Below are 57,671 nucleotides of genomic sequence, written 5' to 3'. Positions count from 1 at the left end.
CCGGCTGCGCCAGGACGTCGAGGCCAAACTCGCCCGGCTGCCGCTCAGTTACTTCGACAAGCAGCCGCGCGGCGAGGTGCTCAGCCGGGTCACCAACGACATCGACAACATCAGCCAGTCCATGCAGCAGACCATGGGACAGGTCGTCAACTCGCTGCTCACCGTGATCGGCGTGCTGGCGATGATGTTCTGGATCTCCCCGCTGCTGGCGACGATCGCCCTGATCTCGGTGCCGCTGTCGGTGGCCGTCGCCGCCAAGGTCGGCAAGCGGGCGCAGCCCCAGTTCGTCCAGCAGTGGAAGTCCACCGGCCAACTCAACGCGCACATCGAGGAGATGTACACCGGCCACACCCTGGTCAAGGTGTTCGGCCGCCAGCGCGAGTCCGCCGAGACCTTCCGCGAGCACAACGAGGCGCTGTACACCTCCAGCTTCCGGGCGCAGTTCATCTCCGGGATCATCCAGCCCGCGATGATGCTGATCGGCAACCTGCAGTACGTGCTGGTCGCGGTCGTCGGCGGCCTGCGGGTGGCCAGCGGCGCGCTGTCCATCGGCGACGTGCAGGCGTTCATCCAGTACTCGCGGCAGTTCAGCCAGCCGCTCACCCAGGTCGCCAGCATGGCCAACCTGGTGCAGTCCGGGGTCGCCTCCGCCGAGCGCGTCTTCGAGCTGCTGGACGCCCCCGAGCAGACCCCCGAACCGGCCGTGTCCGAGCGGCCCGACACCATCCACGGCCGGGTCGCCTTCCAGGACGTGTCCTTCCGCTACGACCCCGAGAAGCCGCTCATCGAGGACCTCTCGCTCAAGGTCGAACCCGGCCAGACCGTCGCCATCGTCGGCCCCACCGGCGCCGGCAAGACCACCCTGGTCAACCTCCTGATGCGGTTCTACGAGGTCAGCTCCGGGCGGATCACCCTCGACGGGGTCGACGTCTCCGCGATGTCCCGCGAGGAACTGCGCTCCGGCATCGGCATGGTGCTCCAGGACACCTGGCTGTTCGGCGGCACCATCGCCGACAACATCGCCTACGGCGCCCAGGGAGCCACCCGCGAGCAGGTCGTCGAGGCCGCCAAGGCCGCCCACGTCGACCGCTTCGTGCGCACCCTGCCGGACGGCTACGACACCGTCATCGACGACGACGGCGCCGGGGTCAGCGCGGGCGAGAAGCAGCTGATCACCATCGCCCGGGCGTTCCTCGCCCAGCCGTCGATCCTCGTCCTGGACGAGGCGACCAGCTCCGTCGACACCCGCACCGAGGTGCTGATCCAGCGGGCCATGGCCCGGCTGCGCACCGGCCGCACCAGCTTCGTGATCGCGCACCGGCTCTCCACCATCCGGGACGCCGACGTGATCCTGGTGATGGAGAACGGCTCGATCGTCGAACAGGGCTCGCACGACGAGCTGATCGCCGCGCACGGCGCCTACGCGCGGCTGTACCAGGCGCAGTTCGCGGAGGCCGTGGCCGAGATGGACTGACCGTCGCACACCGCCGGTGCCGAGCCGGGGCGGGCCCGAACCGCCCCGGCTCCTCGTCCGTGGTGCGCTGCGGTGGCCGCTCCGGCGGAGAGAACGAGGGGTGGGGAGAACGAGGAGGGGCCCGGGCGGTTGTCCGCCCGGGCCCCTCTCACGCGCCTGTGGTTACTTCTTTTCCTTCGGCGCCTCGGCGTCGGTGGACAGCGCGGCGATGAAGGCCTCCTGCGGGACCTCCACGCGGCCGACCATCTTCATCCGCTTCTTGCCTTCCTTCTGCTTCTCCAGCAGCTTGCGCTTGCGCGAGATGTCACCGCCGTAGCACTTGGCGAGGACGTCCTTGCGGATCGCGCGGACCGTCTCACGGGCGATCACCCGGGAGCCGATGGCCGCCTGGATCGGCACCTCGAACTGCTGGCGCGGGATCAGCTTCTGCAGCTTGCCCGCCATCATCACGCCGTAGCCGTAGGCCTTGTCCTTGTGCACGATCGCGGAGAAAGCGTCCACCGCGTCGCCGTGCAGCAGGATGTCGACCTTCACCAGCTGGGCGGACTGCTCGCCGATGGGCTCGTAGTCGAGCGAGGCGTAGCCGCGGGTCTTGGACTTCAGCTGGTCGAAGAAGTCGAAGACGATCTCGGCGAGCGGCAGGGTGTAGCGCAGCTCGACCCGGTCCTCGGACAGGTAGTCCATGCCCTGGAGGTTGCCGCGGCGGGACTGGCAGAGCTCCATGATCGCGCCGACGAACTCGTTGGGCGCCAGGATGGTGCCGCGCACGACCGGCTCGTACACCTCGGCGATCTTGCCGGTCGGGAACTCGCTCGGGTTGGTGACGATGTGCTCGGTACCGTCCTCCATGATCACCCGGTAGACCACGTTCGGGGCGGTGGAGATCAGGTCGAGGTTGAACTCGCGCTCCAGGCGCTCCCGGATGATCTCCAGGTGCAGCAGGCCGAGGAAGCCGCAGCGGTAGCCGAAGCCGAGCGCGACCGAGGTCTCCGGCTCGTACACCAGCGCGGCGTCGTTCAGCCGCAGCTTGTCCAGGGCGTCGCGCAGCAGCGGGTAGTCCGAGCCGTCCAGCGGGTACAGGCCGGAGAACACCATCGGGCGCGGGTCCTTGTAGCCGCCCAGCGCCTCGGTCGCACCCTTGTGCATCGAGGTGATGGTGTCACCGACCTTGGACTGCCGGACGTCCTTCACGCCGGTGATGATGTAACCCACCTCGCCGACGCCCAGGCCGTCGGCGACCTTCGGCTCGGGCGAGATGACGCCGATCTCCAGCAGCTCGTGGGTGGCGCCGGTGGACATCATCGCGATCCGCTCGCGCTTGGTGAGCTGTCCGTCCACGACACGCACGTAGGTGACCACGCCGCGGTAGGAGTCGTACACCGAGTCGAAGATCATCGCGCGGGCCGGGGCGTCCTTGACGCCGACCGGGGCCGGGACGGTGTTGACGATGTGGTCCAGCAGGTCCTCGACGCCGAGGCCGGTCTTGGCGCTGACCTGCAGCACGTCCGAGGGGTCGCAGCCGATGATGTGCGCGATCTCCGCCGCGTACTTCTCCGGCTGGGCGGCCGGCAGGTCGATCTTGTTCAGCACCGGGACGATCGTGAGGTCGTTCTCCAGCGCCAGGTACAGGTTGGCGAGGGTCTGCGCCTCGATGCCCTGGGCCGCGTCGACCACCAGGATGGTGCCCTCGCAGGCCGCGAGGGAGCGGGACACCTCGTACGTGAAGTCCACGTGGCCGGGGGTGTCGATCATGTTGAGGATGTGCGTCGTCCCGGCATTCGGACCGGTCCTCGGCGCCCACGGGAGGCGGACCGCCTGCGACTTGATGGTGATGCCGCGCTCGCGCTCGATGTCCATGCGGTCGAGGTACTGGGCGCGCATCTGCCGCGGGTCGACGACGCCCGTGATCTGCAGCATCCGGTCTGCGAGCGTCGACTTGCCGTGGTCGATGTGGGCGATGATGCAGAAGTTGCGGATCAGCGCCGGGTCGGTACGGCTGGGCTCTGGCACATTGCTGGGGGTCGCGGGCACCTTGGTCCGATTCTCCGTTGGTCCGGGGCCGGGGGTGTCCTGGTCATCGCTGACCGGTTTTCCCGGGGACCGGACAGTCTCGTCCGATCGAAATAGTTCCTCCCATCTTCCCACGACCACGGCGCGGGCCGCCGTTCGGTCCGCCCGGACCTTCTCCGGGCCCGTGCCAGACGGCAGGATGGCACCCCGTGATCCTCGAAAGCGCCCTGCTCGACGTCCTGCCCGGCCAGGAGGACGAGTTCCTCGCCGCCTTCGCCGAGGCCCGGCCCCTGATCGCCGTCCAGCAGGGCTTCCGCTCCCTGCAACTGCGCCGCTGCCTCGACGAAGGACGCGGCTCGCGATTCCTCCTCCAGGTGGAATGGGAGACGCTCGCGGACCACACCGAGGGCTTCCGCGGCTCAGCCGAGTACCGGCGGTGGCGGGAGCTCCTGCACCGCTTCTACCGGCCGTTCCCGGAGGTCGAGCACTACGGGGAGCCGGTGCTCAGCGCGTAGACGGCCCACTACCGCGCAGGCGACCCGGCTACGGGGCCGGGAGCCCGGTTTGGGGCGGGTGGCGGGCCCCTGGTAGCGTTGGCTGCTGCACCTGGCCCCGGCATGCCCTCTCAGCTGCCCGGCGGCCGCGCGGTGCAGCCCGTTCAATCCTTTTAGACAAGACTGAGGCTCCTTCGTGGCGAACATCAAGTCCCAGATCAAGCGCAACAAGACCAACGAGAAGGCGCGCCTGCGCAACAAGGCCGTCAAGTCCTCGCTGAAGACCGCCCTGCGCAAGGCCCGCGAGGCCGCTGCCGCCGGCGAGACCGAGAAGGCCACCGTGCTGGCCCGCGCCGCCTCCAAGGCGCTGGACAAGGCCGTGAGCAAGGGCGTCATCCACGCCAACCAGGCCGCCAACAAGAAGTCGGCCATCACCAAGCGCGTCAACGCGGCCGCCCAGGCCTGACGCCCCGGGGGCCTCGGCCCCCACCGCCTCGGGACGGACCCGGCCCTCTACCCGGACCCCTGAGGCGCGAGAGACTCGCACCGCACGCGGCCTGCGTTCGCCACGCGGGTGCGGTGTACGAAGCAGTACGACAGGCGCCGTAGTCGGCCTCTCCCCAGAGGCCCGCTACGGCGCCTGTCGCGTTCCGTGGCCCCGGTCGCTGTCGTCTGGCCGGTCACGCGCGTCCGGGGCTCCGGACGGCGCTGCGGGCCGACGCCTGGGAAACCGTCCGCTCGATGGGCGCGTAGGCGGGTCGGCGGGTGAGCAGGTGGTGGCAGGCGGGTCGGCGGGTGGCCGGGCAGGCGGGGGCCGGGTCCGATCCGGTGGCCGCGCCGTCAGTACGCCGGGCGGGACCCGGCCCGGGCCGCCCGGGCGACGGCCACCACCGCGCGCTCCAGCGCGAAGGCCGGATCGTCCGAGCCGCCCTTGACGGCGGCGTCGGCCTGGGCGATCGCGGTCAGCGCGGTGGCCACCCCGTCGCCCGTCCAGCCGCGCATCTGCTGGCGCACCCGATCGACCTTCCACGGCGGCATGCCCAACTCGCGGGCCAGGTCCGCCGGACGCATGTTCCGCCCGGTGGTCGCCAACCGCCCGATGCTGCGCACGCCGGAGGCCAGCGCGTAGGTGATGCCGGTCGGCGGCTGGCCCACCGCCAGGGCCCAGCGCAGCCGCTCCAGCGCCTCCGCGGCCCGGCCGGTGACCGCCAGATCGGCCACCTCGAAGCCCGTCGCCTCGGCCCGGCCGCTGTAGTAGCGGGCCACCACCGTCTCGTCGATCGCGCCCTCGACGTCCGAGGTCAACTGGCTGCACGCGGCCGCCAGCTCGCGCAGGTCGCTGCCGAGCGAGTCCAGCAGGGCCTGGCAGGCCTCCGGCGTCGCCGAGCGGCCCAGCGTACGGAACTCACCCCGGACGAAGGCCAGCCGCTCGCTCGCCTTGGTCAGCTTCGCGCACGCCACCTCGCGACCGCCCGCCTTGCGCCCGGCGTCCAGCAGGCCCTTGCCCTTGGCCCCGCCCGCGTGCGCCAACACCATGATCACTTCTTCGGCCGGCGCCTCGATGTACGCCTTGACCTCCTTCACCGAGTCGGCGGAGAGGTCCTGCGCGGCCCGCACCACGATCACCTTGCGCTCGGCGAACAGCGACGGCGTGGTCAGCTCGGCCAGGCTGCCCGGCTGCAGGCCGCCGGGCGGCAGATCCCGCACGTCGGTGTCCGGGTCCGCCGCCTTCGCCGCCGCCACCACCTGGGCGACCGCGCGGTCCAGCAGCAGCTCCTCCTGGCCGACCGCGAGGGTCAGCGGGGCGAGCAGGTCGTCGGGTGCACTCTTCCTGGCCATCGCCTACCAGCATCCCACGGGGCGCGGACACTCCCGCCCGGGGCGACCCCGGCCCCTGGCCCCACCCGGTCCCGCCCCTCCGGCCCGACCTACCCGACCCGGCCCGCCTGACCCGACCTGCCCGACCGTGCCGATCACCCGACCTGGAGAATGGTCCGGTGACCGAGAACCACACCACCGACCTGCCGGACGTCAACGACCCGCACGCCCGGCAACTGCTCGTCCTGCCCGACCGCGACGCCGCCGAGGACGCCTCCGAGGAGCTCAGCGCCGCCCACCCCGACCTCGGCGAGCTCGACCTCGTCCGGGACGCCCTGGCCGGCGAGGACGACGCCGAGGACGCCCAGTGGCTGGTCGTCGTCGAGCCCCCGGAGGACGGCTGGACCCCGGCCCTGCTGCACGCCCTGGACGCCATCGCCGTCGAGCACGAGGGCTGGCGCGAGGAAGGCTGACACCGACGGCCGGACCCCGGCCCGGCCCGGAACCTTCGAGGGGAACGGGCCCGGGCGCGGCGCTGCGCCCGTTCCGGGCCGAGGAACGCGAGGCCACCTCCACCCCGCGCCGCCGGGTCCGACCACCTCGGCGTCAACCCTCGACGAGCCACACCCCCGTCGAGTGATTCACCGTCAATTCCGTGCCCTCCTCACACCAAGTGCGTGTCATTCTGCGAACGTTGCTTCGGCCACGAATCCTTGAGCGCCCGAGCCGGCTGCCCGCAGGGGCTCAGCGGCTCGGTCCACGCCACCGAAGGAGTGCAGATGTCCGTATCCCGTGCCCTGTCCCGGACCCGGTCGCGCGTTCTGGCCGTGCTGAGCGCCGCCGCAGTCGCGAGCGGGCTGGCGGTCGCCGTTCCGGCGACGCCCGCCTCCGCCGACGGGTTCGTGGTCAGCGAGGCCCAGTTCAACCAGATGTTCCCGAACCGGAACTCCTTCTACACGTACGACGGCCTGGTCAATGCGCTGAGCGCCTACCCCGGGTTCGCCACCACCGGGGACGACGCGACGCGCAGGCGGGAGGCGGCCGCCTTCCTCGCCAACGTCAGCCACGAGACCGGCGGCCTGCGGTACGTCGTCGAGCAGAACACCGCCAACTACAGCCACTACTGCGACGCCTCGCAGCCCTACGGCTGTCCGGCCGGCCAGAGCGCCTACTACGGGCGCGGCCCGCTCCAGATCAGCTGGAACTTCAACTACAAGGCGGCGGGCGACGCCCTGAACATCGACCTGCTGGACAACCCCTACCAGGTGGAGCAGGACCCCGCCGTCTCCTGGAAGACCGGCCTCTGGTTCTGGGACACCCAGAACGGCGCCGGGACGATGACCCCGCACGACGCCATCGTCAACGGCAGGGGCTTCGGCGAGACCATCCGCAGCATCAACGGCGCCCTGGAATGCAACGGCCAGAACCCGGACGAGCGCAACGACCGCATCAACCTCTTCCAGAACTTCGTCGACATCCTCGGCATCGACGTCGGCGGCGGCAACATCTCCTGCTGACCCGGCCTGCCCTGCCAACAGCTCGCGCTCGACGGTCGAGCGCGACGCACCACCGTAGGTGCCCGTACTTCGGCGCGCTCCGGGCAGGGCCCGGAGCGCGCCGCAATCGTTCTCCGGGCCCCGCCCCGCCCCCCTCCCTCCTCCCCACCCCCACCCCTTTCCCTTCCCCCACCTGATGGCTGGGAGGAGAGGAGGGCGGGGTCAGCCGGGCGGGGCTCGCGGGGTGTGCGGGCCCTGCCCGGTACGGGAGTCGGGCGCTCCGTCCGCAGCGTGCGAGCGGGGCTTGCGCGCCTCGTGCGCCGTCTGCGGGTGCACGGACACCCCGAGGACGGCCGGCGAGCCGCCCGTCACCGCGATGTCGCCCACCCGATCGGTGCGCAGCACGCTCGCGCCCAGCGCGCGCAGCCGGTCCACCGTCCGCACGGACGGATGCCCGTACGCGTTTCCCTCGCCGCACGAGATCAACGCCAGCCGGGGACGCAACGCACCGGTCAAGGCCCAGTCCTGATGCGCGGATCCGTGGTGCGCCACCTTCAGGACGTCCACCCGCCCCAACCGGCCCAGCAGCGCCGACTGGGCAGGCGGTTCGAGGTCCCCTAGCAACGCCATCCGCAGTCCGCCCGCCACCGACACCACCAGCGCGACGCTCGCATTGTTCGCCCCCGGTGCCTCGGCAGCCGCCCCGGCGTCGGGCCAGACCACCTCCCAGGACAGCCCCGGCCCCACCGAGCGCCGTTCACCGCGCCCCGCGCGCAGCAGCGGGACTCCGGCACCAGCCGCCCAGCCCGCCACCCGGGCCGCCTCACCCGGCGGATCGTCCAGGGTCGTGCCCTCGATCGCTCCGACCCGGCGGCCCCGGAACACCCCCGGCACACCCTCGACGTGATCGGCGTGGAAGTGCGTCACCACCAACAACGGCACTTCCGTGACACCCAGATCCCGCAGGCACCTGTCGGCGGCGTTCGGATCCGGCCCCGCATCGACCACCACCGCACTGTCCTGTGCACCGGCCGCGAGCACCAGCATGTCCCCTTGGCCCACGTCGCACATCACCATCCGCCACCCCGGTGGCGGCCAGCCGGTCGCGATCCGGGTGAGCTGCGGTGGCCGCAGCAGCACGGCCAGCAGGACCACGAGCAGGACCCCCGTCACCAGCGCCCGCACCCACCGCCGCCGGGCGCGGACGGGCTTGCCGGACGGCGCCCGCCGTGGCAGCAGGAGCGGCATCACCCAGCAGACCGCCAGGGTGGCCAGCGCGACCGTCGCCGTCCCGAACCACCCGCCCGGCCAGGAAAGTTGGCTGCCCGGAAGTTCGGCACCGCGCCGCGCCACCAGGGCGAGCCAGCCGACCGGCACGCCGGCCGGCTCCGCGAGCAGCCGGGCCAGGTCCGGGAGGAGCGGCTGTAGCACGAGCACCCCGAAGCCGAGCAGGGTCGCCGGGGCCACCGCCAGTTCGGCCAGCAGGTTGCACGGGATCGCGACCAGGCTGACGTGCCCGGACAGCACCACCGTCACCGGCGCGCACAGGGCCTGGGCGGCGGCCGTCGCCGCCAGGGCACCCGCCAGGTGGTGCGGCCAGCGCCGGGACCGCAGCGCCTCGGCCCAGTGCGGCCCGAGGACGAGCAGCCCGGCCGTGGCGAGCACCGAGAGCAGGAATCCGAAGGAACGCGCCAGGAACGGGTCGAGCAGGACGAGCACCAGGACCGCCCCGGCGAGCGCGGGCACCGCCTGCCGGGGCCGGCCGGTGGCCAGCGCGAGCATGCCGATCAGCCCCGTCCCGGCCGCGCGCAGCACGCTGGGCTCCGGCCGGCAGACGGCGACGAAGGCCAGCGTCAGCGCCGTCCCGAGCAGCGCGCTGGCGCGCAGCGAGAGCCCCAGCAGCGCGGCCAGCCCGCGCCGTTCCGGGGTGCCGGCCTGCCCCGGGGCGCCCAGCAGCGCGCCGAGGACGATCGCCAGGTTGGCCCCGCTCACCGCCACCAGGTGCACCAGGTCGGTGGCCCGGAAGGCGTCCTCAAGGTCGTCGGGCAGTCGCGAGGTGTCCCCCACGACCAGGCCCGGGAGCAGTCCGCGCGCGTCCGGCGGGAGCCCGTCGCTGGCCGTGCGCAGACCGGCACGCAGCCGCCCTGCGATCCGCTGCGGCAGGCTCGGCGGCGCGAGGTGCCGGGGCGGGCCGTGGACGACCAGCAGCGCCGCGCACGAGGTGTCGTAGCCGTCTCCCGCGGGCCGCACCTCGGCCTCCACCGCCAGCCGCTCCGACGGGAGCAGCCCCTGCCAGGGCCCGGATTCCGCGCCCCGGACCATGACGGTCACCGGGGTCCGCGTCCGGGTGCTCCGCCCGTCCGGCAGGAGCGTGACCCGGTCGGCCACCGCGTCGACGGTGAGGAGGGTCTGCCCGCCGGTGGTCCCGCCCCGGGCCGTGTGGGCCTTCGGGTCCCCGGCGACGGTCAGCTCCGCCTCCACCACCCGAGCGGGCTCGCCCGGGGACCGCGGCGGGGCGTGCTCGGCCGCTCGGACGAGCTCCGGCAGCGGCCCCCGGTGCAGATCGGCCGTGTGCAGCGGGGTGGCCACCGCCGCGGCGGCTCCGGTGAGCAGGACGGCGGCCAAGGTCACCGCCGCTGCGCGTCGGCGCAGGAGCGCGGGCCTGACGAGCAGCAGGACGGCCGCCGGCACGGCGGCACCCGCCAGGCCGAAGGCGAGGACGTCGTACCCCGGCTCCAGGCCGAGGAGCGCGGCCGTCACCACCCAGGCCGAGACGGCGGGAAGCAGCAGCCGGAAGTCGGCACCGGTGGAGCGGTTCGGCAGGTTCGGTCCGGTGGTGGCGGGCACGGCGGTACCTCCCTTCGGCGGGTGGCGGCGACGGACGAAGGACGACGGACGACTACGGACGACGACGGACGGACGACGACGGACGGACGGGAGAACAGGCGGGCAAGGGGACGGACGGGGAGGTCAGAGGGTCAGCAGCGGACGGAGTTCCGCGAACGTGCGCGCCCCGATGCCGCTGACCTGCCGGAGCTGGTCGAGCGTGCGGAACGAGCCATGCGATGTGCGGTAGGCGAGGATGCGCTGGGCGAGGGTCGGGCCGACGCCGGGGAGGGCGTCGAGCTGTTCGAGGCCGGCGCGGTTGAGGCTGACGGGCGGTCTGGGCGTGCCGGCCGCCGGCGGTCCGTTGCCGGCTCCGGCGCCCGGGGCGGAGGCCTGAGCCGGCTCGCCGACCAGGATCTGTTCACCGTCCGTCAGTACCCGGGCCAGGTTGAGGCTCCGGGTGTCCGTCTCCGGCAGCGGACCGCCCGCCGCCCGCAGGGCGTCGGCCACCCGCGAGCCGCCGGGCAGGGTGTGCAGGCCTGCGAGGTGCACCCGCCCGCCGATGTCGACCACGACGACCGCCCCGCCCCCGGCGCCGACGGGATCGGCCGCCGGGCCCGGGCCCGAGGCCGAGGCCGTAGCCGGCACGGACGCGGATGTCGCCCCCGGTGAATCCGGTGAGACCGGTGAGACCGGGGCGGAGGCCAACGTCGGCACGGCCACCGCCTGCGGTCTGGCCAGCCAGAAGTGCTGCACGGCGTAGCCGACCGCGAACAGCAGCAGGACGGCCAACCCGGCCACCGCCCGCCGGTCGAGTGCCATCGCCGAGCCGAATCGAAGACCCGACCCGGCCCCCGGCTCCGGCGGATCCACGTCACCGCCCGCCCTGACCGGATCCAACGGCACAGGTGGCACGGGCGGCGCAGGCCCCGCCGGCGGAGGCCGTTCCCCCGCCCCGGACGGAACCGCGACCGAAGGCGGCCCGGTCGACGCGAGCGCGCCCACCGCGGCACCGAAGCCCACCGGCCCGCCAGCCCCGACCCCGCCCCCTGCCCCTGCCCCTGCCCCTGCCCCTGCCCCATCGCCCACGGCGCTGCTGCCGCCGGTCGGCAGCAGCGCTGCCATCCGCAGCCGGACGGTCTCGTTGATCTCGTGGCGCTTCGCCGCGCCCAGGCCCATGGTCGTCATGCCGAGGACGGTAGGAGTCCTCGGCAGAGTGCGCAGAAATTACCGAACCCCTGTGGATAACTCGGGGGTTGTGGACAAAACAGATCACTCACACGAGTGGTCGGTGCCGCGAAAAGTTGACCAGAGCCCGCGACGCGGCGCGACCGGCCCGCTCAGCGCGGCGCGACGACCACCGCGAGCAGCCCCGGCCCGACGTGCGCGCCGATCACCGCCCCCACCTCGCCCACGTACAGCTCCCGCAGCCCCGGCACCCGGGCCCGCAGCCGCTCCGCGAGCGGCTCCGCCCGTTCCTCGGCCGCCAGGTGGTGCACGGTGATGTCGACCTCCCCGCCCCCCGACCGCTCGACCGCGATCTCCTCCAAGCGCGCGATCGCCCGCGACGCGGTGCGCACCTTCTCCAGCGGTTCGATCCGCCCCCCGTCCAGGTGCAGCAGCGGCTTGACCGCCAGCGCCGACCCGAGCAGCGCCCGCGCCGCGCCGATCCGGCCGCCCCTGCGCAGGTGCTCCAGGGTGTCGACGTAGAAGAACCCGCTGGTCACGGCCGCCCGCCGGGTGGCGGCCTCGGCCGCCGCCGCCAGGTCCCGCCCGTCCGCGATCGCCTCGGCCGCCGCCAGCACCGCGTATCCGAGGGCCATGCCGACCAGTCGGCTGTCCACCACCCGCACGGGTACCGGAGCCTCGGCGGCCGCCAGCCGGGCGGCCTCCACCGTGCCGGACAGCTCGCCGGAGATGTGCACCGAGACGATGCCCTTCGCCCCGGCCTCGGCGGCGGCCCGATAGGCGGCGGCGAAGGCCTCGGGGTTCGGTCGGGAGGTCGTCACCCGCTGCTTGTCGCGCAGCGCCTCGGCGACGTCCTTGGGGGAGATCTCAACGCCTTCGCACAGGACCGCGTCACCGACCGCGACGCTCAGCGGGACCACCGTGATCCCGTACCGGTCGAGGGTCTCCTGCGGCAGGTAGGCCGTGGAGTCGGTGACAAGTGCGAGGTCAGAGGGCATGAGGCGGAGATTACTCCCCGTTCGTCCGGGAGGACAGCGCCCGGGTGCGAACCCCGAAGGGCCCCGAGGGCGCCGCCGGGACAAGCACGCGGCACCCGCCGAAACACGGCCGCAGCACCCGACGCGGGGTGCTCAGCCCGCCGTGGGCCCCGCCGACGGCTTCCGCAGCCGCTGGGCCAGTTTGGCCAGCGGGTCGGCGAGCCCGAGCAGTTCCTCCGCGCTCGGGCGCCCCTTCCCGTCCGTCAGCCCGGCCCGCGCAGCACCGCCGGAGGCCGCCCCTGAACGCGTACCCGCAGACGCGGACACGGAGCCAGCGGAGCCAGCGGAGGCAGCGGAACCAGTGGCAGCAGCGGAACCAGCGCCAGCAGCAGAGCCTGCGGAACCGGCGCCGGCAGCGGAGCCACCGGAGGAGGACGCGGACGACGACTCCCCCGAGGTGTCCCAGTGCCGCAGCGCCCCCGCCTCGCTCTCGCACTCCTGGCTGAGCCGGCTCAGCTCGTCGTCCGCGAACCGGTGCATCCGGTCCTGCGCGGCCCAGCGCATGGTCTCCGCAGAGTGGGTGATCCGTTCGGCGCGCTCGCGCAGCTCCGGCAGCTTGGCCGCGATCCGCGCGGTGTCCGGCTCCCGCTCCAGCATCCGCAGTTCGCCGTCGAGTTCGGCGGCGTGCGTGTCGAGCCTGCCGAGCAGGGCGAGGGACTCGCCGAGCTGGCCGTCCTGGGGGAGGCCGCTCTCCAGCACCTGCCGGGTGCCGTCGAGCGAGGTGCGCAGGCCGAGCCGGACGGCGGCGATCTGGCCGGGCGGTCCGACCTTGGTGAAGGTCTTCGCCTTGAGGGTCGCGTTCTCCACGGCACGCCGGGCGTTGGCCTCGTGCCGCCCGATCTTCGTGGCTACGGCCTTCGCCGCCTTGACCGTGCCGACCACGGCCAGGACGAACGCCGCGATCCCGAAGAGCAGGACCAGGCCGATCATCACGCCGAACGCGTCCATCGCGAGCCACCTTCCGCCACCGTTTCGGCCCCCACCGGACCCAACGCGGGCCGTACTGCCGAGGGTTCCACGGTAGCCGCCGGATCGGGCCCGGAGCGGACGGAACGGGCCCGGGCGGCGGAGATCAGGGACAGATCGGGGATCTCCCCGAGGGTTCGCGGGTCCTCCCGGGGCTCCTGGCACGAGCAAGGGCGGGCGTCCCGAAGGACACCCGCCCCAGCAGCCTCAGCCGACCGACTACCAGCCGACCGACCTGAGCCTCGGCCTCTCAGCCTCAGCCTCAGCCTCAGCCGGTAACGATGTTCACCAGCTTCGGCGCCCGCGCGATCACCTTGCGCACCGGTGCCTCGCCGATCGCCGCGACGACGGCCGGGTCGGCCAGCGCCAGCGCCTCCAGCTCGGCGTCCGAGATCGTCGGCGCGACCTCCAGCCGGGCCTTCACCTTGCCCTTGAGCTGCACCACGCAGGTCACCGTCTCGTCCACCACGTACGCCGGGTCGGCGACCGGGTAGTCGGCGTGCGCCAGCGACTCGCCGTGGCCCAGCCGGCGCCACAGCTCCTCGGCGATGTGCGGGGCCAGCGGTGCGACGATCAGGACCAGTTGCTCGGCCACGGCGCGCGGCGTGGAACCGCGCTTGACCAGGTAGTTGTTCAGCTCGATCGCCTTGGCGACGGCCGTGTTGAACCGCAGCCCGGCCATGTCGCCGCGGATGCCGTCGATCGCCTTGTGCAGGGCACGCAGCGTCGCCTCGTCCGGCTCCTCCTCGGTGACGACCAGGTCGCCGGTGGCCTCCGAGACGACGTTGCGCCACAGCCGCTGCAGGAAGCGGTACGAGCCGACGACGGCGCGGGTGTCCCAGGGGCGGGAGACGTCCAGCGGGCCCATGGACATCTCGTACAGGCGCAGCGTGTCGGCGCCGTACTCGTCGGCGATCTCGTCGGGCGCGACGGCGTTCTTCAGGGACTTGCCCATCTTGCCGGCCTCGCGCTTGACGGCCTCGCCCTGCCAGAAGTACTGGCCGTCGCGCTCCTCGACCTCGGCGGCGGGCACCGGGAAGCCTCGCTCGTCGCGGTAGACGTCGGCGGTGATCATGCCCTGGTTGAACAGCTTGTGGAACGGCTCGACGGACGAGACGTGGCCCAGGTCGTGCAGCACCTTGTGCCAGAAGCGCGCGTACAGCAGGTGCAGCACGGCGTGCTCGGCACCGCCGACGTACAGGTCGGCGCCGCCGGCCGGCTTGGTGGCCGTGGGGCCCAGCCAGTACTTCTCGCTGGCCGGGTCGACGACCGCCGAGGAGTTCGACGGGTCGACGTAGCGCAGCTCGTACCAGCACGAACCCGCCCAGTTGGGCATGGTGTTGGTCTCGCGCCGGTACGTGCGGACGCCGTCGCCCAGGTCCAGTTCGACGTTGACCCAGGCCTCGTTGCGCGACAGCGGGGTCTTCGGCGAGGAGGTGGCGTCGTACGGGTCGTAGGTGTGCGGCGAGTAGTCCTCGACCTCGGGGACCTCGACCGGCAGCATCGACTCGGGCAGGGCGTGCATGACGCCGTCCTCGTCGTAGACGATCGGGAAGGGCTCGCCCCAGTACCGCTGGCGGCTGAACAGCCAGTCCCGCAGGCGGTAGTTGACGGTGCCCTCGCCGATGCCGCGCTCGGCCAGCCAGGCGGTGACGGCGGCCTTGGCGTCGACGACGCTCAGCCCGTCCAGCGTCAGCCCGTCCCGGGAGGAGTTGACGATGACGGAGTCGTAGGTGTCGAAGGCGTCGTCCCAGGCGGCCGGGTCCTCGCCGCGCCCGTCGGTGGGCTGGACGACGCAGCGCATCGGCAGCGCGAAGGCGCGGGCGAAGGCGAAGTCGCGGTGGTCGTGGGCGGGGACGGCCATGATGGCGCCGGTGCCGTAGCCCATCAGCACGTAGTCGGCGATGAACACCGGGACGGACGCGCCGCTGACCGGGTTCACGGCGTAGGCGCCGGTGAAGACGCCGGTCTTGACCTTGGCCTCGACCTGCCGCTCGACGTCCGACTTGGCGGCGGCGGTGGCCCGGTAGGCGGCGACGGCCTCGGCGGGGGTGGCGGCGGCGCCGGTCCACTCGGCGGGCACGTCCGCGGGCCAGGCGGCCGGGACGATCGAGTCGACCAGGCCGTGCTCGGGGGCCAGCACCATGTAGGTGGCGCCGAACAGGGTGTCGGGCCGGGTGGTGAAGACGGTGATCTTCTCATCGGAGCCGACGGCGAAGTCGACCCGGGCGCCCTCGGAGCGACCGATCCAGTTGCGCTGCTGCAGCTTGATGGCCTCGGGCCAGTCCAGCAGGTCCAGGTCGGAGATCAGGCGGTCGGAGTACGCGGTGATGCGCATCATCCACTGGCGCAGGTTGGACTTGAACACCGGGAAGTTGCCGCGCTCGGAGCGGCCGTCCGCGGTGACCTCCTCGTTGGCCAGGACGGTGCCCAGGCCGGGGCACCAGTTGACCGGCACCTCCTTGGAGTACGCCAGCCGGTACTCGCCCAGCAGTTCGTCGCGCTCGGCGGCGGACAGGTCGGCCCACGGGCGCCCGTCCGGGGTCGGCTTCGCGCCGGACTCGAACCGGGCGATCAGCTCGGCGATCGGCCGGGCCCCGCCGGCCTGCTCGTCGTACCAGGAGTTGAAGATCTGCAGGAAGATCCACTGGGTCCAGCGGTAGTACTCCGGGTCGATCGTGGAGATCGAGCGACGCGGGTCGTGGCCCAGGCCCAGCCGGCGCAGCTGCTGGCGCATGTTGGCGATGTTGGCCTCGGTGGAGACCCGCGGGTGGGTGCCGGTCTGCACCGCGTACTGCTCGGCGGGCAGGCCGAACGCGTCGTAGCCCAGCGTGTGCAGCACGTTGTGGCCGGTCATCCGCTGGTAGCGGGCGTAGACGTCGGTGGCGATGTAGCCCAGCGGGTGGCCGACGTGCAGGCCCGCGCCCGAGGGGTACGGGAACATGTCCATGATGAAGCTGTGCGGCTTCGCGGCGACGTCACCGGCCTCCGGGTCGGCCAGCGCACCGGCGGGGTTGGGGGCGTTGAAGGTGCCCTCCTTCTCCCAGAGGTCCTGCCAGCGGGACTCGATCTCCGCCGCCAGCGCGGCGCTGTACCGGAACGGCTCGGTCGCGGTCCCGGCCGTGCCGGACGCAGGGGTCGTCTCGCTCATGGTCCTTCAAGCTCCATCGATGTCAGTTGGCGAACCGCGCACACGGCCGGCCCGTGAACGGGGGCGGAAAACAAAAAATCCCCTCGCAGGAGGGGACGCCACGCCGACTCCGGCACCGCCCGAGGGCGTAACCGGTCCTGGTCAGCGCGGCCGGCTAAGGAGCAGGCGCACGGTTCGCATGGGCTCAGGGTACCGCAAGCAGATCAGCGCGCTCCCGGGTATCCACCGGGGCCCGACGGCCCCGGGCCCGCCCCCGCACGGGCCTCACCGCCCCGCCGACGCCGCCGCCCGCGTCGCCGCGTCGAAGTCGCGCAGCGCCCGTGCCAGCCGCTCGGACTGCATGCCCGCCGCGAGCGCCCGGGCGAGCGACGCGGTGCGGGCGGCCTCCCGCTGGTCGCCGAGGCGCCGGTGGGTCTCGGCGAGGCGGACCATCAGCAGCGCCTTGGACCGCCCGCGGCCGGCCCCCAGCCCGGCGACGGCCTCGGCGAGCAGCGCCTTGGCCATCCGGTGCTGGCCGAGTGCCAGCCGCCCCTCCCCCACCATCCCGGCGAGTTCGGCGCGGGCCGCCTCCGTGCCGGGCACGCCGTCGAGTTCGGCGAAGGCCCGGGCGGCGGCGGCCTCGGCCTGCTCGGCCTCGCCCCGGCGGCCGTGCGCGCGGGCGATCCGGCCGAGTTGCCGGGCCCGGCCGGCGGGGCTCAGTACGGAGCCGTGCCGGGCCAGGGCCGTGTTGAGCGCGGCGACGGCGTCCAGGCCGCGCCCGCCGGCGCCCTGGGTGGCGAGCACCACCAGGCCGCCGAGCACGGCGACGCCGAGCCGGGCGTCGCCGCTGACGTGGGCGGCCCGCAGGGCGGCGACGAAGGCGCGCTGGGCGGCCGCGTCGTGGCCGAGGTCGTACGCGGCCCAGCCGGCCAGCCGGGCGAGCCGGCTGGCCGTGCCGTACAGCTCGCGGCCGACCCGTTCGTCGTAGGCGCCGAGTTCCAACAGCTTGGCCAGCATGGCGAGTTCGGCCCGGGTGGGGCCGAGGACGAGTCCGCCGCCGCAGGAGCGTTCGAGCCGCTGCTTGCTGCGGTAGGACAGGCCGAGGTCGCCGACGAGGCCGGGGTCGATGCGCAGCGCCCCTTCGCCGCCCCCGACGGGCGGGGGCGGGGAGGCGAGCCGTTCGGCGGCCTGGTCGAGGTCGGCGCCGCGGAAGAGGTCGGTGAGGCGGACGGGCCCGGCGTCGGTGGCGGCCTCGCGCAGCGCGGTCTGGGCGGTGTCGGCGGTCCACGGGTCGGTGAGCAGCCGGGGCGAGAGGATCTTGGCGCCGCGGTGGCCGCCCATCCGGCCCCAGAGCTGTTCGTAGGTGACGGCGATGCCGAGGGTGCGGCTGAGCACTTCGCAGACGGTCTGGTCGTGCGGGCTGCGCGGCACCATGCCGCGGTCGCGCCACTTGTAGGGGGCGGTGGAGCTGATGGCCAGGCCTGGAGGCAGGGCGAGGCTCACCTCGCGGGCGAGCCGTTCCGGACTCCAGCCGAGTTGGTGCAGTATCCGGGCCAGTTCCTCGTTCCGCCTTCTCTCCAGATCGGCCATGGAACGACGGTAGCGGTCTTTCCCGCCGTTCCGCCGGTGGCATGCGCAGAACGCCGAAGGGCCGCCTCCCATTTCGGGAGGCGGCCCTCGACTGCTGTGGAGCTACGGGGAATTGAACCCCGGACCTCTTGCATGCCATGCAAGCGCTCTACCAACTGAGCTACAGCCCCTTGACCTGCGATGTCACCGGGGGCTTTCGACCGTTTCCGTCCGGTTTCCCTCGGCGACATCGCCTACTTTACACGGTCCCGGGGGTGCTCCACGAATCCGTTCCCGGGGGCCCGCGTTCCCACTCCCCCAGGCCCGCGCTCGCCCTCCCCGGAGCCCGTGCTGCCGCCCCCGGGGCCCGCGCCCCACCCCGGAGGCGGCCCGGCAACGCGAGAGGCCGCCACCCGGTGGGTGACGGCCTCTCAACTGCTGTGGAGCTACGGGGAATTGAACCCCGGACCTCTTGCATGCCATGCAAGCGCTCTACCAACTGAGCTACAGCCCCGCGACACGGGCGCTCCTGATCGAACAGGAGCGCTGGTGCGGAGTGGAGCTATGGGGAATTGAACCCCAGACCTCTTGCATGCCATGCAAGCGCTCTACCAACTGAGCTATAGCCCCGCAGTCGTCGGATCTCCCGCTTCCCTTCCGGGCCGCGTTCCTTCCCTGCGAACGAGGAAAACTCTAGCTGGTCAGGCCCGGAACTGCGAAATCCGCCCCCCGCGGAGCCCCTGCAAGCCCCCTGCGAAGCCCCTGCACGCCCCTGGCGAGCCCCTGCGTGCCCGCAACCCAGCCCAGCCAGCCCAGCCCCACCCCGCGACGCGCCCGTCGCTCAGGTGTCGTCGCCGATGACCGGCTGCGGGAGCGTGCCCGCGTTGTGCTCCAGCAGGCGCCAGCCGCGCGCGCCCTGCCCGAGCACCGACCAGCAGCAGTTGGACAGGCCGCCGAAGCACTCCCACTGGACCGGGTCCAGGTCCAGCAGCCGCCCGAGCATGGTGCGGATGGTGCCGCCGTGGCTGACCACCACCAGCGTCCCGTCCTCCGGCAGCTTGTCGACGGCCTCCAGCACGACCGGCACCGAGCGGTCGGCGACCTCGGTGGCCAGTTCGCCGCCGCCGCGCCGCACCGGCTCGCCGGCCGCCCAGGCCGCGTACTCCTCCGGGAAGCGGTCGCGGATCTCGGCGTTGGTCAGGCCCTGCCAGGAGCCCGCGTAGGTCTCCCGCAGGCCCTCGTGGTGCTGCACGTCGAGGCCGGTGACCTTGGCCAGTTCCTCGGCCGTGCGCTTGGCCCGGGTGAGGTCGGAGGAGATCAGCAGGTCGGGGCGCAGGCCGGAGAGCAGCCGGGCCGCCCGCTGGGCCTGGAGGACGCCCTGACCGGTCAGTTCGATGTCCGTGGTGCCCTGGAAGCGGGACTCCAGGTTCCACGAGGTCTGGCCGTGGCGCCAGAAGACGACGCGCGGCCCCCGCCCGTCCCGGCTCAGTGCAGGTCCTCGGGCTTGCCGAAGTCGTCGGCCGGGGCGACGACGTTGCCGGCCTCGTCGGTGTGGGCGTCGGGCCGGTTGCGCGTGGCCAGGGCGTCCTCGGGCAGCGGCAGCTCGGGGCAGTCCTTCCAGAGGCGGTCCAGCGAGTAGAAGGAGCGCTCCTCGGAGTGCTGGACGTGCACGACGATGTCCAGGTAGTCGAGCAGGATCCAGCGGCCGTCGCGCTCGCCCTCGCGGCGCACCGGCTTGATGTCCAGCTGCTCGCGCAGCTGGTCCTCGATCTCCTCGGCGATCGACCGGACCTGGCGGTCGTTGTTGGCGGAGGCGATCAGGAAGGCGTCGGTGATCGACAGCACCTCGCTGACGTCGAAGGCGATGATGTTGTGCGCGAGCTTGTCGGCCGCCGCCTGCGCGGCGACGGTGATGAGCTGCTGGCTGTGGTCGGTGACGGTCACGGTGTTCTTCCGGCTCGGCGGCTTGGGGGCGACCCCCGGCTCCTGGCCGGGGGTCGCCTTCCAGGATCTCACGCCGCCCGGGCGGCCCCGGAACGCTTTTCCGGGGCCGCCCGGGCCGGAGGCCGCGGCCTACTGGCTCTTCGGCGGCTGGTAGTCCTTGCCGAGCACGACCACCAGGTCCGCGTTCTGGGCGTCGCCGACCTTCTTCACCGCCGTGTCCGGCAGTCCGAGGCTGATCGCCAGCGACTTCGCCGCGGCCTGCCGGGCGTCGTCGGTGTAGCGGATCTCACTGGCGGCCTGCGCGGCGGCCTTGGAGCCGCCGGGCAGGAAGGTCAGGCCGGAGTTCACGATCTGGACCTGTGCGGCGGCCGCCGCCTGGTCGTTGCCGGTGGCGTCCTGGAGCGAGACCCGGGCGGGGGCGTCGGCGGAGGCCGCGGACTTCACGGTGCCGCCGAGCACGTCCTTGACCTGCTTGCCGGCGGTGGCGTCGTCCAGGCCGCCGTCCGGTTTGACGGTCAGCGCGGTGGTGCCGAGGTGGCCGTCCTTCGCCTGCTGGGCGAGCTGGGCGAGCACCCCGGCGAGGGCGTCCTCGGGCAGCGAGGGGTCGAGCACCGCGTTCATCCGGTGCACGTCGTCCTTGGCGTCCTTGAACTCGGTGGGCATGGTGCGCACCACGGCGTCCATCACCTGTCCGAACCGGGCCAGTTGGGCGTCCCGGTTCTCGCCGGACGCCTGGAGGGTGGCGTAGGCGACCGCGGCCTTCCCGTTCAGCAGGGTGTTCTTGCCGGCCGCGGACAGCAGCTTGCCGTCCGGCTTTCCGCCCTCGTGGGTCTCCGCGTTGGTGTCCACCCGGACGCCGCCGAGCTGGGAGACCAGCATCTCCAGGTAGGGGGTGTCCAGCCGCCAGGTGCCCGCGACCGGGGCGCCGAGCACGGTGGACAGGCCGTCGCGGGTCGCGGAGGCGCCGATGCTGTCCATGGCCTGGCCGACGGTGGTGACCGGCGGGTCGCCGGGGCCGGGCAGCCGCAGGGTGTCGGGCAGCAGGAGCACGGTGCCCTTCTTCCCGGTGGAGTCGTTGACGAGCAGCGCGCTGGAGACCTTGCCCTGGAGGTCGCGCAGGTGGACCACGTTGACCTGGCGCGGACCGGCCGCGCTCGCCGCGGTCTGCTTGTCGCCGGTGAACCAGAGGTAGCCGCCGGTGCCGGCCGCCGCGAGCGCCACCACCACGCCGAGGCCGATCAGCCGGTTGCGCAGCCGGCGGCGGCGCTCGGCGCGCACCTCGCTGCGGGACTCGGCGAACTTCAGCCAGTCGATGACGTCCTCGGACTCCTCCTCCTCGTCGACGAAGGTGAACTCGTCCGTGGGGTAGTCGTCCTTGGCGGCCTTGCCGCCGGACTTGCCGCCGGACTTCCCGGCCCGGGCCCCGCCGACCAGTTCGGACGGCGGCTCGGGCTTGGCGCCCGCCGCCTCGGCGGCGGGCCGGGGCACGCGCGGGCGCGGCGGCGCGGGAGCGACGGGCGCGGGCGCGACGACGGCCTCGGGCTCGACCGCCGCCTGTGCACCCGCCGCCGGCGCGGCCGGGTAGGCCTGCTGCTGGTAGCCGCCCCCGGCCTCCGGCCCGGGCGACCCCCATCCGCCGTACGCCGGGTCCTGGTAGCCGTAGCCCCCCTGCTGCTGGTACGCCTGCACGGGCTGCCCGTACTGGTCGTACTGCTGGTCGTACTGCTGCGGGGGCTGCTGGTGCGCCTGGTAGGGCTGCTGCTCCTGGTAGCCGCCGTACGGGTCCGCCGTGTACACCGGCTGCCCGTACTGGTCGTACTGCTGCTGGTCGTACTGCTGCTGCGGAGGTTGTTCAGGCTGCTGCTGGTAGCCCTGGTACTGCTGGTACTGCCCGGTCGACCAGTCCTCCGGCTGCTGCTGGTGCCGCTGGCCTCCGCCGCTTCGCTCGGTCACGCCCGCTCCTGGTCAGGTCCGGTGCGGCGCGTAGAGCGCCCGCTTGTCGATGTAGCGGACCACGCCGTCCGGGACGAGGTACCAGACCGGTTCGCCCTTGGCGACCCGGTTGCGGCAGTCCGTGGAGGAGATGGCCAGCGCGGGGACCTCGACCAGGGAGACCCCGCCCACCGGGAGACCGGCGTCCGACAGGGTGTGTCCCGGGCGGGTGCACCCGATGAAGTGCGCGAGCGAGAAGAGCTCGTCGGAGTCGCGCCAGGAGAGGATCTGGGCGAGCGCGTCGGCGCCGGTGATGAAGAAGAGGTCGGCGTCCGGGTGCTGCGAGCGCAGGTCGCGCAGGGTGTCGACGGTGTACGTCGGGCCCTCGCGGTCGATGTCGATCCGGCTGACCGAGAACTGCGGGTTCTCGGCGGTGGCGATGACCGTCATCAGGTAGCGGTCCTCGGCCGGGGTGACGTGGCGGTCGCTCTTCTGCCACGGCTGCCCGGTCGGCACGAAGATCACCTCGTCCAGGTGGAACGCGCTCGCCACCTCGCTGGCGGCGACCAGGTGGCCGTGGTGGATCGGGTCGAAGGTGCCGCCCATCACCCCGAGGCGCTTCTTCACCGGTTCCGGTCCGCCGGGATTCCCGGCCTGCTCTCCCATGCCGCCACACCTTACGCGACGCCCGTTACGGTGCGGGAACGCCCGGGTGGGGGTTGTCCGAAGACGCGTGAGGGAGCGGCCGGCCGGTACGCCGGACGCTCCCCGAGCGGCCCCGGAAGGCGGCTCAGCGGTCCCGGTTGAAGCGGGTGGTCACGAAGAGCAGGAGCGCCAGGATGAACAGTGCGGCGCCACCCGTCAGGTACGGGTTCAGGCTCTCGTGGTTGCCCCCCTCGCTCTCGGCGAGCAGGTTCAGGACGGGGAGTGCGGCGGCAGTGTTCATGGTCGGCGGGACCTTCTCGGCTCGGGTGAACGGACCAGGGGTTCTTCCGGGCCGGTGAAGGCCCACCTGTCATCGTACGGGGGCTTACCCGGCAACCGCTCGGCGGCCCACCGCCGCTGACCGGGCGTGAGCCTGAACCGGGGCGGCGGTGCTCAGTTGCCGCGGAAGGCCCGCGCCATGATCCAGACCAGCAGGCCGACGCCGACGAACGACGCCACCACGATGATCCGCAGGAACAGGCCCGGGCCGGCCTCGTTGGAGATGGGCGCGGCCAGGCTGACAAGCGCGTCGGTGGACATCTGCGGGGCTCCTCGAACTGCTCGGTACCGGGGCCGGGTCCGGTCTCGGTTCTCCAGGGCATTCAGGGTAGACCGGCCTCACACCGGCGGCGCCCACCGGCCCCTGCGGCGTGGCCCGGCCCGCGCGTACGCTGGCCGCGGGGACGAGTACGCAACCGCGGACGTTGCAAGGACAGTCGTTGCAGGCGTAGACCAGCGGGGGCCGGCCGCCGGGCCGGGGCCGCCGTCGACCAGGAGGTACTCAGACCATGACCGACCCGACCGCGAAGACCCCGAGCCGACGCCGCCAGCGCTTCCCCGACATCTCCACCCGCGCCTGGGAGCACCCCGCGGACCGTTCCGCCCTGGTCGCCCTGCGCAAGCTCACCGGCTTCGACGACGTCCTGAGGAAGCTCGCCGGGCTGGTGTCCGAGCGCTCGATCCGGCTGATGTTCCTGGCCACCGCCGTGAAGACCTCCGAGCGCCAGTTCCCCGAGCTGTACGACATGGTGCGCGACGCCGCCTACGTGCTCGACCTGGAGCAGGTCCCGGACCTGTACGTCACCCAGGACCCGACGGTCAACGCGTACTGCATCGGCATCGACACCCCGATCATCGTGATCACCAGCGGCCTGATCGAGCTGCTCGACGAGGAGGAGCTGCGCTCGGTCATCGGCCACGAGGTCGGCCACGCGATGTCCGGCCACGCGGTCTACCGGACGATGCTGATGATCCTCACCAACATCGCCACCCGGGTCGCCTGGGTGCCGCTCGGCAACCTGGCGATCATGGCGATCGTCACCGCGCTCAAGGAGTGGTTCCGCAAGGCGGAGCTGTCCAGCGACCGGGCCGGCCTGCTCGCCGGGCAGGACGTCCAGGCGTCCATGCGCGCCCTGATGAAACTGGCCGGCGGGCACAACCTGGCCGAACTGAACGTCGACGCCTTCCTGGAGCAGGCCGAGGAGTACGACAAGGCCGGCGACCTGCGCGACGGCGTGCTCAAGCTGCTCCAACTGCTGCCGCAGAGCCACCCGTTCGCGGTGGTACGGGTCGCCCAGCTGAAGAAGTGGGCGGAGAGCGACGAGTACCGCTCGATCCTGGCCGGCGCCTACCCGCGTCGCACCGACGACCCGGACACCTCGGTCGGCGAGCAGTGGAAGGCCGCCGCCGACCACTACACGACCTCGGTGAAGGAGAGCAAGGACCCGCTGATGGGCCTGATCCGCGACGTGGCCGGCGGCGCCGCGACCGTCGGCGGCAAGCTCCGCGACACCTTCGCCGACACGTTCACCGGCGGCTCCCGCGGCGGCTCCGCCACCCGCGAGGACGGCCGCACCGACCGGGGCGAGCGCACCGACGGCTGACCCGCCGCACCCGAAACCGACGGCCGGTGCGCCCCGCCCGGGGTCACCGGCCGTCGGTCTGCCGGGGCCTACCCCGGCTGCCAGTGGTACACCGCCACCCCGGCCCCGTCCGCCACCCGCCGGTACCCGCCGCCGTCGACCAGGCCGGCCAGGAACCGCCGCTGCTCCGCCACCGGCACCGGGAAAGCGTCCGGCTCCTCCAGGACCGCCACCCACTCCGCCACCGGCCGCCCCCAGCCGCCCGCCCCGCCCGGCGGCGTCAGGTACGGGAACAGCGACACCGTGCAGCGCCCGGTCAGCTGCGGCGCCAGGCGGTTGGCGGCGGCCACCCGGGCGCCGTCCGGGACGACCGCCAGCACCCGGCGCACCTGCGCCGCCCGCCCGTCGCCCCGCCGGGCGTCCCCCGACAGCACGCCCGCCACCGGGCCGGTCGCGGTCAGCGCCACCGTGACGGCGAGCATCCCCGCCGCCACCGGCAGCCCCCGGCCCAGCCGGGGCAACCGGCCCAGCCGGGGCAACAGCAGGCCCACCCCGTGCAGCCCCGCCGTGCACAGCAGCGGCACCAGCACCGCGTCGTAGTGCTGCCCGGTGCGCCAGAACGCCGGATTGACCACCCAGAACCGGGCCGCCAGCAGCACGCCCGCCAGCAGCACCAGCGGCGAGCGCAGCGCCAGCAGCAGCGTCGGTGCCAGCAGCAGCAGGACGGTCAGCGCCTTGACCGCCGGGAACAGCAGCCGGACCACCGGGTTCCCGCCGTCGGGCTCCCCCATGTGCGCGTACGTGTACTCGCCGCCCGGGTTCACCGCCGGGATCACCACCAGGGTGACCAGCAGCCCGGCCGCCACCGCCACCAGCACGGTGACCGCCCCCAGCCGGCGCCGCCCGCGCCACCACACGTAGCCGCCGACCGCCGCGACCAGCAGCGCCTGGTCCTCCTTGACCAGCAGCAGCGGCAGCGCCCACGCCACCGCCGGGCCGTACCGCTCCCGGGCCAGCGCCACCACCGCGGCCGCCGCGAGCGGCACCGCGAAGGCCACCTCGTGGAAGTCGAACGCCACCGCGCTCTGCAACCCCGCCGACAGCCCGTACGCGACCCCGGCGACCGCCCCGCCCGCCGGCCCCAGCACCCGCACCGCGTACGCCGTCACCGGCACCGCGGACAGCGCCACCAGCACCGCCTGCGCCACCAGCAGCGTGCCGGGGCCCGGCCAGAGCCGGTAGAACGGCGCCAGCACCGCCAGCACCGGGCTGAAGTGGTCGCCCAGGAGGTTGAAGCCCGTACCCTTCAGCGCGACCACCGGTGCTTCGAGCCGGGAGTAGGCGCGCACCGCCTCCTCGAAGATGCCCAAGTCGAAACCCGAACTCTCCAACCGGGCGTGCCGGGTGAGCGAGACCGCCGCGTACAGCGGGGCGAACAGGGCGGCCACCGACCACGGCAGCACACGTCGGAAATCCATGGTCCGGACGCTAGGAATTCCGCACTGAAGGGAAACTGAGGAAAGCTGAGGAAAACTTCAGTTCGGATATCCCGGGCAAGCCGGTCAAGGCCGTTGCGGGAAAACGGAATTCCACCAAGGATGGGCGTCATGCGGCTACTGATCGTCGAGGACGAGGAGCGGCTCGCGCAGTCCCTGAGACAGGGACTGGCGGCCGAGGGATACGCGGTCGACCTGGCGGCCGACGGCGTCCAGGGGCTCGAACTCGCCCTCGTCGAGCCCTATTCGGTGATCGTGCTCGATCTGATGCTGCCCGGCCTCAACGGCTTCAAGGTCTGCCGCGAACTGCGCGGCGCCGGGAATTCCGTACCGATTCTGATGCTCACCGCGAAGAACGGCGAGTACGACGAGGCCGAGGCGCTGGACTGCGGCGCCGACGACTTCCTCAGCAAACCGTTCTCCTACGTCGTGCTCACCGCCCGGCTGCGCGCCCTGCTGCGCCGCGGCGCCGTCGCCCGCCCACCGGTGCTCGCGGTCGGCGCGCTGCGGATCGACCCGGCGGCCCGCCGCTGCACCGCCGCCGACCGACAGGTCCGGCTCACCACCAAGGAGTTCGCCGTGCTGGAGTGCCTGGCCCACCGACCCGGCGAGGTGATCCCCAAGGGCGGCATCCTGGACACCGTCTGGGACGCCGCCTTCCGGGGCGACGTGAACATCGTCGAGGTCTACATCGCCGCCCTGCGGCGGAAACTGGACGTGCCCGGCATCGGCTGCCGGATCGAGACGGTGCGCGGCGCCGGATACCGGCTGGTGCCCGATGCGCGCTGACCGCCTCCGCCCGCTGCTGCGCCCCTGGCACCGCTCCTCGCTCCGCATCCGCGCCGCCCTCGGCGCGGCCCTCGCCTCGGTGCTGGCCTTCTCGGTGGCCAGCCTCTGGGTCGGCGGCGCGGTCCACGACCAGTGGACGGCCGTCACCGAGAAGCAGGCCGAGCGCAGCATCCAACTCGTCACCCACGACATACCCGGCGGTTCACAGACCTGGGTCGAATCCCTGCAGGAGTCCTTCGTCCTGGTCCTGGCGGACGGACGGCTGGCGTTCCCGGTCCGCCCCTGGGACGCCGGCCGCGTCTGGAACGACACCCGCACGAACGCCTCCTGGGTCCAGGCCAGCACCCTGCTGGAGGAGTACGCCGGTCTGCCGGTCGAACCCTTCGCCAAGATGCCGTCCTACCCCCAGGACGCCACCCCGGGCCGCACCGACCGGATCCGGATCCACCTGCCCGTCCACACCCGGCTGTGGCACCCGCCGCGGAGCGGCCCCGACCTCACCGACCGGGACGTCACCCTGCTCAAGCGGATCACCGACCAGGCGTCCTCGGAGGCGCTGGAGAAGTACACCGGCATCGCGGGCCTGCCGACCCAGCGCGTCACCGTCTACCTGCTGGTCAACCCCACCGCCGCCGACCAGGCCGAGGACCGGACCACCGGCATCCTGCTGCGCTACGTGCTGCCCGCCGCGACCCTGTTCACCGCCCTGATCGCCTGGCTGGTCACCGGCCTGGCGCTACGCCCGGTGGAGTCGATCCGCCGGGGCATGGCCCGGATCGGCGCCGGCGCCTTCCACGAGCGCGTCCCGGTGCCGCCCTCGCGGGACGCCATCGCGCGGCTGGCCGAGACCACCAACACCACGCTCGGCCGCCTGGAACACGCGATCGACGAGCAGCGCCGGCTGGTCTCGGACGCCTCGCACGAGCTGCGCAGCCCACTGGCCGCACTGCGCAACTCGCTGGAGGTGCCGCTGGCCCACCCGGCAGGCGTGGAGTGGCCGCAGGTGGTGCGCGACGCGCTCACCGACACCGAGCGGCTGCAACTGCTCACCGACGACCTGCTGCTGCTCGCCGCCGTCGAGGAGCCCACCGGGCCGCTCGGCGGCGAGCCGGTGGACCTCGCCGACCTGGTCGGCGAGCAGCTCGGCGAACGCACCCACCTGTCCTCCGGCGGGCCCGCCTTCCTGGCCGTCTCCCTGGAGCCCGCACCCGTCCCGGGCAGCGAACTGCGGCTGGGCCGGCTGGTGCGCAACCTGCTCGACAACGCCGCCCGGCACGCCCGCACCGCCGTCGCCGTCTCGGTGACCGTCGAGGACGGGCACGCCGTGCTGACCGTCACGGACGACGGCCCGGGCATCCCGCCGGAGGACCGGGAGCGGGTCTTCGACCGGTTCGTCCGGCTGGACGACGCCCGCTCCCGCGACGCCGGCGGCGCCGGCCTGGGCCTCGCCCTGGTCCGCTCGATCGCCCGCGGCGTCCACGGCACCGCCGCCTTCACCGACCCGCCGTCGCCCGGCCCGGGCGCCCGCGCGGTGGTCCGCCTCCCGCTCGCCGCCGGCGCCCCGGACAGGACCTGACTAAGGCGCGAGCACCCCGCACACCTGCCAGGCCGGCTGCGCGTGGTTGCCCGGGTCGATCGGCGCCGGCGGCGGGACCTGGGTGCCCTGCGGGGTGGCCAGTACCGGCTGGAGGAAGCCGGCCATCGAGGTGGTACAGGGCTCCGGCCCGGCCTGGACCACCGAGTCCACCAGCCGCAGCTGGGCCGAGGCCAGGTCGACCCGGTCGAACTGGAAGGTCAGCTGCCGCCGGACGGTCTCCAGGGTCACCGGCGCACCGGCCGCGGCTCCGGCCGGCTTCAGCGCGTAGACGAAGGTGTGGTCGGTGGTGATCTGCAGCGTGCCGCCGTCGGCCTCGTCGATCCGCATCGCGCCGGTCACCTTCACGGTGTCGGCGGCCAGCGCGACCTGCGCCGGGTCGAAGCGCACCAGCCAGCCGGTCAGCGCGTGGTGCCGGTCGTCGACCGGCTGGGTCACGCTGGTGTCGAACTGGGCCTGCTCCCCGGGGGTGACGAAGGCCCGCACCTCGGCGGTCGCGCCCTGGACGAGGGTGGCCGGGGCCAGCGAGGAGGCCACCAGGTAGCGCTGGACGGTGTCGAGCGCCTTGGTCACCTCGACCCGGCTGAAGTGCTCGGTGGCGGCCCCGGTCGGGGTGCCCAGTCCGATCGCCCCGTCGCTGTACCCGACCGGCAGCGCGGCGAACGGGTTGGCCGGGTCGGCGACCGGCCGGACCACCGAGGCCGGGCTCAACGCGACCAGGCTGACGGTCAGTTGGCTGCCCTCGGGCCGGGCCGAGATCCGGTTCGGCGAGCTGACCCCGAAGTACACCGCGGCCCCGAAGGCCAGCAGCACGAGCAGCAGCAGCGCGAGCGCCTGCCGCGGCACGCTGCCCAGCGGGCCGAACCGCACCCGCGGGCGGGTGGCCCGGCCGAAGGACCCGGCCAGCCTCTCCCGGGCGGACAGCTCCTGGATCCGGGCAGCCCGGACGAAGGACTCGTCGAAGACGACGGACCGGTACTCGTCCTCATTGCCGGAACCACCGTCGGGCGCACCCTCAGGAGGCTCTCGCGGGTCACCCATGACACCAGGGTAAGGCGCGCCGTCGCCCCTCCACGAGGGTGCGACCGCAGATTCCCGGGAACGCCCCGCAACCGCCCGCCCCGGCGCGCACCACCCCTGCGCCACGCCCTACGACGTCACCCCGCAGGTGCCGTGACCACGAGCGACGGCTCGGCGGGCGCGGGCCTCGGGTCGGTCCCGGGACTGCTGCTGCCGGACTCCGGGCGCCGGGGCGCGCCGGAGGAGCCGCCCACGCCCTGGTAGATCGCCGCGACCGCGACGGCCACCAGGCTCACGCCCATGATCACGGCGAGCACCCAGGCCACCGGCCGGTGCCAGCGCTGCTGGGCCACGTACCGCCCGCGCCCGCGCGCCGGGTCGTAGCCGCGCCGGCGGCGGCCCGGGCGGCCGGTCGCCCGGCCGGGGCCCGACCAGGGATCGGGATACAGGTGGTCGTCGTCGAGTCCGCTCGGGTGCGGGCGCAGCTCCAGCGGCAGCCCGTCCCCGGCGGTGACGTCATAGCCCCAGACCGGGCCCGCGGTGTCCGGCTCGAACCGGGCCTCGGCGGCGGCGAGCTGCCGCTCCTTGGCCGTCGGCTCGTGCACGGCGGCGGACCGGACGAAGGCCTCATCGAAGACCACGGTGGCGAACTCGTCGTCCGCACCACCGTGGTCGGCGCCGTCGGGGTACGGCGAGCCCCCCACATCGTCAGCCACGGCTTCAGCGTATTACCGGGCGGCCGATTTGTCTGTGGCTCATCGCAGTTGGTCCGTCACACGTGTGACGCGGGCCGCCGCGGACCGCCCCGGGGCCCGGCCGGCCCGCCGCGCGGGCCGGCCGGGCCGCGCTCAGCGCACGTCCGCGTCCCCGCCCACGGTCTGCGTCGCCTCGCCGCGCACGTGCCCGTCACCAGTGACGATGTACTTGGTGCTGGTCAGCTCGGGCAGGCCCATCGGGCCGCGGGCGTGCAGCTTCTGGGTGGAGATGCCGATCTCCGCGCCGAAGCCGAACTCGGCGCCGTCGGTGAAGCGGGTGGAGGCGTTGACGGCCACCGTGGTCGAGTCGACCAGCCGGGTGAAGCGCCGGGCGGCGGCCTGCGAGGTGGTGACGATCGCCTCGGTGTGGCCGGAGGACCAGCGGCGGATGTGCTCGACGGCGGCGTCCAGCGAGGGCACCACGGCCGCGGCCAGGTCGTAGGACAGGTACTCGGCGCCCCAGTCCTCGTCGGTGGCGGGCACCACGGTGGCGGCGCCGCCCTCGGCGGCCTTGAGCACCGCGTCGTCGCCGTGCACGGTCACCCCGGCCTCGGCGAGGGCGGCCAGCGCGAGCGGCAGGAAGGCGTCCGCGACGTCCTGGTGGACGAGCAGCGTCTCGGCCGCGTTGCAGACGCTGACCCGCTGCGCCTTGGAGTTCAGCAGGATGCCGACGGCCATCGCCAGGTCGGTCTGCGCGTCCACGTAGACGTGGCAGTTGCCGGTGCCGGTCTCGATCACGGGCACGGTCGAGCCCTCGACCACCGTGCGGATCAGCGAGGCCCCGCCGCGCGGGATCAGCACGTCGACCAGGCCGCGGGCCCGCATCAGCTCCTGGACGGAGTCCCGGCTCTCGCCCGGGACGAGCTGGACGGCGTCGGCGGGCAGCCCGGCCGCGGCGACCGCGTCCCGCAGGACGGCGACCAGCGCGGTGTTGGAGCGGTAGGCGGAGGCCGAGCCGCGCAGCAGCACGGCGTTGCCGGACTTGAGGCAGAGCGCGGCGGCGTCCACCGTGACGTTCGGCCGGGCCTCGTAGATGATGCCGACCACGCCGAGCGGCACCCGCACCTGGCGCACGTCCAGGCCGTTGGGCAGGGTGTAGCCGCGCAGCACCTCGCCGACCGGGTCGGGCAGGCCGACGACGTCGCGCACGTCGGAGGCGATCGCGGCGATCCGCTCGTGGTCGAGGCTCAGCCGGTCGATCACCGACTCGGCGGTGCCGGCCGCGCGGGCGCGGGCCACGTCCTCGGCGTTGGCGGCGGTGATCTCGGCGCTGCGGGCCACCAGGGCGTCCGCGATCGCCAGCAGCGCGGCGTCCTTCGCGCTGCGCGGCAGCGGGGCGAGCGCGGCGGCGGCCTCCCGGGCTCGGCGCGCTACGGCGAGGACGGGGCTGTCGGCGGTGGCGAGGTCGCTGCTCATGCGCCAAGGGTAGCGACTGCGCAGGGCCCGCCGAGCGGCCATTTCGCCCGGTGAGACGGCCTGGCGGGACGGTTCTCCCCTGTGGCTCACCCCTCTCCGGGCCTCATCCCGGGGGCCGCGCCGGGGGGCGTGCCCCTCAGTACGGGTGCACCCCGCCCAGGTGCGGCGGCGGATCGCCGAAGCCCTCCGCCACCCGCTTGTGGTACGTCGCCCGGTCGACCACCTCCAGGCCGACGATCTCCCACGGCGGCAGGTTCGCGGTGACCTTGTGCTCGCCCCACAGCCGCAGCGCTATCGCCGCCGCGTCGTGCAGGTCCCGGGCCTGCTCCCAGTACCGGATCTCGGCGTGGTCGGCGGCGTAGCGGGCGGTGAGGAAGAACGAGTGGTCGTGCGCCAGCCGCTCCAGCGAGGCCCGCAGCGAGGACAGCGGGGTGACCTGCCCGGACACGCTCAGCACCACGTGCCAGAGCCGGGCCTGCTCGGGCACGGTGGGCGGCTCCCCCGGGTCCGCGTGCTGCGACCGCGGCCTGCGCATCCCGCCGGGCCCCTGCGGCGGCGGACCGGCCGGCTCGGCGGGTCCGTCCCCGCGTCCGCCGTCGATGCTGGTCAGCCGCCGGCCCGCCGTCCCTGCGGTCAGCGTTGCCTCGCTTCTGCGTTCCACCGGCGGCCTCCTGTTCGGCGATGTCGTGTCGTCCCCCGCACCGGACCCGCCGGCCCGCGGCCGACCGGTACGGCTGCACCGCTCCTCGCCCGCGGCCGGGCCACTCCCCGTGCGGAGCGGCCCGCCCACCGCGCTCTGCCGATCGGCCGGTACCGGCGCACCGGCCGGTCAGCCGCGCAGAACGACCAGGTCGTCGCGGTGGACGACCTCACGCTCGTACGCGGCGCCGAACTCCTGGGCCAGGTCGCGGGTGGACCGGCCGAGCAGGCGGGGCAACTCCCTCGCATCAAAGTTGACCAGTCCGCGAGCCACGATGTGGCCGTTTTCGGCAAGAAGGTCCACCGGATCACCCGCCGTGAACTCCCCGTCCACCTTGGTGACCCCGGCGGGCAGCAGCGAGGCGCCGCCGGAGACGACGGCCGTGACGGCGCCCGCGTCGAGGTGCAGGGCGCCGCGCGGGCTGCTCGCGTGGGCCAGCCAGAGCATCCGGTCGGAGGTGCGGCTGCCGGTGCGCAGGAACAGGGTGCCGGTGCGCCGTCCGGCCAGCGCGTCGGCGGCCTGGCTGGCGGCGGTGAGCACCACCGGGATGCCCGCGCCGGTGGCGATCCGGGCCGCCTCGACCTTGGTGACCATGCCGCCGGTGCCGACGCCGGCCTTGCCCGCGCTGCCGATCTCGACGCCGTCGAGGTCGTGCGGGCCGCTCACCTGGTCGATCCGGCTGGTGCCGGGCCGGGCCGGGTCGCCGTCGTAGAGGCCGTCCACGTCGGAGAGCAGCACGAGCAGGTCGGCCCGGACCAGGTGGGCGACCAGCGCGGCCAACCGGTCGTTGTCCCCGAACTTGATTTCGGCGGTGGCGACGGTGTCGTTCTCGTTGACGATCGGCATCGCGCCCATCGCCAGCAGCTGGTCGAGGGTGCGGTAGGCGTTGCGGTAGTGGGCGCGCCGGCTGGCGTCCTCGGCGGTGAGCAGCACCTGGCCGACCCGGATGCCGTACCGGGCGAAGGAGGCGGTGTAACGGGCGACCAGCAGGCCCTGGCCGACGCTGGCGGCGGCCTGCTGGCGGGCCAGGTCCTTGGGCCGCTTGTCCAGGCCGAGCGGGGCCAGGCCGGCGGCGATGGCGCCGGAGGAGACGAGGACGACCTCGGGCGCGTCCGGGCGGCTGCGCACCTTGGCGAGCGCGTCGACCAGGGCGTCGACCCGGTCGGCGTCCAGGCCGCCGGCCGCCGTGGTGAGGGAGGAGGAGCCGACCTTGACGACGATCCGCCGGGCGGTCAGCACCTCCTCGCGCAGTGAGTCCTCGCTCATCTCGCTGTACGCCCTTCCGGTGTGGTGCGGGTGCGGCGGGCCGGGCCCGGCCGTCACCCCCGAAATCTACGCGATCCGCGCAGGTCGCCCGCAGGGTGTTTCACCGTCCGGACCCGCCCCGGACACGGCGCCGCGACGGCCGGACCGCCGGTCCGGACGGCCGGCGGGCCGGGGCCGGTACGGTCCCCGACCGCGGGCCCGACGAAAGTGACGCCCCGTCGGTTCCGAACGGGGGCCGGACACGCGAACGGCCCCCACCGCCCCGGAGGGTGGTGGGGGCCGTTCGCCCAGGCCGGCTCGGGACGCGTCCCGCCGGCCGGGTCACTCCTCTTCGTCGCCCTCGTCGATGGCAGCCGGGCGGGTGCTGGAGAGCGCCTCGAAGGCGAGGAACTCGGCCTCGGCCGCGTCCCGGCCCTTCTGCTTCTCGCGGCGGCGGTCGACCGCCGGGCGCGGGCTCTCCAGGCGGTGGTCCTCACCGCGGCGGCCGAGCATCTCGGCGCCGGCGGCCATGGTCGGCTCCCAGTCGAAGACGACGGCGTTCTCGTCCGGGCCGATGATGACGGTGTCGCCCTCGTGCGCCCCGACCTTCCACAGCTTGTCCTCGACGCCGAGGCGGGCCAGCCGGTCGGCGAGGTAGCCGACGGCCTCGTCGTTGGAGAAGTCGGTCTGGCGGACCCAGCGCTCCGGCTTGGTGCCGCGGATGCGGTAGGCGCCGTCCTCCTCGGTGATGGTGAAGCCCTCGTCGTCAACGGCCTTGGGCCGCAGCACGATCCGGGTCGACTCCTCGACCGGCTTGGCGGCGCGCGCCTCGGCGACGATCTGCGCCAGCGCGAAGTTCAGCTCGCGCAGGCCCTTGCGGGAGGCGGCGGAGACCTCGAACACCCGGTAGCCGCGCTCCTCCAGGGACTCCCGGGTGAGGTCGGCGATGTCCTGGCCGTCCGGCACGTCCACCTTGTTGAGCGCGACCAGGCGCGGGCGCTCCTCCAGACCGCCGTACTCGGCCAGCTCGGCCTCGATGGTCTCCAGGTCGGTCAGCGGGTCGCGGCCGGGCTCCAGGGTGGCGCAGTCCAGCACGTGCACCAGCACCGAGCAGCGCTCGACGTGCCGCAGGAACTCCAGGCCCAGGCCGCGGCCCTGGCTGGCACCGGGGATCAGGCCGGGCACGTCGGCGATGGTGTAGACGGTGTCGCCGGCGGTGACCACGCCGAGGTTGGGGATCAGGGTGGTGAACGGGTAGTCCGCGATCTTCGGCTTGGCCGCCGAGAGCACCGAGATCAGCGAGGACTTGCCGGCGCTCGGGTAGCCGACCAGGGCCACGTCGGCGACGGACTTGAGCTCCATCACGATGTCGCGGGCCTCGCCGGGCTCGCCGAGCAGCGCGAAGCCGGGCGCCTTGCGGCGGGCCGAGGACAGCGCGGCGTTGCCGAGGCCGCCACGGCCGCCCTGGGCGGCGACGAAGCTGGTGCCGTGCCCGACCAGGTCGGCCAGCACCTCGCCGTTGCGGTCCAGCACCACGGTGCCGTCCGGCACCAGCAGGACGAGGTCGCCGCCGTCCGCGCCGGTGCGGTGGCCGCCCGCGCCGGGCTTGCCGTTGGTGGCCTTGCGCTTGGGCGAGTGGTGGTACTCCAGCAGGGTGGTGATCTGCGCGTCGACGGTGAGGATGACGCTGCCGCCCTCGCCGCCGTTTCCGCCGTCGGGGCCGCCGAGCGGCTTGAACTTCTCCCGGTGCACGGAGGCGCAGCCGTGGCCCCCGTTACCCGCGGCGACGTGAAGTTCGACGCGGTCCACGAAGGTGGTCATGGTGTGCCTCCAGTGTGCGAAAGTCTGCTGCTACCTGCGTAAAGCATGAAGGGTGGACCGGAACATTCCGGCCCACCCTTCACTGTGAGTCTGGTGTGACTCAGGCCTCGGAGGCCACGATGTTGACGACCTTGCGGCCGCGGCGGGTGCCGAACTGCACGGCACCGGCGGTCAGCGCGAACAGGGTGTCGTCGCCACCGCGACCGACGCCCGCACCCGGGTGGAAGTGGGTGCCGCGCTGGCGCACGAGGATCTCGCCGGCGGAGACGACCTGGCCGCCGAAGCGCTTCACGCCGAGGCGCTGGGCGTTCGAGTCACGGCCGTTGCGGGTAGAGCTTGCGCCCTTCTTGTGTGCCATATCTCGCTATCCCCTTACTTGCTGACCGAGTCGATGCTGGTGATGCGCACCGCGGTGTGCTTCTGACGGTGACCCTGGCGACGGCGGTAGCCGGTCTTGTTCTTGTAGCGCAGGATGACGATCTTGTCGCCCTTGGTCTGGTCGACGACCTCGGCGTGGGCCTTCACACCGGCCAGGACCCACGGGTCGGACGTGACGGCTTCGCCGTCGACGATCAGGATGGTCGAGAGCTCGACCGAGTCACCCGGCTTGGCCTCGATACGGTCGATCTCCAGCACGTCGCCGACGGCGACCTTGTGCTGGCGGCCGCCTGCGCGAACGATCGCGTACATGCGGTACCTGCTTTCCTTACTCGGTCGGAACTCCCGACGCCAGCCGCCTGGGTACGGACACAGGGGCCTCTCCCCGCCCGCTGCCGCGCGAACGCGGCGCTTCGGGAAGGTGATGTGCTCGGGAGCGTGTGGCGTAGACACGCCGAGGGTCAAGAATACGGACCGGCCGCCCGGGGGGCAAACCGGCCCGTACGGCCCGGGGCGGGAAAGGTCCCGCCCCGGGCGCGTGGGCACTACTCGGCCGCCGTATCACCTTCGGCGGCCGCCGCCTTCTTGGCCGCCGCGCTCGTCCGCTTGGTCGCGGTCTTGCGGGCGGTGGTCTTCTTGGCCGCCGTGGTCGTCTTCTTGGCGGCGGTCTTCTTCGCGGCGGTCTTGCGGGCGGCCCGCTTCTTGGGCGCCGGGGCCTCCTCCGCGGGCGGCTCCTCGGCCTCGGCCCCGGTGGCCGGGGCCTCCTCCGCCGGAGCCTCGACGACGGCCTCCACGGTCTCGACGGCCTGGGCCTCCTCCGCGGGAGCCTCGACGACGGCCTCCACGGCCTCGACGGCCTCGGGCGTCACCACGGCCGGGGCGACCGGGGTGGCGGCCTCCAGGGCCGCCTCCAGCGCCGCGTCGGCCCGCGCCTGGAGCACCACGATCTCGGCCTCGCCCGGCGCCCCGGCCGGAGCCGTCGCCTTGCGGACCGCGCGGCGGCGGGTACGGCCGGCCGGAGCCGCCGGGGCCGCAGGGATCTCGACCAGGTCCGGCTGGGCGGCCGGGGCCTCCTCGACGGCCTCCGCCTCGACGCCCGGGACCTCCAGGGCCAGCTGGCCCTCGATCTCCTCGCGCACCGGCTCGCCCTCGACGACCACCTCGGCCACCGCGGCCTCGACGGCCTGCGGCTCCTCGGCGGCCGCCCCGCCCTTGCCCCGGCGACGGCGCTTGCTGCTGCCCGCGGCCGCCTCGGCCGACACGGCCGGGGTGTGGACGTGGGCGCTCGGCTGCTCCATGTGAACGATCACGCCGCGGCCGTTGCAGTGCACGCACGGCTCGGAGAAGGACTCCAGCAGGCCCTGGCCGACCCGCTTGCGGGTCATCTGGACCAGGCCCAGCGAGGTGACCTCGGCCACCTGGTGCTTGGTCCGGTCCCGGCCCAGGCACTCCAGCAGGCGGCGCAGCACCAGGTCCCGGTTGGACTCCAGCACCATGTCGATGAAGTCGATCACGATGATGCCGCCGAGGTCGCGCAGCCGCAGCTGGCGCACGATCTCCTCGGCCGCCTCGATGTTGTTGCGGGTGACCGTCTCCTCCAGGTTGCCGCCCTGGCCGACGAACTTCCCGGTGTTGACGTCGATGACGACCATGGCCTCGGTGCGGTCGATCACCAGCGAACCGCCGCTGGGCAGCCAGACCTTGCGGTCCAGCGCCTTCATCAGCTGCTCGTCGATCCGGTAGGTGGCGAACACGTCCACCTCGGAGGTCCACCGCTGGAGCCGCTCGGCGAGGTCCGGGGCCACGTTGGAGACGTAGTCGTGGATGGTGCTCCACGCCTCGTCGCCGGAGACGATGACCTTGGTGAAGTCCTCGTTGAAGATGTCGCGGACGACCCGGACGGTCATGTCCGGCTCGCCGTACAGCAGCGCGGGGGCGTTGCCGGTCGCGGCCTTCTTCTGGATGTCCTCCCACTGCTGCTGCAGCCGCTGGACGTCGCGGGTCAGCTCGTCCTCGGAGGCGCCCTCGGCGGCGGTGCGCACGATGACGCCCGCGTCGTCCGGGACGATCTTCTTGAGGATCTGCTTCAGCCGGGCGCGCTCGTTCTCGGGGAGCTTGCGCGAGATGCCGGTCATCGAGCCCTCGGGCACGTAGACCAGGTAACGGCCGGGCAGCGAGATCTGGCTGGTCAGGCGGGCGCCCTTGTGGCCGATCGGGTCCTTGGAGACCTGCACCAGCACGGACTGGCCGGACTTCAGCACCGACTCGATCCGGCGCGGGCCACCGTGGCCCAGCGCACCGAAGTTGACCTCGCCGGCGTACAGCACGGCGTTGCGGCCCTTGCCGATGTCGACGAAGGCGGCCTCCATCGACGGCAGCACGTTCTGGACCTTGCCCAGGTAGACGTTGCCGACGTACGAGGTGGCCTGCTCCTTGTTGACGTAGTGCTCGACCAGCACGCCGTCCTCGAGGACGCCGATCTGGGTCCGCTGGCCGTTCTGGCGCACGACCATGACGCGCTCGACCGACTCGCGGCGGGCCAGGAACTCGGCCTCGGTGATGATCGGCACCCGGCGGCGGCCCAGCTCGCGGCCCTCGCGGCGGCGCTGCTTCTTCGCCTCCAGCCGGGTCGAGCCCTTGATGGACTGCACCTCGTCCGGGTCGAAGGACGGCTCGGTGGAACGGCGGCGCGGCTCGCGCACCTTCACCACCGTGCGGACCCCGTCCTCGGTGGTCTCCGCGGTCTCGACGGCACCGGCCTCACCGCTGCGGCGGCGACGACGGCGACGACGGCGGGACGAGGACAGGCCGGCGGCCAGGTCGTCGTCGTCCTCGACGTCCTCCTCGACGTCCGCGGCCGGCTCCTCGACGGCGGACTGCCCGGTCTCGACGGCCTCGACCTCGAACTCCTCGGCCTCGCCACGGCGACGGCGGCGGCCGCCCCGACGGCGACGGCGCGACGGACGGTCGTCCTCCCACTCGCCCTCGGTCTCCGGACCGGCGACGGGGGCCTCGACGACGGGCGCCTCGACCGGCACCTCGACGGCCCGCTCGACCGGCTTCGCCTTCTCGGCGGCCTTCGCCCGCTCGATGACCTTGGCCTTCTCGGCCTTCTCAGCCTTCTCGGCGGCCTTCCTCTCGGCGGCCTTCGAACGGCTCGGCGGCTGCACCCGCACCGAAGTGCGCACCCGGCGGCGGCGGCCGACGCCGCTGTACTCGAACTCGTCCTCCTCGCGCTGCGCGGCGACCGGAGCCTCCACCGGCGCCGGAGCGGCGGCGGGCTGCTGCGGCGCCTGCGGCTGCGCGGCGGGGGCCGGGCCGGCGGCGGGCTCCTGGAACACCGGAGCCTGGAAGATCGCGGTGGACGGGCGGACCGCACGGCGGCGCACCCGGTGGGTCGGCTCGGCGACCGGCGCGGGCTGGACGGCCACGGGCTCCTCGACCGGCTCCTCCTCGACGGGCTCCTCCGCGGCGGCGGGCTCCTCGACGGGGGTCTCGACGACCGGCGCGGCCTCGACCACGCGGCGGCGACGGGCCCGGCGGGCCGGAGCGGCGGGGGCCTCCTCGGCGGCCGGCTCGGCGGCGGGGGCCTCGGCCACCGGGGCGGCGGCAGCGGGCTCCTCGGCCGGGGTCTCGGCGGCGGCCGGCGTCCCGGCGGGCGCCTCGGCGCGCTTGCGGGTGCGGCGGGCCCGGACCGGCTTCTCGGCCACCGGCTCGGCGGCCGGCTCAGCGGCGTTCTCGACCGGCTTCGCGGTCGCCTTCGCGCTCGCCTTCGCGGTCGTCTTCTCGGCGGCGGCCGGCTCGGTGGCCACGACCGGGGTCGTCTCCGGCGTCCCGGCCGGAGCCTCGGCGCGCTTGCGGGTCCGGCGGGCCCGGACCGGCTTCTCGGCCACCGGCTCGGCGGCCGGTGCGGCCTGCGCCTCGGCGACGGGCGCCTCGGCCGGGATGACCGTCTCGGCCGTCTCGGTGGCCGCACCCTGCGGGGTGCCCGCCGGGCGGGACACCGCACGGCGACGGCGGCGCGGCGGCGCCGCGGAGGTGCCCTCGCCGCCGGGCGCGGCGGTCTCGTTCTGTTCCGTCGCCGCGTTCTGCTGCGGATCGGTGTTATCGAGCATGCGGGTGGATCTCCCGTCAGGCCCCCGGGCTCCACATCCGGGCACGGCACGGCACCCGCGGCCGGCCGGCATCGTGACGATGCTCGGGCCGGACCCTTTCACGGTGCCGCCGCGCGGACGCGAGGCCGCACAGGGGCTCGTAGTCTCGCTCGGCGCCCCGCCGCTCGGCGGGGTGTCGAAAGTCTTCTGGTCTGACCAGTCTTCTGAGGTTTTCCCAAGCTGCGCCGTTCCCCAACCCCGGGTGGCTCCCGGACGGGGTTCCCGGGCCCACCGACCTTCCTGGTCGGCGGGCCTCAGGTGGCCGGCCTGTGCTGCGACGACGCTCGCTCCCCTGGGGAGCCGCGGGAACCTGGAGGACCGTCGGGCCCAGTGAGGCACTGGGCCCGGCCTCCGCCCGTCAGGCGGACGCGGCCCCGCGAACCCCGGCGGCTGTCAGCCGGCCGGAGCCGCGGCGCGGTCGAGCGCCAGCGGGTCGGTCACCGTGCCGGACTCCTCGTCGAGCGGCCCCTGCGCCAGCCTGGTCACCTCTGCGGGGACCGGCGGCGCCAGGTCGGCCGTCACACGGAGACCGGACAATACGTCGTCGGGTCGTACGGCGGGTGTGGCGTGTCGTACTACCAGCCGCAGTATCGCACAGGGACGGCCGGTCCGAACATTGCGGTCCGCTTCGGCCGCCGTGTCCGCACCGTCGACGACCTGCGGCGCGGCGATCTCGAGCGCCGCCACCGGACCGCGCGCGTCGAAGACCCGCACGCCGTTCTTGGTCACGCGTTCGACCTCGACCCGCTCCGCGGCGAGGAACACCGCGACCGCGCGGGCGGCCTCCTGCGGCTCGACGCCGTCCAGCCGGAGCAGCCACTCGGAGGCCTCCAGGCGCTCCACGAAGTTCGGCGTCCGGACCTCGACCGCGTCGATCACGTCCAGTCCGGTCGGCAGCGACTCGTCCAGTTGTGCCCGCAGTTCCTCCGGGTCACGGAGGGCGGCCAGGCCGATCTCCAGGTACTCCGCCTCGCTCGCCACCCCGGTCGGGGCCGCGTTGGCGTAGGACACCTTCGGGTGCGGGGTGAAGCCGGCCGAATAGGCCATCGGCACGGCGGACCGGCGCAGGGCGCGCTCGAAAGCGCGCTGGAAGTCGCGGTGGCTGGTGAAGCGGAGCCGGCCGCGCTTGGTGTAGCGGAGACGGATCCGCTGCACCGTCGGCGCGGGCGGAGGACCGTCGGGCGTACGGCGTGCCAGGGTCGCTCAGTCCTTAGTCAGTTGTCCCCGTCCGGCGCGACGGCTGCCGCCGCTGTCCGGACTCTGTCACCTCAAAGGGTACGCGCCCCGCCACCCCCCTCGTCCCGCCCCTGGTCAGCCGCACCCCGACGCCCCCGGCCGGGACGCTCCGGCCGAGGGGGCGGCGCCCGCAACCCCCCGGCCACCCACGGCGAGCACGTCCCCGCAGGTGGCGGGCCGTTCTGAGGCCCTCGTCCGGCGGCGGGGAAATTCCCGGAACATCCCTGATGCCGTTCCTCCGTGTTGGGACGCCCGCCCGCTAGGCAGGATTCGAGCCGTCCGAGTGCGGCTCACCCGGACCCACCGACCGCACACCTGGGGTGTGCGGCATGAGGAAGGGAACCTCCATGCGCAAGATCCTCGCCGGCCTCGCAGTGACCGGCCTCCTGTTCGCGGGCGGCGTCGCCACGGCGGGCAGCGCGTCCGCGGCGCAGGCCGGCAGCTACTGCGGGACCACCTACACGACCTGGGAGCCGCTGCTGCGCGGCGGCGAGCACAACGACGCCGTCAAGGCCCTGCAGTGCGAGCTCAACTCCTCACTGAACACCACCCCCCTGAACGTCGACGGCGCGTTCGGACAGGACACCCTGAGCAGGGTGCTGCGGTTCCAGGCCTGTACCGGCCTCTCCCAGGACGGTCAGGTCGGCGCGCAGACCTGGGCCAAGCTGGACTCCATCAGCACCTCGACCAACTGGGCCTGCTGATCCCGCACCGGCCGTCGTCCGCTCGGCGAACGCATGGAGCCCTCCCCGATTCCCGGGGAGGGCTCCATCCGTCACTTCGAGCACGTCACGCGGCCCGGACCCACCCGATCCGCGCCACCCGCGCCATCAACTAGCCCTGCGGGTCAGCCCCGTTGACCACGGCCAGCGGCAGCAGCTTCTTCCCGGTGGGACCGATCTGGATCTTGAGGTCCATCTGCGGGCACACGCCGCAATCGAAGCACGGGGTCCAACGGCAGTCGTCGACCTCGACCTCCTCCAGGGCGTCCTGCCAGTCCTCCCAGAGCCAGTCCTTGTCGAGGCCGCTGTCCAGGTGGTCCCAGGGCAGCACCTCCTCGTAGGTGCGCTCGCGGGTGGTGTACCAGTCGACGTCGACGCCGGTGCCGGCCAGGCCCTTCTCGGCGGAGGCCATCCAGCGGTCGTAGGAGAAGTGCTCGCGCCAGCCGTCGAAGCGGCCGCCGTCCTCGTAGACGGCGCGGATGACGGCGCCGATGCGGCGGTCACCGCGGGACAGCAGGCCCTCGACGATGCCGGGCTTGCCGTCGTGGTAGCGGTAGCCGATGTTCTTGCCGTACTTGCGGTCGCCGCGGATCGAGTCGCGCAGCTTGGCCAGCCGGGCGTCGGTGGCCTCGGCGGACAGCTGCGGGGCCCACTGGAACGGGGTGTGCGGCTTGGGCACGAACCCGCCGATGGAGACGGTGCAGCGGATGTCGTTCTGGCCGGTGACCTCGCGGCCCTTCTGGATGACGTTCTTCGCCATCGCGCCGATCTGGAGCACGTCCTCGTCGGTCTCGGTGGGCAGGCCGCACATGAAGTACAGCTTCACCTGGCGCCAGCCGTTGCCGTAGGCGGTGGCGACGGTGCGGATCAGGTCCTCCTCCGACACCATCTTGTTGATCACCTTGCGCATGCGCTCGCTGCCGCCCTCGGGGGCGAAGGTGAGGCCCGAGCGGCGGCCGTTGCGGGACAGCTCGTTGGCGAGGTCGATGTTGAAGGCGTCGACGCGGGTGGACGGCAGCGACAGGCCGATCTTGTCGTCGCTGTAGCGGTCGGCCAGGCCCTTGGCGATGTCCCCGATCTCGGTGTGGTCGGCGCTGGACAGCGACAGCAGGCCCACCTCCTCGAAACCGGTCGCCTTCAGCCCGCGCTCCACCATCTCGCCGATGCCGGTGATGCTTCGCTCCCGCACGGGGCGCGTGATCATGCCGGCCTGGCAGAAGCGGCAGCCGCGGGTGCAGCCGCGGAAGATCTCCACGGACATCCGCTCGTGCACGGTCTCCGCGAGCGGGACGAGCGGCTGCTTCGGGTAGGGCCACTCGTCGAGGTCCATCACGGTGTGCTTGGACACCCGCCACGGCACGCCCGGGGCGTTCGGCACGACGCGCCCGATCCGGCCGTCGGCCAGGTACTCCACGTCGTAGAACTTCGGCACGTACACCCCGCCGGTACGGGCGAGGCGCAGCAGCAGCTCGTCGCGGCCGCCCGGGCGGCCCTCGGCCTTCCAGCCGCGGACGAGCTCGGTGATGTCGAGCACGGCCTGCTCGCCGTCGCCGACCACCGCGCAGTCGATGAAGTCCGCGATCGGCTCGGGGTTGAACGCGGCGTGGCCGCCGGCCAGGACGATCGGGTCCTCGTCGGTGCGGTCCTTGGCCTCCAGCGGGATGCCGGCCAGGTCGAGCGCGGTCAGCATGTTGGTGTAGCCGAGCTCGGTGGAGAACGACAGGCCGAACACGTCGAAGGCCTTCACCGGGCGGTGCGCGTCCACGGTGAACTGCGGGACGTCGTGCTCGCGCATCAGCGCTTCGAGGTCCGGCCAGACGCTGTAGGTGCGCTCGGCGAGCACGCCCTCGCGCTCGTTGAGCACCTCGTAGAGGATCATGACGCCCTGGTTGGGCAGGCCGACCTCGTAGGCGTCGGGGTACATCAGCGCCCAGCGGACGTCGCAGGCGTCCCAGTCCTTGACGGTCGAGTTGAGCTCGCCGCCGACGTACTGGATCGGCTTCTGGACGTGCGGGAGGAGGGCCTCCAGGCGTGGGAAGACCGATTCGACAGTCATGTACTAGGAACCCTTACGACGTGATTCGGTGCCGCGCGCATCGGCAGGCGACGGCGGGGAGGGGTGACCCTCAAGGGTAGCCCAATCCGGGGAAAGGCCCGCTGGCTCACCCCCGGGCTCACCGACGCCCGGCCCGGGCACCCGCCCGCGCTCCGGCGCGGCCGCCCCTCCCCGGCCCGCCCCGGCACGCGCAGTGCGCGCCCGCCGCCCGGCGCCGTCCGCCGTTGACATGCTCGGACCACCCATGCGGTACTGACAGGGCCTCGCCAGAGACCTCTGCACCCCTTCCGGACAGGGGAGTTGGGCCGTACGCTCAACCCTCGCCGACTCCCCCGGCGACCCGTCCCCGGCGCGCAGGGCCCCGGCCCCGGCCCCGCAGGCCGCGTCCGTCGGCGCCCCCGCGCGCCCCGGCGGCCCGGCGCCCCGGCGGCCCGACAAGCCAGGCGGCCGCGCGGCCACGCGGCCACGCCCTAGGAGAGCCATGACCGACACCGACCGGCGGGTCCGCCCGCCCCGGCCCCTCGGCAGCCGGGCCGCCCGCTACCCCGCGCCGGCCCAGGCCGAGGCCGCGGCCCGGCGGCTCGCGCTGCGCCACCCGGAGCGGTGCCGGCTGCGCGAGGTGGGCCGCTCGCGGGCCGGGCGCCCGCTGCTGCTGCTGTCCGTCGACCGGGGCCCGCGCGCGGTGCTGGTCGTCGGCGGCCCGCACCCCAACGAGCCGATCGGCACGGCCGGCGCCCTGCGGCTGGCCGAGGTGCTGCTGGCGCGCCCCACCCGGCCCGGCCTGTCCTGGCACCTGCTGCTCTGCCTGGACCCGGACGGCGCCGCGCTCAACGCGGGCTGGCTGGACGGGCCGCTCACCGTGCGCCGGCACTACGAGCACTTCTTCCGCCCCTCGTTCGAGGAGCAGCCCGAACTGCTGCCGGCCGCCGACGCGGGCCGGCCCCCGATGCCGGAGAGCCTGGCGCTGACCGGCCTGATCGACGAGCTGCGCCCGTTCCTGCAGTGCTCGATGCACGGGGTGGACTTCGGCGGCGCCTTCATCCAGCTGACCGCTCCGGTGCCCGGGCTGCCCGAGCTCTTCGCCGCCTCGGTGCGCCGGGCCGGCATCCCGCTGGACGTCGACCCCTTCGACGCGGTCGGCTGGGCCAGCCCCTTCCCCGGCACCTATCTGATGCCCTCGGCGGACGGCGCGGGCCGGTCACGGGCGCTGCCGGACGAGCCGGAGCTGTCCACCTGGTCGTACGCCGGCCGTCACGGCGGGGTGACGGCCGTGCTGGAGGTGCCGATGTGGGCCGTGGACGCGGTCGGCGACGGCCATCCGCACCCGGCGGCGGACCGGGCGGTCGGCGCCGCGGCCCGGACGCTGCGCGAGCGCGCCGAGGAGCTCTCCGGGCTGCTGGCCCACGTGCCCGCGCACACCCGGGCGGCGCACGGCGCGCTGGTGCGCGCGGCCGGGTTCACCCTGGAGTTCTGCCCGTCGGTGGCGGAGGAGTGGCTGGCCCGCTGGTGCGCCGAGCCGCTCACGGTGTCCCGGGTGACCACCGCCGAGATCGTCGCGGCCCGGATCCCGCTGCGGGTGGCGTCGACGGTGCTGCGGCTGCTGGCGGACACCGGCGGTCCGACCGTGGAGGCGGCCCGGGGCCGGGCCCGCGACATCGTCACCGAGGGCCTGGGCCTGCTTCACCACCGCTTCGGCGCCCGCTGGGTGCCGGTCCAGGAGCAGCTGGCCCACCAGGTCCGCGCGGCACTCACCGCCGCCGACCGCCTGCTCTGACCGGGGCCGAGGTCCGCCACAACCGGGCAGCAACTACCCACCCACAGAGTCCAGTTGGAAACCACCGAGGGCCGACCCGAGAGATTCCCGGGCCGACCCTCGACGGACGGACGCGCAGACGGACGCGCGGACGGACAGTCGGCTCAGGCCGCTATCGGCCGCTGGCTGCGGACCGCCTGGAGCAGCCCGATCGCGATCCAGACCGCGAACATCGACGACCCCCCGTAGGAGACGAACGGCAGCGGGATGCCCGCCACCGGCATAATGCCCAGGCACATCCCGATGTTCTCGAAGGCCTGGAAGGAGAACCAGGCGATGATCCCCGCGGCCACGATCGTCCCGTACAGGTCGGTCGCCTGCCGGGCGATCCGGCAGGCCCGCCACAGCACCACGCCGACCAGCAGGATGATCGCCAGCGCCCCGACGAAGCCCAGCTCCTCACCGGCCACCGTGAACACGAAGTCGGTCTGCTGCTCCGGCACGAACTGCCCGGTGGTCTGCGTCCCGTGGAACAGCCCCTTGCCGGTCAGCCCGCCCGAGCCGATCGCGATCCGGGCCTGCGCGGTGTTGTAGCCGACGCCGGAGGGGTCCAGCTGCGGGTTGGCGAAGGCCGCGAAGCGGTCGATCTGGTACTTGCTCAGCACCCCGAGCTTCCAGATCGCCACGCACCCGCCGGTGCCCGCCACCAGCAGCCCGAGCACCCAGCGGTTGGCCGCCCCCGAGCCGAGCAGGATGCCCAGCACGATCGCGGCCATCACCATCACCGAGCCAGCGTCCGGCATCAGCAGCACGACGCACATCGGCAGGAAGGCCCAGACCAGGCCGCGGAACACCGCCCGGTGCGAGGGGTACTCCCGCTCCCCCGCGTCCACCTGGTCGGACAGCACGACCGCCATCGCCAGCACGATCGCCAGCTTCGCGAACTCGGCGGGCTGGATGGAGAAGCCGCCGCCCAGCTGGATCCAGGAGTGCGCGCCGTTGATGGTCGAGCCCAGCGGGCTGAGCGTGGCGAGCAGCATCAGGATCACGCCGATGTACAGGAACGGCACGAGGGTGCGGAAGCGCCGGCTCCCTATCCCTATCACCACCGAGCACAGCACCAGCCCGACGACCAGGTTGGTCAGGTGCCGGTACAGGAAGTACTGCGGGTCGCCGTGGGTGAGCGAGTCCCGGCCGCGGGTGGCCGACCAGACCAGCAGGGAGCTGCCGAGCGACAGGGCCAGCGCGGCGAGCAGCAGTATCCAGTCCAGCCGCCACAGCGGCGAGTCCTTGGCCAGGGCCTTGGAGACCCCGCTGCGCTGCGGGCTCAGCCGCAGCTGCCGGTAGGAGCCGTAGGAGGTCATGCCCGCCCCCTTCCCGGGCCGCGGTTCGGTTCGAGTGCGGCCTCGGCCGCGGTGCCCGGGGCGGGCAGGTCGTTCGGCTGCGCCGGGTCCAGGAAGGCCGAGGCCGGGGCGGGCTCGCCCGGCACCTGTTCCAGGAAGGCCGGCGCCGGTCCGGGCACACCCTGCGCCTGGTCCGGCGACGCCAGGAGGCCCGGGCCCGCGACGGCCTGCGCCGGGTCGACGGTGTTGCCGGTGTTGCCGGTGTTGGCGGTGTTGCCGGTGTTGGCGGTGTTGCCGGTGTAGGCCGCCGGCTTGACGATCGCGGTGCCGTCCGGGTTGAACTTCGGCAGTTCGGCCTGCGGCGCGGGCAGCAGCGCCTTGCCGTTGTCGATGTTGCCCTTGTCGTCGACGCCGTACAGCGCCTGGTAGATCCGGCGGACGGCGTCGCCGGAGCCGCCGGAGCCGGTGCCGCCCTGGCTTATCGTCATGACGACCGCGTAGTCCTTGCTGTACGTGGTCAGCCAGGAGGTGGTCTGCTTGCCCTCGACCTCGGCGGTGCCGGTCTTGGCGTGCAGCTCGATCTTGTTCTGCGGCCAGCCGGCGCCGGAGAACTTCCAGGCGGCGGTACCGCCGGTGATGACGCCCGCGGTGGCCTGGTCGATGTAGCTCAGCAGCTTCTGGGAGCCGGGGAACTTGCCGTCCTCGTGCGGGGCGATCTCGCGGACGAGGTCCCCGCTCGGGCTTATCACCGCCTTGGCGACGGTCGGCCGGTAGAAGGTGCCGCCGTTGGCCAGCGCCGAGTAGATCCGGGCCATCTGGACCGGGGTGACGAGCGTGTCGCCCTGGCCGATCGCGAAGTTGACGGCGTCACCGGCGCGCATCTGGTAGCCGTCGACGCAGTTCTCCTTGGCGATCTGGTCGGAGAAGCTGGTGCCGCCCTTCTGCGCCTGCGCGCACCAGGCGTCCTTGTTGTTGTCGTAGAAGGACTGCTTCCACTGCCGGTCCGGCACCCGGCCGGTGACCTCGCTGGGCAGGTCGATGCCGGTCTTGGCGCCGAGGCCGAACTGGTGGGCGGTCTTGAAGAACCAGTCGCCCGGCTCCTTCTTCGGCTTGATGCCGCCGTCCTTCATCCACTGGTCGTACGCCAGGCCGTAGAAGACGGTGTCGCAGGAGACCTCCAGCGCCTTCTCCAGGGAGATGGAGCCGAAGTTCTCGCTCTCGAAGTTCTTGAACTCGCGGCCGCCGATGGTCATGCTCTTCGGGCACGCGTACGTCCCGTCCAGCGAGTAGCCGGCCTCCACGGCGGCGGTGGTGGAGACGACCTTGAAGGTCGAGCCGGGGGCGGACTGACCCTGTATGGCCCGGTTCAGCAGCGGGAAGTTGGAGTCCTTGCTGGTCAGCGACTGGTAGTCCTTGCCGGTGATGCCGCCCACCCAGAGGTTGGGGTCGTAGGTCGGCGCGCTGGCCATCGCGACGATCCGACCGGTGTGGACGTCCATCACCACGGCGGCGCCGGAGTCGGCCTCGTAGTTGCGGTTGGTGACCTTGTCGAAGGTCTTCCGGGCGTCGGCCATGGCCTGCGCCAGGTTGTCCTCGACCACCTTCTGCACCCGGGCGTCGATGCTGGTGACCAGGTTGTTGCCGGTCTGCGGGGCGGCGGTGCCGGCGGTGCCGATCACCCGGCCGAGGTTGTCCACCTCCAGCTGGGTGATGCCGGCGGTGCCGCGCAGGTCGCGGTCGTACACCGACTCCAGGCCGGCCCGGCCGATCTGGTCGGCCGGCAGGTAGCGGTCCAGGCCGGACTTGGAGGCGGTCTTGCTGACCTCCTCGTCGGTGACCGGCGAGAGGTAGCCGAGCACCTGGGCCATGTTGGCGCCCTCGGCGCCGGTGTAGCGGCGCACGGCGGTGGGCTGCGCGGTGACCCCGGGGAAGTCCTCGCGGCGTTCCATTATCTGCATCGCCTGCTGGGTGGTCGCCTCCTTGGTGACCGGGATCGGCTGGTAGGGCGAGCCGTTCCAGCAGGGCTGCGGGGTCTTGGCGTCGCAGAGCCGGGTCTTCTCCTGCACGTCCTTGGCGGGCATCCCCAGCACCTCGGCCAGCCGGCCGAGCACCGCCTTGCCGCCGTCCTTCTGCTGCAACAGCGAGGTGCGGCTGACCGAGACCACCAGCCGGGCCTCGTTGCCGGCCAGGATCCGCCCGGAGGCGTCCAGGATCTCGCCGCGGACGGCCGGTTCGACCACCTCACGGATGTGGTTGCCGGTCGCTTTGGCGGTGTAGACGCTGGCGTTGCGGATCTGCAGGTACCACAGCCGCCCGCCGAGGGTGGCGAGCAGCGACAGGACCAGGATCTGCAGCACCACCAGACGGATCGTCACCCGCCGGGTACGGCCGGTCTCGGGGATGTTGCTCACGTCTCGTGCGCTCCAGGATGCGGGAAGTCGGGAGGTCGGGGGCCGGGCCGGTTACGGGCGCCGGGCGAAGCCGGGCATGCGCCGCTTCTTGTAGGACGGGCCGGCCGAGGCCTCGCGCGTGGTGCGGTAGCGGGCCAGCGTGCCCAGACCGGAGCCGCCCTCGTCGTCATCGGTGGCCGCGGTCACCGGGTCGCGCCCGAAGCGGCGGCCGACCAGCATCACCAGCGGCACCACGAACGGCGCCAGCAGCACGTCGTACAGCAGGGCGCTGACCACCAGGCCGCCGAGGCCGACGTGCCGGGCCGCGGTGTCGCCGACCAGGGCTCCGACCATCGCGTACAGCAGGGTGGAGGCGACCGCCGCGGCGGCCACCACCATCAGCGCGCTGGACACCGACCGCTGGCGGCCGTGGTCCGGGCGCAGCAGCCCGGCGGCGTAGCCCATCAGGCACAGCACCAGCGCGTAGCGGCCGATCGCGTGGTCCGAGGGCGGCGCGAGGTCGGCGAGCAGGCCGGCCGAGAAGCCGACCACGCAGCCGCCGGACGGCCCGTAGACCAGGGCCAGGCCGACCACGACGAGCAGCAGTATGTCCGGGGTGGCCCCCGGGAGCTGGAGCCGGCCGAAGACGCTGACCTGGAGGATCAGGCCGAGCAGGATCAGGCCGGCGGAGACGGGGATGCGGGCGAGGCGCATGGCTCAGTTCCCCCCAGTGGGCTTGGCGGGCGGGGCGGCGGGCGCGGCCGGGGCCGGGGCGGCCTGTCCCTGGGCGGGGGCCGGCGGCAGGACGGCGTCGCGCGGGTCGGCGCGCGGCGGCACGACCACCACGCCGACCAGGTCCAGCCGGGTGAACTGGACGAAGGGCTCGACCAGGATGGTCTTGGTCAGCTGGCCCGGGGTGGCCTCGACCTCGACGACCTTGCCGACCGGCACGCCGGGCACGAACGGGCGGCCGCTCTGCGAGCCGAAGGTGACCAGCCGGTCGCCGGCCTTGACCTGGGCCTTGCCGTTGAGCAGCGAGACCTTCATCGGGCTGGTGCCGCCGCCGGAGGCGAAGCCGATCTCGCCGCTGGCCTCCAGCCGGGTGCCGGCCGAGAAGCCGGGGTCGGAGGCGAGCAGCACGGTGGCGGTGGTCGGGGCGACGGTGGTGATCCGGCCGACCAGGCCCTGACCGTTGATCACCGTCATGTCGCGGGTGAGGCCGTCGTCGCTGCCGGCGTCGATGGTGATGGTCCAGGAGAAGCCCTGGGCCGGGCCGATCGCGATGACCTGGGCGGCCTTGACGGTGTAGCCGCCGGCGCCGGCGGTGCGCAGCAGGTCGTCGAGCTGCTTGGTGCGCCCGGTGGCCATGTCGGAGGAGGCGAGCTTCTGCCGCAGTTCGGTGTTCTCGCGGGCGAGCTGGTCGGTGCGGCCGTTGTTGGACGCGGCGTCGCGGAAGGCCCGGACGGTGTCGGCGACCGGGTCGACGACGGTGGCGGCGCCGCGCTCGACCGGACCGAGGACGCTGGCGGCGGCGTGTCGGGCACCGCCGAGGGGGGAGCTCTCACCGCCCTTGATGTCCACGGTGACGAGTGCGAAGGCGACGGCCACCAGCAGGATGAGCAGTAGCCGGCTCTCTCGTGTGTCCCTCACGGTGCTGGTACTGCCCCTTCGTACCTGGTCGGCCGCCCGGGCTGTGGGGCCCGGGCGGCAGCCCGTTCAGTTGAGTGTCGGATGTCTCTCGGTGGTGCTAACGGCGCGGGGAGGCGTCCAGTACCTGCTGGAGCGCCTCGAACTCCTCGACGCACTTTCCGGAGCCGAGCGCGACCGAGTCGAGCGGGTTCTCGGCGATGTGGATCGGCATGCCGGTCTCGCGGCGCAGCCGCTCGTCGAGGCCGCGCAGCAGGGCGCCGCCGCCGGTGAGCACGATGCCGCGGTCCATCACGTCGCCGGCCAGCTCGGGCGGGCACTGGTCGAGGGTGGTCTTCACGGCGTCGATGATCGAGTTGACCGGCTCGTCGATGGCCTCGCGGACCTCGGCGGCGGAGATGACCACGGTCTTGGGCAGGCCGCTGACCAGGTCGCGGCCGCGGATCTCGGCGTGCTCGTCCTTCTCGCCCTCCAGGCCGAAGGCGCTGCCGATGCTCATCTTGATCTGCTCGGCGCTGCGCTCGCCGAGGAGCAGCGAGTACTCCTTCTTGATGTGCTGGACGATCGCGTTGTCCAGCTCGTCGCCGGCGACCCGGATGGACTGGGCGGTGACGATGCCGCCGAGGGAGATGACCGCGACCTCGGTGGTGCCGCCGCCGATGTCGACGACCATGTTGCCGGTGGCCTCGTGGACGGGCAGCCCGGCGCCGATGGCGGCGGCCATCGGCTCCTCGATGATGTGCACCTGGCGGGCGCCGGCCTGCGAGGAGGCCTCGATCACGGCGCGGCGCTCTACCCCGGTGATGCCGGAGGGCACGCAGACCACGACCCGGGGACGGGCGAGGTAGCGGCGGCGGTGGATCTTGAGGATGAAGTAGCGGAGCATCCGCTCGGTGATCTCGAAGTCGGCGATCACGCCGTCCTTGAGCGGGCGGATGGCGACGATGTTGCCCGGCGTCCGGCCGATCATCTTCTTCGCCTCGGCACCGACCGCCAGGATGCCGCCGGTGTTGGTGTTCACCGCGACGACGGACGGCTCGTTGAGGACGATCCCCTTGCCCCTGACGTACACCAGCGTGTTGGCAGTTCCAAGGTCGATCGCCAAGTCGCGGCCGATGAACGACAGGTTGCTCGCCATGGGGTGTGGTTGCCTTCCCGGGCTCGGAGTTCATGGGGGTGGGACGAGAGCGCGCCCACGCTCGGGCGGAGCCAGCTGAGCTGCCTTACCGGGCCCTTGAGTCGCGTCCATCGTAGTCACGCGGCGCGGTACGGACGTCGATGCGGGGCATACCGTCCATTGTCCGGAGCGTGTTCGCTTCTCCGGGCATTGGGACGCCGTGTCGGCGCCACTGGTTGCTTATTTCACGATAAAAGTGCCCCGGCCGGGCCAATGGTCCCGACCGGGGCAGTGCCAAGGTCCCTCGGGCGTGTCGCCCGGCTGGACTCAGGCGTGCGCCGGGAAGAAGATCTTGATCTCGCGCTCGGCCGACTCCGGGGAGTCCGAGGCGTGGATCAGGTTCTCGCGGGTGATCGTCGCGTAGTCGCCGCGGATGGTGCCGGCCCCGGCCTCCAGCGGGTTGGTCGCACCGGCCAGCATCCGGATGCCGCGGACGACCTCCTCGCCCTCGACGATCAGCGCGATCGACGGGCCGGAGGTCATGAACTCCAGCAGCGGCTCGTAGAACGGGCGGCCGACGTGCTCCGCGTAGTGCTGCTCCAGCGTCGCCCGGTCGAAGGTGCGCAGCTCGACGGCGGTGAGCCGCCAGCCGGCCTTGCGCTCGATGCGGCTGATGATCTCGCCGGCCAGGCCACGCTGGACGGCGTCGGGCTTGAGCAGGACGAGAGTGCGCTGGGACACGGTGCGTCTCCTGGGGATTCGGTACGGCAAGGCAGTCGGGCCGACGGGCGGGAGCCGACACGGCAGAGATTACCTTGCGTGTGCGGCGTGTCGGCCCGCCGGTCCGGGCCCTAGACCGGTACGGCGGCCGCCTCGGCGGCGGCCCGGGCGGCCTTGAACTCGTCCACCTTGCGGCCGTAGTGCACCGAGCACCACCACAGGCCGGCGAAGACCGCGCCGAGGCCGAACATGGTCGGCAGGATGAAGCCGCTGGCGATCAGTCCGATCTGCAGCGCCCAGCCGACGGCCACCGCACCCGGGCGGTTGATCATGCCGCAGAGCGCGATGCAGAGCGCCATGACGATCCCGGTGACGATCCAGATCGTGGCCGTGGAGACGCTGGACAGCTGCATCGCGACCAGCGCGGCGAACATGGCCAGGAGCGCCTCGCCGATCAGGGTCGAGGAGCAGAGGGTCCTCATGTCACTTCCTCCCGAGCAGCAGGCGGGCCTCGCCCACCGTGATGACCGAACCGGTGACCAGCACCCCGGCGCCGCCGAGGTCGCCCTCCTCCTCGGCGAGGGTGACGGCGGCCGCGATGGCGTCGTCGAGCCGGGGCTCGACCTGGACGCGGTCCTCGCCGAAGATGTCGACGGCCAGCGCCGCCAACTCGTCGACGTCCATCGCGCGGTGGGTGGAGTTCTGGGTGATGACGACCTCGGCGAGGATCGGCTCGAAGGCCTCCAGCACGCCGGCCACGTCCTTGTCCCCGGAAGTGCCGATCACGCCGACGAGCCGGGTGAAGCCGAAGGACTCGCCCAGGGCGGCGACGGTGGCGCGGGCGCCGTGCGGGTTGTGCGCGGCGTCCAGGATGATCGTGGGGCTGCGGCGGACGACCTCCAGGCGGCCGGGCGAGGAGACGCCGGAGAAGGCCTGGCGGACCTTGTCCACGTCGAGCTGCCCGCCTCGGGCGCCGCCGACGCCGAAGAAGGCCTCGACCGCGGCCAGCGCCAGCACCGCGTTGTGCGCCTGGTGCTCGCCGTGCAGCGGGATGAAGACGTCCTCGTACTCCTCGCCGCCGAGCCCGCGCAGCGTCACCAGCTGGCCGCCGACGCCGAGCTCACGGCGGATCACGCCGAACTCCATGCCCTCGCGGGCCACCGTGGCGTCGACCTCGACGGCGCGCCGCAGGATGTTCTGGGCGGCGTCCAGCTGCTGCTGGGCGACGACGGCGACGGCTCCGGACTTGACGATCCCGGACTTCTCGACCGCGATCTCGCCGGTGGTCTCGCCGAGCTTGTCGGTGTGGTCCAGCCCGATCGGGGTGATCACGGCGACGGCGGCGTCGATGACGTTGGTGGCGTCCCAGGAGCCGCCCATGCCGACCTCGACCACGGCGACGTCCACGGGAGCGTCGGCGAAGGCGGCGTAGGCCATGCCGGTCAGCACCTCGAAGAAGGACATCGGCACCGGCTGCGCCGCGTCGACCATCTGCACGTACGGCTCGATGTCGCGGTAGACCTCGACGAAGCGCTCGGGGGTGATCGGGGCGCCGTCCAGGCTGATCCGCTCGGTGACGCTCTCCACGTGCGGGCTGGTGTAGCGGCCCGTGCGCAGTTCGAAGGTGTTGAGCAGTTGCTCGATCATCCGGGCGGTGGAGGTCTTGCCGTTGGTCCCGGTGATGTGGATGGAGGGGAAGGACCGCTGGGGCTGGCCCAGGATGTCCATCAACGCCTCGATCCGGTCGAGCGAGGGCTCCAGCTTGTTCTCCGGCCAGCGCTTGGAGAGCTCCACCTCGACATCGCGCAGGGTGTCGTCGGTGTCGCCGTCGGCGGGACGGAGGGTGTACGGGTTCGGGTCGGCCTTGTCACTCACGACCACAGTCTACGGAGGGTTGGCGGGCCGTCCTCACGGGGTGAGAACGACCACTTTGGTCGGGGTTTCCAATTTGCCCCCTTTACTATCTCTTTGGCGAGTTTGAACCGCAATGAAGCATCGATTCGCACCCCCTGGAGCCGCACCGCCTTTGATCATGAGGAGTACCACGCCATGCCCGACGCTCTGCACGACTGGATCGTGCTCCGCCAGGACGCCGTCGTCTGGTTCGCCGGACTGGTCTCACTGGCGCTCGTCGGCTACATGGCCTTCGTCTTCGGACGCTTCCTCCTGTACTGGGCCGGCTCCCGGCACGCCTTCCGGCACAACCGGCCCGCCGAGCCCGGCGACCCGGCCGCCTTCCAGTGGCACCTGGTGATCCCCTGCCGCGACGAGGAGGCCGTGGTCACCCAGACCCTGGCCGGCTTGCGCGAGAACGCACCCGAGGCCCACCTGTGGGTGATCGACGACGACAGCGAGGACGCCACCCGCGACCTCGTCCTCGCCGCCGCGGCCCACGACGACCGCGTCCACCTCGTCCAGCGCCGCCGCCCGCACGCCCGGATCGGCAAGGGCGCCGCCCTCAACGCCGCCTACCGCGAGATCACCGCCTGGCTGCCCGAGGGCACCGACCGCTCCCGCGTGGTGATCGGCGTCGTCGACGCCGACGGACGGCTCGACCCCGACACCCTCCCCCAGGTCTGCAACGACAAGGCACTCGGCCGCCCCGACACCGGCGCCGTCCAGATCGGCGTGCGGATGCGCAACGCCGACGACGAATTCCCGCTGCCCGGCCGCGGCCGCGCCGCCAACGCGTTCGCCCGCGCCCTGGTCCGGATGCAGGACGTCGAGTTCCAGGCCAACAACGCCGGCATGCAGCTACTGCGCCGCCGCACCGGCAGCGTCGGCCTCGGCGGGAACGGCCAGTTCGTCCGCCTCACCGCCCTCGACTCGCTCACCGCCGAGGAGGGCCGGGCCGGCCGCCCCTGGCCCGAGCGCGCCCTGCTGGAGGACTACGAGTCCGGCCTCGACCTGCGCCTGGCCGGCTGGCGCCTCACCCACGTCACCGAGACCCAGGTCTCCCAGGAGGGCCTGATCTCGCTGCGCCGCTTCCTCACCCAGCGCACCCGCTGGGCCCAGGGCAACATGCAGTGCCTGCGCTACACCGGCCGGGTGCTGCGCTCCCCCTTCTACACCTGGTCCGGCAAGGCCGAGGTGCTGTACACCTTCCTCCAGCCCGTCGTCTGCGTCCTGCTGGTCCTGCTGTTCCCGCTCTCGCTCGGGATCACCGCGGCCGGGCTGGTGCTCTTCCCCGCCGAAACCGCCGACTTCCACGTCAGGTTCGGCCCGTGGATGCTGCTCGCCTTCGCGGTCGCCGCCCTGCCGATGATGCTCTGGGGCTTCGCCTACCGCCGGCTCGTCCACCCCGACCGCGGCCGGCTCACCGGGCTGCTCTGGGGCGTCCTGATCTGGCTCTACGCCTACCACCTCTTCGTGGTCGCCACCCGGGCCGCCGCCCGGATGCTGCTCGGCCGCAACGGCTGGGCCAAGACCCGGCGCAACGCCGAGAAGGTCGCCCTCGGCGCCCCCACCGCCCTCGAGTCCTGAGCCCCGGTCCTGCGCCCCGCGCCCGAGCCCCGCGCCTGAGTCCTGAGCAGCCCCACCCCCTCGGAGCCTCCCCATGAGCATGTGCCTTCCCCCCGCCAGCGTCGCCGTCGTCCTCGGCACCCGCCCCGAACTGGTCAAGCTCGCCCCGCTGATCCACGAACTCGGCGGCGCCACCCGCCTGGTGCACACCGGCCAGCACTGGGACGAGGCGATGTCCGGCCGCTTCCTGCGCGACCTCGACCTTCCCCGCCCCGAGCTGCTCACCGGCGTCGGCGGGCGCCCCCGGGCCGGCCAGATCGCCCAGTCCCTCGGCCAGCTGGACGCCGCCTTCGCCGAGGACCGCCCCGCCGCCGTGGTCGTCCAGGGCGACACCAACGCCACCCTCGCCGGGGCGCTGGCCGCCAACGCCCGGGAGATCCCGCTGGTGCACGTCGAGGCCGGGCTGCGCAGCTTCGACCGGGCGATGCCCGAGGAGCACAACCGGGTGATGGTCGACCACGTCTCCGACCTGCTCTGCGCCGCCACCGGGGACAACGTCGCCAACCTGCGCGCCGAGGCCCTCGCCGAGGAGCGGATCGCGCTCACCGGCAACACCGTCGTCGAGGTGGTCCGCCGCCAGCTGCCGGCCGCGGCCGACCGCGCCGCGCTGCTCGCCGCGCACGGGCTGCGCCCGGACGGCTACGTGCTGGCCACCGTGCACCGCCCGGAGAACACCGACACCGCCGAGGCACTGGGCGCCGTGCTGGCCGAACTGGACCGGATCGCCCGGGCGGGCACCCCGGTGCTGTTCCCGATGCATCCGCGTACCCGGGCCGCCGTCGAGCGCTTCGCGCTGGACGCCCTGCTGGAGCGCCTGGCCGTCACCGGGCCGGTCGGGTACGCCGACTTCCTGGGCCTGGCGAGCCACGCCGCGCTGCTGGTCTCCGACTCCGGCGGCGTGCAGGAGGAGTGCACCGTGCTCGGCCGCCCGCTCCTGGTGGTGCGCCGCTCCACCGAGCGTCCGGAGGCAGTGGCGGCGGGCTTCGCCGCGCTGGTGGGCCCCGACGAGGACCTGGGCGCGCTGGCCCGGGCCTGGCTGGCCGACACCCCCGAGCGGCTCGCCCGGCTCGCGGCCACCCCGAGCCCGTACGGCGACGGCCTGGCCTCGGCGCGGATCGCCGCGCTCACCGCCGCGGTCGCCGAGCCGGCCGAGCCCGGAGCAACCGACTCCAGGGCACGGCCGTCGGCCGCCTAGCGCCCTCTTGACAGCCGGATTGGTCTACTCCACCTTGTGAGTCAAGTCTCCTCCCCCGACAGGGACTTGAGTTGTCGGTAGCTCCCGCACGCGCACCATCGACACCCCGGACGGCGCTCCACCCCCACCACCCAGGCGCGCCGCCGGGCCT

General features: G+C 73.2%; 46 protein-coding genes and 3 tRNA genes (1 of these 49 only partly in view). 12 read left to right on the top strand and 37 right to left on the bottom strand.

Annotated features, from left to right (window positions below; genetic code table 11):
• Positions 1 to 1,474 carry the 3' portion of an ABC transporter ATP-binding protein gene (locus tag ACIO9K_RS22405; RefSeq protein ID WP_400332492.1) on the top strand. 425 nt of this gene lie to the left of the window's left edge, so the window shows 1,474 of its 1,899 coding nt (coding positions 426-1,899); the start codon falls outside the window, past its left edge; the stop codon is at positions 1,472 to 1,474.
• Between the two features lie 162 nt (positions 1,475 to 1,636).
• Here ACIO9K_RS22405 and lepA read toward each other — a convergent pair whose 3' ends face one another.
• On the bottom strand, positions 1,637 to 3,505 hold the full coding sequence (gene lepA, locus ACIO9K_RS22400; protein WP_363588268.1) for a translation elongation factor 4: 1,869 nt from the start codon (positions 3,503 to 3,505) through the stop codon (positions 1,637 to 1,639).
• Positions 3,506 to 3,693: 188 nt separating this feature from the next.
• On the opposite strand from lepA, the gene ACIO9K_RS22395 reads away from it, so the two are divergent.
• Entirely contained in the window at positions 3,694 to 3,999 is a 306-nt protein-coding gene (locus ACIO9K_RS22395; RefSeq protein WP_363588270.1) for an antibiotic biosynthesis monooxygenase, read from the top strand.
• A gap of 175 nt (positions 4,000 to 4,174) precedes the next feature.
• Entirely contained in the window at positions 4,175 to 4,444 is a 270-nt protein-coding gene (gene rpsT / locus ACIO9K_RS22390) for a 30S ribosomal protein S20 (RefSeq protein WP_270147017.1), read from the top strand.
• 374 nt (positions 4,445 to 4,818) lie between these two features.
• On the opposite strand, the gene holA is transcribed toward rpsT, so the two are convergent.
• Complete coding sequence (gene holA, locus ACIO9K_RS22385) at positions 4,819 to 5,817, bottom strand: DNA polymerase III subunit delta (RefSeq protein WP_363588272.1); 999 nt, start codon at positions 5,815 to 5,817, stop codon at positions 4,819 to 4,821.
• A 158-nt stretch (positions 5,818 to 5,975) separates the two neighbouring features.
• Here holA and ACIO9K_RS22380 point away from each other — a divergent pair, with 158 nt between their 5' ends.
• Positions 5,976 to 6,269: a hypothetical protein gene (locus ACIO9K_RS22380; protein WP_363620269.1), complete on the top strand. Its 294-nt coding sequence runs from the start codon at positions 5,976 to 5,978 to the stop codon at positions 6,267 to 6,269.
• 306 nt (positions 6,270 to 6,575) lie between these two features.
• The gene (locus ACIO9K_RS22375; RefSeq protein WP_400332329.1) at positions 6,576 to 7,313 is read left to right on the top strand and encodes a chitinase; all 738 of its coding nucleotides are present in this window, start codon (positions 6,576 to 6,578) and stop codon (positions 7,311 to 7,313) included.
• Positions 7,314 to 7,514: 201 nt separating this feature from the next.
• Here ACIO9K_RS22375 and ACIO9K_RS22370 read toward each other — a convergent pair whose 3' ends face one another.
• The 15 genes from ACIO9K_RS22370 to ACIO9K_RS22300 form a co-directional block, all read right to left on the bottom strand.
• Entirely contained in the window at positions 7,515 to 10,139 is a 2,625-nt protein-coding gene (locus tag ACIO9K_RS22370) for a ComEC/Rec2 family competence protein (RefSeq protein ID WP_400332326.1), read from the bottom strand.
• A gap of 123 nt (positions 10,140 to 10,262) precedes the next feature.
• On the bottom strand, positions 10,263 to 10,940 hold the full coding sequence (locus tag ACIO9K_RS22365) for a ComEA family DNA-binding protein (protein WP_400332323.1): 678 nt from the start codon (positions 10,938 to 10,940) through the stop codon (positions 10,263 to 10,265).
• 518 nt (positions 10,941 to 11,458) lie between these two features.
• Entirely contained in the window at positions 11,459 to 12,304 is an 846-nt protein-coding gene (locus tag ACIO9K_RS22360; RefSeq protein ID WP_363620261.1) for a DegV family protein, read from the bottom strand.
• Between the two features lie 132 nt (positions 12,305 to 12,436).
• A complete protein-coding gene (locus tag ACIO9K_RS22355; protein ID WP_400332320.1) occupies positions 12,437 to 13,291 on the bottom strand; it encodes a hypothetical protein in 855 nt (284 codons plus the stop codon).
• A gap of 286 nt (positions 13,292 to 13,577) precedes the next feature.
• The gene (leuS, locus tag ACIO9K_RS22350) at positions 13,578 to 16,460 is read right to left on the bottom strand and encodes a leucine--tRNA ligase (RefSeq protein WP_400332317.1); all 2,883 of its coding nucleotides are present in this window, start codon (positions 16,458 to 16,460) and stop codon (positions 13,578 to 13,580) included.
• 264 nt (positions 16,461 to 16,724) lie between these two features.
• On the bottom strand, positions 16,725 to 18,029 hold the full coding sequence (locus tag ACIO9K_RS22345; RefSeq protein ID WP_350878238.1) for a hypothetical protein: 1,305 nt from the start codon (positions 18,027 to 18,029) through the stop codon (positions 16,725 to 16,727).
• A 97-nt stretch (positions 18,030 to 18,126) separates the two neighbouring features.
• Positions 18,127 to 18,199, bottom strand: a tRNA-Ala gene (locus ACIO9K_RS22340).
• Between the two features lie 250 nt (positions 18,200 to 18,449).
• Positions 18,450 to 18,522: transfer RNA gene (locus ACIO9K_RS22335), tRNA-Ala, on the bottom strand.
• A 43-nt stretch (positions 18,523 to 18,565) separates the two neighbouring features.
• A tRNA-Ala gene (locus ACIO9K_RS22330) sits at positions 18,566 to 18,638 on the bottom strand.
• 211 nt (positions 18,639 to 18,849) lie between these two features.
• Positions 18,850 to 19,497: a histidine phosphatase family protein gene (locus ACIO9K_RS22325; RefSeq protein ID WP_350878282.1), complete on the bottom strand. Its 648-nt coding sequence runs from the start codon at positions 19,495 to 19,497 to the stop codon at positions 18,850 to 18,852.
• Positions 19,494 to 19,952 (bottom strand): ribosome silencing factor, encoded by a 459-nt coding sequence (rsfS, locus tag ACIO9K_RS22320; protein ID WP_063347541.1) that lies wholly within the window; start codon positions 19,950 to 19,952, stop codon positions 19,494 to 19,496. Before rsfS ends, ACIO9K_RS22325 begins: the two co-directional genes overlap by 4 nt.
• 129 nt (positions 19,953 to 20,081) lie before the next feature.
• The gene (locus tag ACIO9K_RS22315) at positions 20,082 to 21,905 is read right to left on the bottom strand and encodes an LCP family protein (protein ID WP_400332313.1); all 1,824 of its coding nucleotides are present in this window, start codon (positions 21,903 to 21,905) and stop codon (positions 20,082 to 20,084) included.
• 12 nt (positions 21,906 to 21,917) lie between these two features.
• On the bottom strand, positions 21,918 to 22,550 hold the full coding sequence (nadD, locus tag ACIO9K_RS22310) for a nicotinate-nucleotide adenylyltransferase (RefSeq protein WP_363586407.1): 633 nt from the start codon (positions 22,548 to 22,550) through the stop codon (positions 21,918 to 21,920).
• Between the two features lie 124 nt (positions 22,551 to 22,674).
• Positions 22,675 to 22,830, bottom strand: a complete 156-nt coding sequence (locus ACIO9K_RS22305) for a hypothetical protein (RefSeq protein WP_167745857.1) — start codon at positions 22,828 to 22,830, stop codon at positions 22,675 to 22,677.
• Positions 22,831 to 22,982: 152 nt separating this feature from the next.
• Positions 22,983 to 23,129, bottom strand: coding sequence for a hypothetical protein (locus tag ACIO9K_RS22300; RefSeq protein WP_159398425.1), 147 nt, complete (start codon positions 23,127 to 23,129; stop codon positions 22,983 to 22,985).
• 248 nt (positions 23,130 to 23,377) lie between these two features.
• Here ACIO9K_RS22300 and ACIO9K_RS22295 point away from each other — a divergent pair, with 248 nt between their 5' ends.
• Positions 23,378 to 24,472 carry a M48 family metallopeptidase gene (locus ACIO9K_RS22295; protein ID WP_063347544.1) on the top strand — a complete coding sequence of 365 codons (1,095 nt, stop codon included), beginning with the start codon at positions 23,378 to 23,380 and terminating at the stop codon, positions 24,470 to 24,472.
• A gap of 68 nt (positions 24,473 to 24,540) precedes the next feature.
• On the opposite strand, the gene ACIO9K_RS22290 is transcribed toward ACIO9K_RS22295, so the two are convergent.
• A complete protein-coding gene (locus ACIO9K_RS22290; protein WP_400332308.1) occupies positions 24,541 to 25,929 on the bottom strand; it encodes a DUF2079 domain-containing protein in 1,389 nt (462 codons plus the stop codon).
• Between the two features lie 129 nt (positions 25,930 to 26,058).
• On the opposite strand from ACIO9K_RS22290, the gene ACIO9K_RS22285 reads away from it, so the two are divergent.
• Both ACIO9K_RS22285 and ACIO9K_RS22280 read left to right on the top strand, forming a co-directional pair.
• On the top strand, positions 26,059 to 26,736 hold the full coding sequence (locus tag ACIO9K_RS22285) for a response regulator transcription factor (protein WP_363586409.1): 678 nt from the start codon (positions 26,059 to 26,061) through the stop codon (positions 26,734 to 26,736).
• Positions 26,726 to 28,312: a sensor histidine kinase gene (locus ACIO9K_RS22280; protein ID WP_400332305.1), complete on the top strand. Its 1,587-nt coding sequence runs from the start codon at positions 26,726 to 26,728 to the stop codon at positions 28,310 to 28,312. Before ACIO9K_RS22285 ends, ACIO9K_RS22280 begins: the two co-directional genes overlap by 11 nt.
• Here ACIO9K_RS22280 and ACIO9K_RS22275 read toward each other — a convergent pair whose 3' ends face one another.
• The 10 genes from ACIO9K_RS22275 to ACIO9K_RS22230 all read right to left on the bottom strand — a co-directional run bounded on the left by ACIO9K_RS22275 (position 28,313) and on the right by ACIO9K_RS22230 (position 40,974).
• On the bottom strand, positions 28,313 to 29,371 hold the full coding sequence (locus tag ACIO9K_RS22275) for a hypothetical protein (protein WP_400332302.1): 1,059 nt from the start codon (positions 29,369 to 29,371) through the stop codon (positions 28,313 to 28,315). It abuts the gene before it with no gap.
• Between the two features lie 116 nt (positions 29,372 to 29,487).
• Positions 29,488 to 30,066 (bottom strand): hypothetical protein, encoded by a 579-nt coding sequence (locus ACIO9K_RS22270; protein ID WP_350878246.1) that lies wholly within the window; start codon positions 30,064 to 30,066, stop codon positions 29,488 to 29,490.
• A gap of 132 nt (positions 30,067 to 30,198) precedes the next feature.
• A complete protein-coding gene (locus tag ACIO9K_RS22265; RefSeq protein WP_400332299.1) occupies positions 30,199 to 31,521 on the bottom strand; it encodes a glutamate-5-semialdehyde dehydrogenase in 1,323 nt (440 codons plus the stop codon).
• A gap of 136 nt (positions 31,522 to 31,657) precedes the next feature.
• Positions 31,658 to 32,182, bottom strand: a complete 525-nt coding sequence (locus tag ACIO9K_RS22260; RefSeq protein WP_400332296.1) for a hypothetical protein — start codon at positions 32,180 to 32,182, stop codon at positions 31,658 to 31,660.
• Between the two features lie 168 nt (positions 32,183 to 32,350).
• Positions 32,351 to 33,487 (bottom strand): glutamate 5-kinase, encoded by a 1,137-nt coding sequence (gene proB / locus ACIO9K_RS22255; RefSeq protein ID WP_363586414.1) that lies wholly within the window; start codon positions 33,485 to 33,487, stop codon positions 32,351 to 32,353.
• Positions 33,488 to 33,808: 321 nt separating this feature from the next.
• The gene (gene obgE, locus ACIO9K_RS22250; protein WP_400332292.1) at positions 33,809 to 35,287 is read right to left on the bottom strand and encodes a GTPase ObgE; all 1,479 of its coding nucleotides are present in this window, start codon (positions 35,285 to 35,287) and stop codon (positions 33,809 to 33,811) included.
• Positions 35,288 to 35,387: 100 nt separating this feature from the next.
• Positions 35,388 to 35,645 carry a 50S ribosomal protein L27 gene (rpmA, locus tag ACIO9K_RS22245; protein ID WP_360211510.1) on the bottom strand — a complete coding sequence of 86 codons (258 nt, stop codon included), beginning with the start codon at positions 35,643 to 35,645 and terminating at the stop codon, positions 35,388 to 35,390.
• A 14-nt stretch (positions 35,646 to 35,659) separates the two neighbouring features.
• The gene (rplU, locus tag ACIO9K_RS22240) at positions 35,660 to 35,977 is read right to left on the bottom strand and encodes a 50S ribosomal protein L21 (RefSeq protein WP_280677087.1); all 318 of its coding nucleotides are present in this window, start codon (positions 35,975 to 35,977) and stop codon (positions 35,660 to 35,662) included.
• A 233-nt stretch (positions 35,978 to 36,210) separates the two neighbouring features.
• The gene (locus tag ACIO9K_RS22235) at positions 36,211 to 39,780 is read right to left on the bottom strand and encodes a ribonuclease E/G (RefSeq protein WP_400332289.1); all 3,570 of its coding nucleotides are present in this window, start codon (positions 39,778 to 39,780) and stop codon (positions 36,211 to 36,213) included.
• A gap of 432 nt (positions 39,781 to 40,212) precedes the next feature.
• Positions 40,213 to 40,974 (bottom strand): TIGR03936 family radical SAM-associated protein, encoded by a 762-nt coding sequence (locus ACIO9K_RS22230; protein WP_363620240.1) that lies wholly within the window; start codon positions 40,972 to 40,974, stop codon positions 40,213 to 40,215.
• Between the two features lie 410 nt (positions 40,975 to 41,384).
• Here ACIO9K_RS22230 and ACIO9K_RS22225 point away from each other — a divergent pair, with 410 nt between their 5' ends.
• Entirely contained in the window at positions 41,385 to 41,759 is a 375-nt protein-coding gene (locus tag ACIO9K_RS22225; protein WP_363586418.1) for a peptidoglycan-binding domain-containing protein, read from the top strand.
• A gap of 130 nt (positions 41,760 to 41,889) precedes the next feature.
• On the opposite strand, the gene ACIO9K_RS22220 is transcribed toward ACIO9K_RS22225, so the two are convergent.
• Complete coding sequence (locus ACIO9K_RS22220) at positions 41,890 to 43,833, bottom strand: TIGR03960 family B12-binding radical SAM protein (RefSeq protein ID WP_363586419.1); 1,944 nt, start codon at positions 43,831 to 43,833, stop codon at positions 41,890 to 41,892.
• Positions 43,834 to 44,314: 481 nt separating this feature from the next.
• Between ACIO9K_RS22220 and ACIO9K_RS22215 the strand changes: the two genes are divergently transcribed.
• On the top strand, positions 44,315 to 45,607 hold the full coding sequence (locus ACIO9K_RS22215; protein ID WP_400332284.1) for a M14 family zinc carboxypeptidase: 1,293 nt from the start codon (positions 44,315 to 44,317) through the stop codon (positions 45,605 to 45,607).
• A gap of 143 nt (positions 45,608 to 45,750) precedes the next feature.
• Here ACIO9K_RS22215 and rodA read toward each other — a convergent pair whose 3' ends face one another.
• The 8 genes from rodA to ACIO9K_RS22175 all read right to left on the bottom strand — a co-directional run bounded on the left by rodA (position 45,751) and on the right by ACIO9K_RS22175 (position 54,678).
• Entirely contained in the window at positions 45,751 to 46,950 is a 1,200-nt protein-coding gene (rodA, locus tag ACIO9K_RS22210; protein ID WP_363586421.1) for a rod shape-determining protein RodA, read from the bottom strand.
• Positions 46,947 to 49,340, bottom strand: a complete 2,394-nt coding sequence (gene mrdA / locus ACIO9K_RS22205) for a penicillin-binding protein 2 (RefSeq protein WP_400332281.1) — start codon at positions 49,338 to 49,340, stop codon at positions 46,947 to 46,949. Before mrdA ends, rodA begins: the two co-directional genes overlap by 4 nt.
• Before the next feature lie 51 nt (positions 49,341 to 49,391).
• Positions 49,392 to 50,033, bottom strand: a complete 642-nt coding sequence (gene mreD, locus ACIO9K_RS22200) for a rod shape-determining protein MreD (RefSeq protein ID WP_363586423.1) — start codon at positions 50,031 to 50,033, stop codon at positions 49,392 to 49,394.
• Between the two features lie 3 nt (positions 50,034 to 50,036).
• Positions 50,037 to 50,969 (bottom strand): rod shape-determining protein MreC, encoded by a 933-nt coding sequence (gene mreC, locus ACIO9K_RS22195; protein ID WP_363620237.1) that lies wholly within the window; start codon positions 50,967 to 50,969, stop codon positions 50,037 to 50,039.
• A 97-nt stretch (positions 50,970 to 51,066) separates the two neighbouring features.
• Entirely contained in the window at positions 51,067 to 52,092 is a 1,026-nt protein-coding gene (locus ACIO9K_RS22190; protein WP_031076009.1) for a rod shape-determining protein, read from the bottom strand.
• 318 nt (positions 52,093 to 52,410) lie between these two features.
• A complete protein-coding gene (ndk, locus tag ACIO9K_RS22185) occupies positions 52,411 to 52,824 on the bottom strand; it encodes a nucleoside-diphosphate kinase (protein ID WP_063347562.1) in 414 nt (137 codons plus the stop codon).
• 110 nt (positions 52,825 to 52,934) lie between these two features.
• Positions 52,935 to 53,285, bottom strand: a complete 351-nt coding sequence (locus ACIO9K_RS22180; protein WP_363620235.1) for a DUF4233 domain-containing protein — start codon at positions 53,283 to 53,285, stop codon at positions 52,935 to 52,937.
• Position 53,286: 1 nt separating this feature from the next.
• Positions 53,287 to 54,678, bottom strand: a complete 1,392-nt coding sequence (locus tag ACIO9K_RS22175; protein ID WP_363620233.1) for a folylpolyglutamate synthase/dihydrofolate synthase family protein — start codon at positions 54,676 to 54,678, stop codon at positions 53,287 to 53,289.
• A gap of 174 nt (positions 54,679 to 54,852) precedes the next feature.
• Between ACIO9K_RS22175 and ACIO9K_RS22170 the strand changes: the two genes are divergently transcribed.
• Together ACIO9K_RS22170 and wecB are read left to right on the top strand one after the other, a co-directional pair.
• On the top strand, positions 54,853 to 56,286 hold the full coding sequence (locus tag ACIO9K_RS22170; protein ID WP_400332276.1) for a glycosyltransferase family 2 protein: 1,434 nt from the start codon (positions 54,853 to 54,855) through the stop codon (positions 56,284 to 56,286).
• Between the two features lie 73 nt (positions 56,287 to 56,359).
• Positions 56,360 to 57,520 (top strand): non-hydrolyzing UDP-N-acetylglucosamine 2-epimerase, encoded by a 1,161-nt coding sequence (gene wecB, locus ACIO9K_RS22165; RefSeq protein WP_400332273.1) that lies wholly within the window; start codon positions 56,360 to 56,362, stop codon positions 57,518 to 57,520.
• Positions 57,521 to 57,671: the final 151 nt, after the last annotated feature.

Origin of the sequence: Kitasatospora sp. NPDC087271, assembly GCF_044744605.1 — a bacterium.
In the GTDB taxonomy this organism is placed as follows: domain Bacteria; phylum Actinomycetota; class Actinomycetes; order Streptomycetales; family Streptomycetaceae; genus Kitasatospora.
The sequence above is the reverse complement of the archived record's forward strand: the minus strand, read 5'-3'. Positions and strand labels throughout refer to the sequence as shown.

Coding starts and splice junctions, on each gene's coding strand:
- ACIO9K_RS22225 (WP_363586418.1), top strand. CDS start 41,385: ATGAGGAAGGGAACCTCCATGCGCAAGATCCTCGCCGGCCTCGCAGTG.
- ACIO9K_RS22285 (WP_363586409.1), top strand. CDS start 26,059: ATGCGGCTACTGATCGTCGAGGACGAGGAGCGGCTCGCGCAGTCCCTG.
- ACIO9K_RS22295 (WP_063347544.1), top strand. CDS start 23,378: ATGACCGACCCGACCGCGAAGACCCCGAGCCGACGCCGCCAGCGCTTC.
- ACIO9K_RS22265 (WP_400332299.1), bottom strand. CDS start 31,521: ATGAGCAGCGACCTCGCCACCGCCGACAGCCCCGTCCTCGCCGTAGCG.
- ACIO9K_RS22215 (WP_400332284.1), top strand. CDS start 44,315: ATGACCGACACCGACCGGCGGGTCCGCCCGCCCCGGCCCCTCGGCAGC.
- ACIO9K_RS22375 (WP_400332329.1), top strand. CDS start 6,576: ATGTCCGTATCCCGTGCCCTGTCCCGGACCCGGTCGCGCGTTCTGGCC.
- nadD (WP_363586407.1), bottom strand. CDS start 22,550: ATGGGAGAGCAGGCCGGGAATCCCGGCGGACCGGAACCGGTGAAGAAG.
- rpmA (WP_360211510.1), bottom strand. CDS start 35,645: ATGGCACACAAGAAGGGCGCAAGCTCTACCCGCAACGGCCGTGACTCG.
- ACIO9K_RS22355 (WP_400332320.1), bottom strand. CDS start 13,291: ATGGACGCGTTCGGCGTGATGATCGGCCTGGTCCTGCTCTTCGGGATC.
- wecB (WP_400332273.1), top strand. CDS start 56,360: ATGAGCATGTGCCTTCCCCCCGCCAGCGTCGCCGTCGTCCTCGGCACC.
- obgE (WP_400332292.1), bottom strand. CDS start 35,287: ATGACCACCTTCGTGGACCGCGTCGAACTTCACGTCGCCGCGGGTAAC.
- ACIO9K_RS22275 (WP_400332302.1), bottom strand. CDS start 29,371: ATGGGTGACCCGCGAGAGCCTCCTGAGGGTGCGCCCGACGGTGGTTCC.
- holA (WP_363588272.1), bottom strand. CDS start 5,817: ATGGCCAGGAAGAGTGCACCCGACGACCTGCTCGCCCCGCTGACCCTC.
- ACIO9K_RS22220 (WP_363586419.1), bottom strand. CDS start 43,833: ATGACTGTCGAATCGGTCTTCCCACGCCTGGAGGCCCTCCTCCCGCAC.
- ACIO9K_RS22345 (WP_350878238.1), bottom strand. CDS start 18,029: ATGGCCGATCTGGAGAGAAGGCGGAACGAGGAACTGGCCCGGATACTG.
- ACIO9K_RS22360 (WP_363620261.1), bottom strand. CDS start 12,304: ATGCCCTCTGACCTCGCACTTGTCACCGACTCCACGGCCTACCTGCCG.
- ACIO9K_RS22180 (WP_363620235.1), bottom strand. CDS start 53,285: ATGAGGACCCTCTGCTCCTCGACCCTGATCGGCGAGGCGCTCCTGGCC.
- ACIO9K_RS22365 (WP_400332323.1), bottom strand. CDS start 10,940: ATGGCACTCGACCGGCGGGCGGTGGCCGGGTTGGCCGTCCTGCTGCTG.
- proB (WP_363586414.1), bottom strand. CDS start 33,487: ATGAGCGAGGACTCACTGCGCGAGGAGGTGCTGACCGCCCGGCGGATC.
- ACIO9K_RS22290 (WP_400332308.1), bottom strand. CDS start 25,929: ATGGATTTCCGACGTGTGCTGCCGTGGTCGGTGGCCGCCCTGTTCGCC.
- rodA (WP_363586421.1), bottom strand. CDS start 46,950: ATGACCTCCTACGGCTCCTACCGGCAGCTGCGGCTGAGCCCGCAGCGC.
- mreD (WP_363586423.1), bottom strand. CDS start 50,033: ATGCGCCTCGCCCGCATCCCCGTCTCCGCCGGCCTGATCCTGCTCGGC.
- ACIO9K_RS22235 (WP_400332289.1), bottom strand. CDS start 39,780: ATGCTCGATAACACCGATCCGCAGCAGAACGCGGCGACGGAACAGAAC.
- ACIO9K_RS22300 (WP_159398425.1), bottom strand. CDS start 23,129: ATGTCCACCGACGCGCTTGTCAGCCTGGCCGCGCCCATCTCCAACGAG.
- ACIO9K_RS22280 (WP_400332305.1), top strand. CDS start 26,726: ATGCGCGCTGACCGCCTCCGCCCGCTGCTGCGCCCCTGGCACCGCTCC.
- rplU (WP_280677087.1), bottom strand. CDS start 35,977: ATGTACGCGATCGTTCGCGCAGGCGGCCGCCAGCACAAGGTCGCCGTC.
- ACIO9K_RS22170 (WP_400332276.1), top strand. CDS start 54,853: ATGCCCGACGCTCTGCACGACTGGATCGTGCTCCGCCAGGACGCCGTC.
- ACIO9K_RS22305 (WP_167745857.1), bottom strand. CDS start 22,830: ATGAACACTGCCGCCGCACTCCCCGTCCTGAACCTGCTCGCCGAGAGC.
- leuS (WP_400332317.1), bottom strand. CDS start 16,460: ATGAGCGAGACGACCCCTGCGTCCGGCACGGCCGGGACCGCGACCGAG.